This is a genomic window from Martinezella paranaensis, assembly GCF_014200235.1.
GTDB classification, from domain to species: Bacteria; Pseudomonadota; Alphaproteobacteria; order Rhizobiales; family Rhizobiaceae; genus Rhizobium; species Rhizobium paranaense.
In genome coordinates, this window is the sequence record NZ_JACHBI010000003.1 from 1 (window position 1) to 55,841 (window position 55,841).

The following is a 55,841-nucleotide window of genomic DNA, read 5'->3' on the forward strand; positions in this document are numbered from 1 at the left end:
CTCTCCGACGGCCAGGTCACCTATGACGACGGCTCGCCGCAGACGGTCGACCAATATGCGCGCGACGTTGCCTCCTTCCTGATGTGGGCCTCGGAGCCGCATCTCGAAGACCGCAAGCAACTCGGCTTCATGGTCATCATCTTCCTGCTGATCTTCTCGGCGCTGATCTACCTCACCAAGCGTTCGGTCTATGCCAAGGCCGGCGCCCACTAAGCGCCTCAGCCATGCAATCAGCGAAAGGCGGCCTTCAGGGTCGCCTTTTTTGTTGGTATCGAGCACGCCGTCTTGATAGTGTGCGCCGCGCCCAATCATAGCCTGAGAGCACATATTTACATGGACACTATCGCTTCGGAGCTTGCCGCCAGCATCCGCTCCATTCCGGATTATCCAAAACCCGGCATCATCTTCCGTGACATCACCACGATGCTCGGCAATGCCAAGGCATTTCGCCGTGCAGTCGACGCGCTGGTGCAGCCCTACGCCGGCACCAAGATCGACAAGGTCGCCGGCATGGAGGCACGCGGTTTCATTCTGGGCGGCGCGGTGGCGCATCAGTTGTCGGCCGGCTTCGTGCCGATCCGCAAGAAGGGCAAGCTGCCGCACGATATCGTGCGCATCGCCTATAGCCTGGAATATGGTGTCGATGAGATGGAGATGCATCGCGATGCGGTGAATCCCGGCGAGAAGGTGATCCTGGTCGACGACCTCATCGCTACCGGCGGCACCGCAGTGGGCGCCACCCAATTGCTGCGCCAGATCGGCGCCCAGGTCGTTGCCGCCTGCTTCGTCATCGACCTGCCGGATCTCGGTGGCCGCAAGAAGCTGGAAGCGCTCGATGTGCCGGTTCACACCCTGGTGGAATTCGCAGGGCATTGAAGAACAGCATGCCTTCACCTCCAAAAGGGGCGAAGGCTTTACTCGAATTCCAGCACGGTGCTTTCGAACCGCAACACTGCCGCGCCGTGCTGGTTGGCTCCATCGCAGAGGATGGTGTTGAGCGTCCAGCCGGGGCGTGACGCCAAGGGGCGGCTGGCAAGCAAGGTCACGCCGTAGGCGACGGTGTCGCCGGCAAAGACCGGGCGAAGCCATTGCAGCTTCTGGAACCCGGGAGAAGGGCCGAGATTTGGCGGTTTTTTGCCTTCGGCCTGGAGGCGCGCGGTTTCGCTTTTCCAATAGTCGACGAAGGTGCGCATCCAGACCGCGCAGGTATGCCAACCGGAGGCGCAGAGCCCACCGAACAATGTGTGTTTGGCCGCTTCCGCATCCATGTGGAAAATCTGCGGATCGAAGCGCGAGGCGAAACGGACGATATTTTCGGCGGTGAACGTATGGTTGCCGATCTCGGCGCGCGCACCGATCGGATAAAGCTCCGTCATCTTCATGCGGAAACCTCCATGGGTAAGCGCATGCGGATCATCGTCGCGTTTTCGCCGAGGCAAACGAGCTCGCCGCGTTGGTTTTCCACCTCATGACGGAATCGGACAATGCCGATGCCGGGGCGGGAACGCATGGCGCGGGATTCGAGCACGATCGACCGTCCCGAGAGCGTATCGCCTGCCAGAACCGGCTTCTTCCAGTCCATGAAGTCGATGCCCGGTGCGCCTTCGGCCTCGGTGTTCAGCAGATAACTGTCGGTCATCATGCGCATGAACATTGCCGAGGTGTGCCAGCCGGAGGCTGCGAGCCCGCCCAGGATGCTGGCGCGACCGGCAGCTTCGTCGAGATGCATCGGTTGCGGATCGAACTCGCGCGCAAACTCGACGATCTCTTCCGCGGTCACATGTTTCGGGCCGAGCGGAAACACTTGTTCGGGCTGAAAATCCTCATATGTCAATTTTGCCATATCCGTCACCAGTCTCTTCATTCCGTCCGTGCGCAATCGCATGCGAGGCGGCAATGGTGCAAGCATTTTCATGGCCGCTATGGGAAAAGAGGCGCGGCGAATGGTGTCGGCTGCCTCGCAGCCCTTGATTGTGTACCGGCGATATGATGAGGCTGGGCAACGATATCATCAGGCAGGAATGACATGAGCGATCTCAAGACCGCGCTGGAAGGCGCCGCCGGCGAGGGGATCATCTCCTCGGATCAGGCCACACGGCTTTTGCCTTATCTCGCCGAGCGAAATATCGGCGTCAAAGGGGCGACCATCAGGCACGATCTTTCGCAGCCTCGCGAGGACGACGTGGCGAACCCGCTGGAGGACAGCGAAGCGCCGCGTTTCATTCGTGGCTTCCATGACGTGCTAATCACCATCGGCATCATCGTCCTGCTTGTTGGCCTGTGGGGGCTCACCGGCTATTATGGTCCACTACCGGCCATCATCATCCTGGCCGAAATCCTGGTCCGCCGCCAACGTCTGGCGCTTCCCGCCGTCGTGTTGACGATCGCGTTGGTCCATTGGACCTTCTGGGTAGCCGTCATGCATTTCGGTACGCAAAATGCCGGCGGCCTGGGCCTCATGACCTCCTGGATGACGATTGCCTTGCCGTTCCCGCCGCTGCTTGCGCTCTTTTATTGGCGCTATCGCGTGCCCCTGTCACTGGCGATGCTGCTCTTCTCGCTGTTCACGCTATTGCTCGCCGCCGTTTTCTATCTGATCGGTCTTGCCACCGGCACATCGGATGTCGTGCTGAATTATCCGCTGCCGTCGCTCGGCATCATGTTTGCGGCCGCACTTGGGGCATTTGCCGTGGCGATGCGTTTCGATCTCAGCGATCCCAGCCGCAGGACGCGTCGCTCGGATGTGGCTTTCTGGCTGCATCTCGTCACGGCGCCGGCGCTGCTTTACACCGCGATCCTGCTGGCATTTCAGATTAGGGCCGGCAGCAGCGGCACATTTTTCGCTGCCACCGCCGAGTATGGCGGCTACGCGCAGGCGCTGATCATCGTCGCCATTGTGGTGATCATGATGCTGGTCGGTCTGATCATCGACAGACGTGCTTTCGTGACCGCAGGGCTGACGTCGCTAGGCGTCGCCATCGGGGCCATTCTCCGGCAGAACAATGCCGGGCTCGACAAGGTCAGCTTCATCGTGCTGATGATTGTCGGCCTGATCGTGCTGGTGATCGGTGTCGGCTGGCCACATCTGCGCCGCGCTGTCGTCCGGCTGCTGCCGGCATCCGTCCAGGGGAGGCTGCCGGCGCTCCGCTGAGGCCGGTAATCCTGTCTTACGTGTTGAAGCGGAAGTGGATGACGTCGCCGTCCTGGACGACGTATTCCTTGCCTTCGTCGCGCGCCTTGCCGGCTTCCTTGGCGCCCGTTTCACCGTTGAAGGCGATGTAGTCGTCATAGGCGATGGTGTTGGCGCGAATGAAGCCGCGTTCGAAGTCGGAATGGATGACGCCGGCGGCCTGCGGGGCCTTGGTGCCCCGTTCGATCGTCCAGGCGCGTGTTTCCTTCGGACCTACGGTGAAATAGGTAATGAGGTGCAGCAGCTTATAGCCGGCGCGGATCAGCCGGTCGAGGCCGGCTTCGTCTAGGCCGAGAGCGGAGAGGAATTCCTTGGATTCGTCTTCGGGGAGCTGCGCCACTTCCGCTTCGATGGCGGCGGAAATGATCACCACTTCGGAATTCTGTTCCTTCGCCATGGCGGCGACGGCGGCTGTGTGCTCGTTGCCGGTTGCGGCATCGGCCTCGGCGACGTTGCAGACATAGAGGACCGGGTGCGAGGTCAGAAGGTTCAAGCCCTTGAGGATGCGGATTTCCTCAGCGTCGAGCTTCGACAGCAGGGTGCGCACCGGCTTGCCTTCGTTCAGCAGTTGGAGCGAGGCATCCATGATCGGCAGCATCGCCATGGATTCCTTGTCCTTGCCGGTGGCGCGCTTGCGCGTCTGCTCGGTGCGGCGCTCCAGGCTTTCGAGGTCGGCGAGCATCAGCTCGGTCTCGATCGTCTCGGCGTCGGCGACCGGATTGATGCGGCCTTCGACGTGGGTGATGTCGCTGTCTTCGAAGCAGCGCAGCACATGAACGATGGCGTCGACTTCGCGGATATTGGCGAGGAACTGGTTGCCCAAGCCTTCGCCCTTCGACGCGCCGCGCACCAGACCGGCGATGTCGACGAAGGAGATACGCGTCGGGATCAGCTCTTTCGACTTGGCGACGTCGGCAAGCTTGCGCATGCGCGGATCGGGAACCGCCACTTCACCCGTGTTCGGCTCGATCGTGCAGAAGGGATAATTCGCCGCCTGCGCCGCCGCCGTTTTGGTGAGCGCATTGAAGAGAGTGGACTTGCCGACATTCGGCAATCCGACGATACCGCATTTGAAACCCATGGCACCTTGTCCATATCTTGAAAAACTTTGCTGTGCGTATGGGCGAAGGGCCGTTGCGGGTCAAGCCTTGCAGGGCGGATGCGCCGTTTTTCTGTAGAGAAGGGAAGCCGGAAGCGCCAGCGATAGGAGCTGTTCCTCACGATCGATTGATCTGCCGGTCCTACCGAAAACGTTGTTTTCCTTGAATGACTGGTTGCGGTGCAGTATAAATTTGCTATCAGCCACAAATCCTTTTTCCCTGTCATCAACGGTGAGCCCGATGAGTGACAATGATGTCGTCCTAAAACCGAAGACTAAGACGAAGCCGAAGCTCGATCGGCCGAAGCTTTACAAGATCATTCTCGTCAATGACGATTACACCCCGCGCGAATTCGTCATCATGGTGCTGAAGGCGGTCTTCCGTATGAGCGAGGAGACCGGTTATCGCGTCATGATGACCGCGCATAAGCTCGGCACCTGCGTTGTCATGGTCTGCGCCAGGGATATTGCCGAAACCAGGGCAAAGGAAGCGATCGATCTGGCGAAGAGCGCCGGTTTCCCGCTGATGTTCACCACGGAACCGGAAGAATAGGCTCGGGCAGAGCTATCAGCCTGCGGCAGGACGCCGGATCTGGAAACCGGTCTTGTCCTGCGTGAAGCCGCATTTGGCATAGAAGCGCAGCGTCGCCGGCTCCTTCGATCCTGTGAGCAGCATCACCTTATAGCAATTCTTCTCCCAGGCCGTTGCGATGGCCGTTTTGATCAGCGCCCGTGCGTGGCCACGCTGGCGATGGTCGGCATGGGTGACGACGTTTTCGATCAGCGCATAGGAAGCGCCACGACGCGTCAGGTTGGGGATGACGACCAGGGTGATGGAGGAAACCGCGAGGTTGCCTTCGAAGGCGACGAAGATCGTCATGCCCGGATGGGCTAAAATCGCCGCGAAGCGGTCCTCCGCAAAGCCCAAATCCATGTCGGGATCGTCGTGGTTGAGATGGCGGTAGAGAGCCAGCAGCGCTAGCAGGTCGCCGGTGGCGGCCGGACGGATTACAATGTCCGCGGCCCCGTCTCCTGCTGGCTCCGCCATTTCAATCGCCCTTCTTGCCGAACATTCTCTTCAGCATCTCGGCCATCGGGCCGCTCTCAGGCATCCGCGGCTGATTGTGACTGCGCGCCTGGTGGATGTGCGATTTGGCCACGGCCTTCTTTTCCGGCTTCGGCGCTTCTTCTTCCGCCTTGCCGCCGAGGGCCAGAGCGATCTTGTTCATGAGCTGCGAATCTTCGCCACGCACCAGCATGTCGGCATTGTCGGCGAGCGCGTCGAACAGCGGCTCCAGCCAGCTCCGGTCCGCCTTGGCGAAATCGCCGAGTACGTGATTGTGCACCAGCTCCTTGACGCCGGGATGACCGATGCCGAGACGCAGCCGCCGGTATTCGCGCCCGCAATGGGCGTCGATCGATTTGATGCCGTTATGGCCGCCATGGCCGCCGCCGGTCTTCAGCCGTGCCTTGCCGGCCACCAGATCGAGTTCGTCATAGATCACGACGAGATCGGAAGGCTCCAGCTTGTAGAAGCGCATGGCCTCGCCGACGGATTCACCCGAGAGATTCATGAAGGTCTGCGGCTTGATCAGCAGAACTTTCTGGCCCCCGAGTTCGCCTTCGGCAATCTCCGCCCTGAATTTCTTCGACCAGGGCGAAAAGCTGTGGCGGCGATGGATCGCGTCCACGGCCATGAAGCCGATATTGTGACGATTGCCCTGATATTTGGCGCCGGGATTGCCGAGACCCGCGATAAGAAGCATTGCGCTTCACCCCTTGGAAAATGCCGATGCCCTTCACGACAGCGAATTGGCGGCAAAGTCAAGGCAGCAACCGCGTCAGTTGCCGAGGTGCAGGCCGTACTTCAGGAATATCTGCTTCTGCGTGCCGTCGGCGATCAGCTTGTCCAGCGCGGCCTGCATCTTCTTCAGAAGATCGTTCGGGAAATCCTTGTGGCAGGCGATGCTCATCGGCTGTTCGGAGAGAACGGTGACCTTTTCAACGGCGTCTCCGTCCTGCTTCAGCTTGTCAAAATAGAATTCAGATATCGGCATCAGGTCGATACGGTCGCTCATAAGCTTTTTGAGTGTTGCCTTGAAGTCGGCGCCGATATCGATCCTTGCAAAATTGGCTTGCCGCAGCGTCGTCTCGGTATAATCGCCCCGCCATGTGCCGACGAGATACTTCCGCGCTTCGTCCAGCGTCGTGGCGGTGACGCTGGATCCGGTATGCTTGATCAGGACGTTGCGATCGACCAGCAGCGGCTCGACCCATTTGAACAGCTTGTCGCGCTCATTGTTGTGAGCGGCGACAAAGACGCAGGTCATCGGTGCCGTCAGTGCCTCATTATAGGCTCGCGCCCAGGGCAGCACCTCGATCGAATAGTCGACGCCGATGTCCGTCATTATCTTTTCCACCTGCTCGACAGTCGCGCCGACGGGAGTCTTGCCGTCGCGATAGTTGAAGGGCGGATATTCTTCCGTGGTAAAGTTGACGGTTGCGGCTTGCGCCCCGTGGAGGAGCGTGAGGGAGGACAGGCCGAAAAATACCAGGAGCAGCAGTTTTCGCATGTAGTTCCTCGTTTCTCTATGATGCTTGCGCCACAGGGGTAAGGTGATCAGCTCGCGGTCCCGCAAGCGCCTTCATCAGGTCGTTCGGATGCTGCGGCCGGTGGAACAGGTAGCCCTGACCGTAGTCGAGCCCCATGGCGCGCAGGGTAGCGCACTCTTCCTCGGTCTCGATGCCTTCTGCAATCACGGTGCAGTTCATCTTGTGCGACAAGGTCGTGATGCTTTCGACCAGCATACGGCTCTTGAGACTGACATCCGAGGCAATGTCGTTGATCGCGCGGATGAAGGATTGGTCGATCTTGATGATGTCGACCGGGAAGCGGTTGATGTAGCTCAGCGAAGAGTAGCCGGTGCCAAAGTCGTCGAGCGCGATGCGGCAGCCGTAGCGGCAGATCTCGTTGATGACCGTGCGTGTCTCCGGATTGTCGTCCATGAGCACGGCTTCGGTGATTTCGACGACGATGCGTTCGGGGCGGATATCGTAGCGGGACAGCAGGGCCGCGATGCGCATCGGCAGTCCGGACTCGAATTGCAGCGGCGAGAAATTGATGGCGAGATAGGTGTCCTGCATGCCGTCGAGGCGCGAGAGACGGGCAAAGTGGGAGATCGCCTTTTCCATGACGCGATTGCCGATGCGCACGATCGAGCCGGTCTCCTCGGCAACGTCGATGATCCGTGCCGGCGGCAGGATGCCCTTCTGCGGGTGATGCAGGCGCATCAGCGCTTCGAAGCCGGCGATGGAGCGATCATCGATATTGACGATCGGCTGAAGATGCGCCTCGAACCAGTCGTCGCTCAGGCCGCTTTCGATATGGCTTTCCAGCTCGGCGCGGCGGCGGGAATCGTCCAGCATGCTGTTGTCGAAGATCTGCGCGCCGTTCTTGCCGTCGCGCTTTTTCGCATACATCGCGATGTCGGATTTCAGCAGCAGTTCTGCGGCGTTGGCGGCATGACGCGGGTAGATGGCGATGCCGATGCTGGCGCTGAGGCGGGCGTCGCCACCGAAAGGCGTGTCGAAGACCTCCGCGATCCGGGCGGCCATGTCGATCGCTCTCTTCTCGGCATCTTCGGCGAGCAGCAGGATGGCGAATTCGTCGCCGCCGAGGCGGGCGGCAATATCACCCGGGACCAATCGCGACTGCATGCGCGAAACCAGCTCGCGGAGCGCTGCGTCACCGGCGGCATGGCCCATATTGTCGTTGATCCATTTGAAGCGGTCGAGATCGACGAAGAGGCAGGCGAGTTCGCGCTTGCGCAGATCCGCCTCGTTGATCTTGGCATCGAGCGCCGTTTCGAAACCCTGACGGTTCAAAAGGCCGGTCAGATGGTCGGTGATCGCCTGGCGGAGGTTGCGGTCTTCGGACTGCTTGAGGTCGGTGACGTCGGTCATGACCGAGAGCGAAACACCATCCTGGATCGCCGTGGTTTCGAGGATCAGCACGTCCATGATCCGGTCATCCCGGCACAGGAATTTAACCGTAACGTCGAGACGGGCGGCGCTGTCCAAACGGCTGCGTTTGCGTTCGGTATATTTCTCGCGCGATTCCGGCAGGACCAAGCTTGCGAATTTACGTCCCAGCACCTCGGAGCGGGCATAGCCGGTCGCGGCGAGCCAATAATCGCTGACGGCGGCGATGTAATCGTCCTTGTCGAGCGAAAAGAGCATGGCCGGCGTCAGGTTATAGGTGTCCGTTGCGCGGCGGTGGGCAAGCTTCAGTTCGGTTTCCTCACGCTCCAGCTTGCTCTGCATGTCGTTGAAGCTGCTGGCGAGGCGGCCCATTTCGTCGTTCGACTGCCAATCCACATGATGGCGCGAGCCGAGCCGCCGGGTCGCTTCGACGGCGTGGGTCAGCCGCATCAGCGGCTGGATGATGAAGATGCGGTTGCCGATGAGGGCCGCGCCAAAGACGGTCAGCACGGCGAAGATGAAGATCGAGATGAAAACGATCTCCTCATTCTTCAAGCCGTCGAAGAGGCCGAGCGCGGGGTAATAGACGGTAATGGTGCCGAGATTTTTCGGGCCGTCCACACCGTTGTAGATGATCGGGCGGGCGATGGACTCCAGCAGGCCCTTGTAGGACCTCGGGATGGTCGTCTGCGTAACATCGAGCTGGCCGGAGACGTCGCGGACATTGACCTTGACGATCGCACCCTCGGCGACCGTCGTCGCGCTGATCTGAGTGACGCTGTCTTCATCGAGGTCCCACAGCGGCTTTGCCAGCGCCTGGGCATTGGCGACGAGCAGGACGGAGATATGGTCTTTGATTTCCTTTTCGGCGCGTTCGGACGAAAGGAAGAGGAACAGCACGAAGAGCGGCGCGACGAAAACCAGCAGCGCGCCGCAGACGATCGCGAAAAACCTGTTTTCGACGGAATGACTCATAGTTCCGCTTGCTCCCCAGTCGTAGACCGGCTGATCTTGGGGTTGGCCGTTCTCTACAACTCTTTCGCGTAAACTTTCACGAATTTGTTAAATGTTGCTGAAAAACCGGGGAGTTAATGGATTTAAATCGAGTATTAATTTCAAAAACGAATAGATTTCTTTTTGCTTTTATTAGAAGTTATACATGAAAAACCCGCCATCCCCAGAGGGGAGGCGGGTCTGAATGCGTCACGATGAAGATGCCGATTAAGCGCCGGCTTCTTCTTCGCCAGCTTCTTCTTCTGCAAGACCGGCAGCCGGAGCGACGATCGTTGCGATCGTGAAGTCGCGGTCGGCGATGACCGGGGACACGCCCTTCGGCAGCGTAATATCCGAAATGTGGATGCTGGCGCCGCCCTTGTGACCGGACAGATCAACAGTGAAGAATTCGGGGATCGCATCGGCCGGGCAATGGACTTCGACTTCGTGGCGAACGATGTTCAGCACGCCGCCAGCCTTGAGGCCCGGGGACTTTTCATGGTTTTCGAAGTGAACCGGGATTTCAACGGTCACCTGGGTGTTGCCGGAGACGCGCAGGAAATCGACGTGGACCGTGAAGTCGCGGACCGGATCGAGCTGGTAGTCCTTCGGCAGAACCTTGATCTTCTTGCCGTCGACGTCGATCGTCGCGATCGTGGTGAGGAAACCACCGGCATGAATGCGCTTCGTCACCTCATTGGTGTTGAGAGCGATCGAAATAGGGGCCTGCTTGTCACCATAGATGACAGCGGGAATGAAACCGTTGCGGCGAAGTTCACGGGCGGACCCCTTACCAACCCGTTCGCGCGCCTCGGCCTTGAGCTCGTAGCTTTCGTGGCTCATGGCTATTCCTTTCGAGGTTATTTGGAGAGTTCATCCGTTCATCAGAACCGGTTGAACTGGAGGAGGGCAAGCCCTACCTCATCCGCGTTGCCTCCAAGGGTGTCTACGCGGACGCGTGGCGTATAATACAAAGATGCCGACGGTGCAAGCATCTCCGGAGAAAGCGCATCTGTGATGACAATGCAACTCATGATAAAGAGCCGACGATGCTATTTCTATCAATGGCTTGACATATACGTTCGGCCTCTTCAACAGTCGACTCCAATCGATCAGCGTCAAAGGGAGAGGTCGGGTATGGGCCCCAAGGCTATCGCCGCCGCCGCAGTTTTTTCCATCGGTCTCGCTGGCGTTTCGCAGGCGGCTGAAGTCAACGAGCAGGGCGCAAAGGAACTGCGCGGTATCCTGACGCATTCGCTCTCGCGGGATCTCGCCCGCAGCGGTTTTGTCGCCGTCAAACCGGCCGGCGATCAGTATGAGATTACCTACGATCTCGCGAAATTCTTCGACAAGGTCAATTCCAGCGCGCTTTCCGTTACCGGCCTGAAGCCGCTGTCGCTGTTCGCGCAGCCGCTGGATCAAGGCAGATGGCATCTGAAGGGCGACAACAGCATCGACGTCTCGGTTCATTCGCCGGCGTCGGACATAACCTATTCGGTCGCATCCAGCTCGCTTGACGGCATTTTCGACCCGTCGATCGAGATGATGCGGTCGATCGATGTGAAGAGCAACGGTGCCAAGTTTTCCAGCATCGGCAGCGGTAAAAATAGCGGGCGCAAGGTGGATGCCACCATCGACAGCGCGTCCTTCAGCCATGCGGTGACCGACAGCAGCGAGACCGGCAAGGTGGACCTGCAATCGCAGGGCATGCTGCAGCATCTCAACGAGCAGATCACGGCACCCGGCGCGCCATCCGTCGGCCTGAGCGCCGATAGCGTCGATGTCAAAGTGACCGCAACGAGCTTGCCGGCGAAGGAGTTGCGTGAGCTCATCCGCTTCTTCGTCCAGCATGTGAAGGCAAAACAGTTATCGGAGAGCGGCAGCGAAAAGTTCGAGGAGCTGGTGCGCCGCGCCTTGCCGGGATTCGGTTCGCTGAACGAGACGGTGACGCTGAACAACGCAGAGGTATCGACCGACAAAGGGAAGGTCGGCCTCAAGACGTTGGACTACAGTTTCAAGATGGATGGTCTGACAAAGGCCTCCAACATCAATTTCGGCTTGCGGGCGGAGCATTTCACACCGGATGCCGGCCTTATTCCGCCGGCCTACGCGCCTTTCCTGCCGGAAACGGTCGATGTGCAGCTCGGAATTCCCAACGTCAATTTCGAAGGGATCATCGACACGGTTCTGGACGCAGTGTCGACGCGTGCAACGCCGGTTTCCGGCGAAGCATTGAAGCGCACCATGTTCCCGAGCGGTTACGGGACCCTCGAATTCCCGAGGATCAGCGCGGCTTCCGGCGTCTATGACCTCGAGGTCTCCGGCGCGTTGAAGGGCTCCACGAAGCACCATCCAAGCTATTCGCTGCAGGCGACGGTCCTCGCGCGCAATTTCGACAAGACGGTTGCTGCCATTCAGGATGCAGCAAAGACGGACCCGCAACTGAACGGCGTTTCCTTCAGCCTGATGGCCGCCAAGGGCTTTGCCAAGACCGATCCGGATGGCCGCCTGCGCTGGGATGTCACGATGGACGAAAACCGGACCGTCACGGTGAACGGGCAGGTGATGAAGGGGCTTTGAGGCCACGTCCAGCTTGGGCGCCAGCGCGCATGCACCGTCATCATTCAATTGAGAATCACGTTTAGGGTTTTCCCGCTTTCAAATTGTTTTTCCTAGTATCACGGGGGTGAATTATGCGTTTTAGAACAGTTGCCGCTGCCGCGGCTTTTGCCGTCGGCTTGGCCGGCGCCTCGCAGGCGGCTGACGTCAATGAGCAGGGGGCCAAGGACCTGCTCGGCAACCTGACGCATTTCCTGCCCGACGATCTCGTTAAAAGCGGCTTTGTGACTGTGACGCCGGCGAGCGGTCACTACGAAATCACCTATGACCTGCAGAAGCTCTTCGACAAATTGAATATCAGCGGTTTCGACGTTGCGGGGCTCAAGCCGCTGATGGCCCTTGCCACGCCGCAGGACGGCGGCCTTTGGAACATCGAGGGGAACAATGCGATCGACGTCACGGCCCGTTCGAAGCCCGGCAGCAGCCCGGATGTCGCGCTCCGTTATGCGGTGGCATCATCCAGTTTCTCCGGCGTCTTCGACCCTGCCATCCACTATGTTCGTTCGATGGACGTGAAGGGCAACGGCATTACGCTTGCCACCAAGACCACCGACACCAACGGTGTCGAGAACAACGATATCACGATCGATGGTATCAACTACGCGCTCTCCTCATCCAGCAGCGGCGAGCCGGATAAGCTCGACCTTCAGATGATGGGGGGCCTGCAATCCTTCCACGATAAGGTTTCTTCCGATGACGCAACTTTGGGCGAATTCAAGATCGGAGCGATCGATTTCAGGGCCAATGCGACCAAGCTGCCGCTTAAGGCGCTGAACGAGATCTTGCGCTTCGTTTCCGACCACAAGGACACGAAAACCCTGTCTGACAGCGAAAGTGCGGCGCTCAAGGCATTGCTGCGGAACGCGATGCCGCTGGTCGGCTCGCTTGAAGAGTCTGTCTCCGCCAAGGATATTTCCGTGACGACTCCGCTCGGCAACGGCGGACTGCAGCAGATGGGCTACTCGTTCAAGATCGCGGGGCCGGCTAATGCGATGAATGCCGATTTCGGCATGCGGGCCGAGAAGCTTACCCTGGCCTCCGGCCTGGTGCCTCAGGATTATGTCGCCTTCATTCCCGATGCCGCCGAACTGCAGATGCAGTTCCCCAACCTGAATTTTTCCGCCCTGATGGATGTTCTGCAGCAGACCGATTTCAACAATTCTGCGGGAACGGCATCCATGGATGAAAAGTTGCAGCAGGCGATGTTCCCGGACGGAACGATGACGATCAATTTCCCGAAAATCAGTGCGGTCTCAGGCCTCTATGACATCCAGGCTTCCGGCAGCATGCGCGGCTGGTTGAACGACAAGGATCGTGTCTCCATGACGATGACGGTGCTTGCGCGCGATCTCGACAAGACCATCGCAGCCGTCCAAGACGCGGCGAAAACGGAGCCGGACCTCAGCCAATTGTCCTTCGGCCTGATGATGGCCAAGGGGTTTGCAAAGACCGATCCCGACGGGCGCGCGCGTTGGGACGTCAGCATCGCCGACGACGAGTCCATAACGATCAACGGGCAAGCCATCAAATAAGCCGCCCAAATTTCAGAATGCCACTATGTTTGTCTTGAAGCCGCTGGCCCAACGCTCGATTTCGCTTTTGTGGGCCGGTCAGGTTTTGGCGGCGACCGGATCCGAGTTCTACATGGTCGCCGTCGTCTGGATTGCGGCGGATTTCATCGGCCGTGATGCGGGTTACGTTTCCGCCTTGCAATCGGGGGCGCTTCTCTTCGGCAGCCTGTTCGGTGGCATTCTAACGGATCGCTGGCGGCACAGCACGACGATGATCTCGGCCGACGTGCTGCGTACGCTTCTATTGCTGGTGCTATCCGTCACCGGCCTCATGCATTTCATGAGCTTGCCATTGTTGATGGTGCTCGCCGGGTGCATTGCCTTGCTGACGGCCGCCTTCGATCCGTCGCTCCAGGCAACGTTGCCCACCATCGCGGTCGATCCCGATATTCGTCATGCGACCAATGGATTGTTCGACGCGACGAGGCGCATGGCCCGTATCCTCGGGCCGAGCATGATTGCGCTGGTCAACGGCTTCCTGCCGAAATCGCAGTTCTTCACGGTGACGGCGGCGACTTTCCTGCTTTCGGCTCTCGCGGTGTGGCTGGCCGTCGCCAAATTGCCGTCCGCGCCGCGGCGTCGCGATTTCTCGGGAACGGCGGCGGTGATCGACGGCGTGTTGGGCGGCTGGCGGATGGCGCGGGGCCATGCCGCCATACTCTATGGGCTGTTTACGAACCTGATGGGGAATATCGCCTGGGCGATGGGCATTTTGCTCGGAATGCTGCTGCACCTGCGTGAGACCAGCGCCGATCCCTTGACGGATTACAGTCTGATGATGACGGCTTACGGCGTTGGCAATCTGACGACCAATTTGATCCTCAGCAGTGTCAAACCGCGTCGACCGGTGGTGTGGATCATTGCGGCGAAGCTTATTTTTGGCGCCGGCGTCTTTCTGCTGCCGCTGATGCATGACCGGATATGGCTGATGGTCGTCGCATCTCTCGCCGCCATCAATGGCCCGTTCGAGAACCTCGCCATGCTGCACCTGATGCAGACGCGCAGCGAGCCGCATCGATTGGCGCAGGTCTATCGCTTGCTGATGTGCGCGATCTTCCTCGGCCTTTTCCTGGCCTATCTCATGTCGCCCAGCCTATTTGCCTGGTTCGGCATCGGCCCATCGATTATGGGTGCCGGTGCGGCGGTCTTTGTCTCCGGGCTTATTGGCATAGGATTGCTCGCCTGGAGGCAAAGCCATCCAGTCGATGCGAAACCCGCATGAGAAAATCCGGTGGCCTTTAGTCGAACAGGCTCGAAACCGATTCTTCCTGGCTGGTACGATTAATGGCTTCGCCGATAAGGCTTGCAGTGGTGATGACGCGGATATTGGGCGCCGATTGCACGGCGGTCGTCGGCTGAATGGAATCAGTGATCACCAGTTCCTTCAGTTTCGAGTTTGCCACGCGGGTCACGGCGCCGCCGGAGAGAACGCCGTGGGTGATATAGGCGGTGACGCTTGCCGCGCCTTGTGCGAGCAGGGCATCGGCTGCGTTGCAGAGCGTGCCGCCGGAATCGACGATATCGTCGATCAGGATGCAATCCTTGCCGGCCACTTCGCCGATGATGTTCATCACTTCGGATTCGCCCGGGCGGTCGCGGCGTTTGTCCACGATCGCCAACAGACAGTCGAGGCGTTTAGCGAGCGCACGGGCGCGCACGACACCGCCGACGTCAGGGGAGACAACCATGACATTGCTGATGTCGTAATTGGCCTTGATGTCACGGGTCAGCACCGGAATCGCATAGAGATTGTCGGTCGGGATATCGAAGAAGCCCTGGATCTGGCCTGCGTGCAGGTCGAGGGTGAGAACGCGGTCGGCGCCTGCCTCGGTGATCAGATTGGCTACCAGCTTGGCCGAGATCGGCGTGCGCCCCGAGGCGCGGCGATCCTGGCGGGCATAGCCGAAATAGGGGATGACTGCCGTTATGCGCCGCGCCGACGAGCGGCGCATCGCATCGATCATGATCAGCAGTTCCATGAGATGATCGTTGGTCGGAAACGAGGTCGGCTGGACGACGAAAACATCCTCGCCACGCACGTTTTCCTGAATTTCAACGAAAATTTCCTGGTCCGCGAAACGCCGGACACTGGCCTTTCCCAAGGGAACGTTGAGATAATTGCAGATCGCTTCGGCGAGATGCCGGTTCGAATTCCCTGCGAAAACCTTCATTGTGGCCCGCCTATTACCAACCTGATAGCCGCGCTTTTAACCGCCTTGCTCTCGAATGCAAGGGGCTAGAGTGCGATAGCTTTCATATTTCTGAAAAGCTTGTGGCTATCCACGGCGAGAGTCGCGCCAAGAATTGAATTCCGACATGGTTTCAGTGGCGATTTTTTGCATGACGGAGGGCGGGATGGCGGCCCACGGATCGCCACGCTTCAGCGGCGCGCTTTCCGATCCCTGGATTCGGTGCAGGCGGGCACCACTGTTGTCGAGAACGTCCCAGACATAGGTCACGGAAATCTGCGGCCCGTCCTGGAAGGCCGAGAGATAGCCCTTCAGGATAAAGCTCGCGCTGGAATCGCTGGAGCTCTTGATCGTCAGGCCGAGCGCGCGGGCCTCTGCGCCAAGCTGACGCGACAGCGGTGTTACTGCCTCAACCGGGGCGCCGATGATCGGCAGGAAGCGGACGCTGTTTCTATCCGTCGCTGCGGCAGGGGGACGGGAGGCTTGCTGTTGTTGCTGTTGTTCAGGCTGCTGATCGTCCTGCTGGTCTTCAGCCGCTTGTTGCCGCTGCGGCTGTGGCTGAGGATCATCGGAGAGGCGGCGGTCGGCCTCGCGCTGCTCGTCGGTTTCCGAAGCCTGCGAATCCTGTGACTGGATGGAGGCGGTCCGCGAGCCGTCGAGCGGGCGGGAGGCATAGGGATTGCGGCCGCCGCTTCTCAGCGCAGCCGCCTGATCGTCGAGCGAGCCACCGCCGCCATAGTTTTGCGACTGATATCCCTGCTGCTGATAGCCCTGCCGCTGATAGCTGTAGCTGTCCTGCGCGGTTTCATAGTTCTGCTGGCGTTGCGGCGCGGCGGCCATGCGCTCGACATCGCGCTGGGTGACGGGGCTGGAGCCGGCATCGCCGATCGTCTCGGGCGGGGTCAGGGCATCCGTCGTGTTGCAGGCGGCGAGCGCGAAGCAGAAGCCAACGGAAACAAACGTTGTCCTGACCAGTCCCATTTACGCGATCCCTTCCTTAGACGGTCACCCCGTTCAGGATCGCTATTTTAAGCCGCTAACGGTTAAGAAATTCGAGCTGGTGACGCGACAAAGATTTTGGAGCCTGAGAGGTCGTCAGGTAGGTCTGGCCGAGCGTCATCGCGGTGCCGGTGTCGGAGTCCATGATGATCATGTGGATGAAGAGCGACATGCCTTCTTCGATCTCCTGCGGATTGCCGATATGGAACATCTGGTGCTCCATCCAGGAGGGCGAGAAGCGGGCGCCGAGCGAGTAGCCGCAGGCATTCAGCCTGTGGCGGGCAAGGCCGCGCTCGTCCATGATCTTGGCATGCATATCGAAGACGTCGCCGAAGGTATGGCCAGGCTTCAGCACCGTTTCGATCGCCTGAATGGTCTCGAGGCAGGCATTGTAGAGTTCGCGGTGGCGGTGCGTGGGGTCGCCAATGACGACCGTGCGCATCATGGCGGCGTGGTAATGGGCATAGGTGCCAGCCCATTCGAGGGTCAACTGGTCATGGGCATCCAGCTTGCGGCGGCCGGCCTTGTAGCGGCAGAGCAGGGCCTCTGCGCCGGAGCCGATGATGAATTCATTGGCGGGATAATCGCCGCCGCCTGAAAAAATCGCGCCCTGCATGGCGGCGAGAATGTCGGCCTCATCGGCGCCGGGCTTGATCAAGGCAAGCGCTGCGTCCAGCGCATCATCGGCGAGCGCGGCGGCGCGCTCGACATAGGCAATTTCCGTCGGGCTTTTGACGAGGCGCAGCCGGCTGACGAGGTAGGAGGCGTCGATGATCTGGCCGAAGGTGGAAATCTGGTTGTCAAGCAAGCGCGCCACGCGGCCAGTCATGCCATGGGTGTCGTATTCGACGCCGATGCGGCTGCCGAGGAGATCGAGCTCGACCAGCAATTCCTTGAGATCGAGCGTCGGATCGGCGTTGACGCGATCAACCCAGATGCGGATGTCGGAAATGACCGATGTGAGCTGTGCCTGGCGAAGGTCGGCCGAGCGGGTCAGCAGCACCATCGTGCCGTCAGCCTTGACCACCAGCGTCTGGAAGAAGCAGTAGCCAAAGGTGTCGTAGCCGGTCAGCCAGTACATGCTTTCCTGCGCGAAGAGCAGCATGGCGTCGAGTTTTTCCTCCTGCATTTTTGCAAGAAGGCGGGCTAGGCGGGCGTCGAATTCGCTGCGCTCGAAATGCAGGGCCATTTTAGAACGTCTCCTCGATGGCAATGGCGGAAATCTGCCGGCCGTAATCCGGCTCCTTCGCGTGCGTGGTGCGGCGATAGGAGAAGAAGCGGTCGGGATCGGGATAGGTACAGAGATTGAGGTTTTCGGCGATCACGCCGGCCTTGCGCAGGCGGTCGATCGTCAGATTTGGCAGGTTGAACATCGCATGACCGGTCCGCTCGGACGGAATGAAGTACTTGGCATAGCTTGGATCGTGGCTGACGAAACGATCCACGAATTCCGGGCCGACCTCGTAGCTCGCCTGGCTGATCGAGGGGCCAAGGCAGGCCATAATCGTCTCCCGCTTGGCGCCAAGCGCAAGCATGGCTTCGATGGTGTTTTCCAGGACGCCTGTCAGTGCGCCCTTCCAGCCGGCATGGGCGGCACCGATCACCCGGTTTGCAGGATCGGCGAAGAGGATCGGCCCGCAATCGGCGGCGAGCACGCCGAGCACAATCCCCGGCGTCGCCGTCACCATGGCGTCGGCTTGCGGGCGAGTGCCGTCATAGTTCGCGTCGACTGCAATCACGTCGGGCGAATGGATTTGATGTACGGTTGCAAGCCGTTCCAACGGCAGGCCGAACCAGGCGGCGACGCGACGACGATTTTCCTGGACATGCTCCCGACTGTCGTTGGAACCGAGGCCGACATTCAATCCGCGATAAAGGCCCTCTGAAACGCCGCCGTCACGGGTGAAATAACCGTGACGGATGCCGGCGCTCTTGGCGGCGCTCAGCAGCGTGCTTTCGATCGGAGTCGGCAATGCTGCGTCCCTTGATATGTTCTTTCGTGCTGGAAATAACGCTTCTGTGGCGAAGCGGTTCGATTTGAGGGGGATGTTGGCCCAGCGATGCGCGTTCTGTCAATCCGCGGAAGTCAATAGTGTTGATCAGCGGACTGGACGAAAGGGCAAAAGATCGATCGCCGGACTGGAGACGGCCAGCACCTTGAAAAGCTCACCCATCTTGCCTTCGCCGGCGCCAGCGAGCCGTTCGGCGGCGGCGCGGATGTTCTCTTGCATAGCGGCGTCGTGGTCGCGGCCAAGCGCTGCAGCCCGCTCCAGCAGTCCAAGGCCGATGAGAAAATCGCCTTGATGACAGCATCCGTTGATATGCAGGCCGGATGCGAGAGCGGTTTCGGCCAGATGCTGGAAATCGACATGGCTGGTAAGGTCCGCTTCGCCGGGGTGTTCCAGTGGTGGGTCGTATTCATGCATGCGCACGGCCTGCAGCGTATCGCCGAAGCCTGTTGCCATATGGCCGTAATCTATGGCGAGCGCTGTGCCGCCATGGGCTGCGATCCGGTCGCAGATCGTCGTCATGACCGCCTGACGGGCAGGGGCGATCTCGAAGATCGTGCCGATCGGCGGCAGCGGCCCGGCGGGAAGAAGCGCGGGGTCGAGGCTCGCGACGCCGGCCGTGAAAGTCAGCTCGTCATCGACGTCGAGCCCCACCGTGCGCTCGCGAAAACCGTTAGCGGTGCGGACGAACTGGCGAATGGGAATGGCGTCGAACAGTTCGTTGGCGGCAAGAAGCGTGAAGCCCGCCGGTACGTCATCGAAATCCGAATGCCAGGAAACCTTATCGCCATGCGCTTCAAGCGTCTGGCGCTGAAACCCCTGCAGCCGCTCGCTGGTCTCGACCAGATGCACGCTCATCGCGTCATAGAGCGGCGGCGCGAGCTTGGCGATGACGCGCAGCATATCCGCCATCATCGTGCCGCGGCCGGGGCCGATTTCGACGAGGCGGATATCGGCCGGCGTGCCGTGGCGCTGCCAGGCATGCACCATGAAGACGCCGATCATCTCGCCGAAAAGCTGGCTGATCTCGGGTGCCGTGACAAAATCGCCCATGCGGCCGAAGGGCTCACGCGTCTTGTAGTAGCCATGCTGCGGATCGGCGAGGCAGAGCGAGAAAAAGTCGGTGATGCTGATCGGTCCGTTGGCGCGGATGATGGCTTTGATTTTTTCTCCGAGCGCGGTCGTCATCATTTGGTCTCGCTAAAGCATGGTCCCGAAAAATATGAAACGGCTTCCGGGCGGATCATGCGACATTAAACCTAGAGTTCAAGCCGTCTGTCTGGCTGCAACGTGGCGGGCGCGGATCACGGCCCACAGGCCGATCGCTACCATCGGCAGGGAGAGCACCATGCCCATGGTCAGCCAGTTCGTGCCAAGCAGATAGCCGAGCTGTTCGTCAGGCTGACGGAAGAATTCGACGAAAATGCGCGAGCAGGCGTAACCGATGACAAAGACGCCGCTGACGGTGCCGGGCTTCTTCAGCGCCAACGCCCAGCGCGTGAGGATGAAGAGGACGGTGAAGAGCACGATGCCCTCGATGCCCGCTTCATAGAGCTGGCTGGGGTGGCGCGGATCAAGGCCGGCAGGGCAGGCGCCCTGGTGAGCGGCGATGATATGCGGGCTGCAGAAAATCATTGCCCAGGGCACATCGGTGGTCCGGCCCCAGAGTTCGCCATTGATGAAATTGGCGATGCGGCCGAAGAAAAGGCCGATCGGGGCGACGGCGGCGACGATATCGAACAGGCTCCAGGCCGGAATCTTGTTGCGATTGGCAAACAAAATCATGGCGATGGTCGTGCCAATCAATCCACCGTGGAAAGACATGCCGCCATTCCAGACCTCGATGGCGCGAATCGGATTGGCGAGTACCGGATCGAGATCGTAGAACAGGATGTAACCAATGCGTCCGCCGAGCACGATGCCGAAGGCCACCCACAGAAGAAAGTCGTCCAGGTGCGCCCGCGTCACCGGCGCGGTGTCGTTCAGCCAAAGCTTGCCATTGTCGACGAGCCGTCTCGCATAGAACCAGCCGAGCAGAATGCCAGCAACATAGGCAAGACCGTACCAGTGGACCGACAGCGGGCCGAGCGAAAAGGCGATCGGATTGATATCCGGAAACGGCAGGATGGCGGCAAGATTGGCTGATGTCAGCAAGATTTTCGCGTCCGTTACAGCATGATTCCCAAAAACTCTGTGCGTTTTTTTGGATAAGAGCATGCTAAATCCAATGTGCGCGGAACATGGCGTTCACTATTGAAACGGTCAAGTCGATTATTCGTGTGTCTCGCAGAGCGGGACTGGTTGTCCCGCTCTATCTCAATTTGCTTGCATCGGACCCTGGGAAATCTTACCTCAGATCTATCTGGCCCCTCATATGATGCCGTCCATTTTCGGGGCCGACGGCCGCAAGGAGATCACTATGAGCACTGGACCGAACCGTATCTTGGATGAATTCGCCAAGCTGATGACCGATGCCGCCGGTGCTGCCCAGGGCGTGCGCCGCGAGATCGAAACCGCGTTCAATGCCCAGGCCGAGCGTTGGCTGAACAGCCTGGATATCGTCAAGCGCGAGGAGTTCGAAGCCGTTCGCGAAATGGCGATCAAGGCACGCGACGAAAACGAAGCGCTGCTTGCCAGAATCGAAGCGCTGGAAGCGCGTCTTTCCTCCGAAAGCAAGTAATCGCAATTCATTTTGCGTAAAATCGGCGCGGCACGCGTCTGCCGCGCATTTTTCCTCTAAAATTTTCGACAGTTTTTCCACCTGTGGACACAGGCAAAAAAGCCAATCGTCAGAGTCAGTTATGACTCCCTTCTGAATAGACGTCGGAGGAGCTGTCCACAGCGCCCTTCGCCAAATCTCCGATGAGGGGCTGGCATGTCGGGCATGCCGTTATACACTGATTTTAAATGATGATTCGAAACGGACTTGGTAAGCTCCGGGCAGGGTGGATGCGTTAGTCTGGCAGCCGTTCAACATCATCCCGAGGATGTTTCCGGAGTAAAACTGTTTGCGTTCTTTCAGTGTTCGAGCACGGGAAGCTGCATTCATTCCGGTCAAAAAGGTGCTGCATGAGCCTTATGGAATTGGAAATCGAACGACAATCGAATCCGGTCGATATGATCGAATTCGTAGCCGCCAATAACGACTGGTCGTTCGAGCGGTCCGGCGAGGATGAAATCGCCATGACCGTCGAAGGTCGATGGACGGATTATCATGTCTCCTTTTCGTGGATGGAGGAGTTCGAGGCGTTGCACATTGCCTGCGCCTTCGACATCAAGGTTCCCGATCCTCGTGTCAACGAGGTCATCAAGCTGCTGTCCTGCATCAATGGTCAGGTGCTGATGGGACATTTCGATCTGTGGCGGCAGGAGGATATCGTGATCTTCCGTCAGTCGCTGCTGCTTTCCGGCGGCGCCGAGCCGACCAACCGGCAGGTGGAAGTGCTGCTGTCCAATGCCCTTGACACCTGTGAGGCTTATTATCAGGCCTTCCAATTTGTAGTATGGTCCGGCCTTGACGCAAATCGCGCCATGGAAGCCGTTCTTTTCGAAACCGTGGGCGAAGCCTGATATGGCAACAGAGGCATCATCGAGCGCTTTTGCATCCTCCGATCCCATCATCCTGATCGGGGCCGGGAACATGGGCGGCGCTCTGTTGACGGGGTGGCTGAAAAACGGCGTGCCGGGTTCCTCGGTAACTGTCGTCGATCCCAAGCCGTCCGAGGCGATGCTGAAGTTGATCGCCGATGCCGGCGCGAAGCATGTTGCCGGCGTTCCCGAAGGGGTTATCGCCGGCGTTCTCTTCATTGCGGTGAAGCCGCAGGTTATGGAAGCCGTATTGCCGCCGTTCAAGGCGTCGATCGGACCGAGTACGGTGGTGGTGTCGATCGCTGCCGGCAAGACGCTTGCGTTCCTTGAGCAAAGCCTGGGTGAAGCGGCGATGGTGCGCGCCATGCCGAACACGCCGGCGATGGTCGGCCGTGGCGTCACCGGCGCGTTTGCCAACGCCAAAGTCGGCGAGCGCCAGCGACAGTTGGTGCAAAATCTTCTGAAGGTGTCCGGTCCAGTCGAATGGGTGCCGGCGGAGGCCGATATCGATGCCGTAACGGCCGTTTCCGGCAGCGGGCCGGCTTATGTCTTTTATCTCGTCGAGTGCATGGCGGAGGCAGGCCGGAAGCTCGGCCTGCAGGCGGACCTCGCCATGCGCCTCGCACGGGAAACTGTCGCGGGGGCTGGTGAATTGTTGCATCAGTCCCCCGATGACGCTTCGCGTCTGCGTCAGAATGTGACGTCTCCCGGCGGAACCACTGCCGCCGCCCTTGCCGTTCTGATGGCGGAAGATGGCATGCAGCCTCTGTTCGACGAGGCGCTGGAGGCAGCGCGCAAGCGCGCGCAGGAACTGGCGGGCTAATCTCCCTGTATCAAGAGGTATGCGTATGGCGGAAGAGATCACCTATGGCGATTTCGAGCGGGTGGATATCCGCGTCGGCACGATCATCGAGGCGGAGCCTTTTCCGGAAGCACGCAAGCCGGCCTTCAAGTTGAAGATCGATTTCGGACCGGAGATCGGCATCAAGCGCTCCTCGGCGCAGATCACCGTCCACTACACACCGGAATCCCTCGTCGGCCGCCAGGTCCTCGGCGTCGTCAATTTTCCGCCGCGCCAGATCGGGCCCGTCCGCTCCGAAGTGCTGACCCTCGGCTTCGAGGATGAAGCCGGCGCGATCGTGCTTGCAGCAGTGACCCAGCCGGTGCCGAATGGCAGGAAGATGATGTGATTTTGCCTTCTCCCCTCGGGGAGAAGGTAATCTGTCAGTGAATCTCCCGCGACACGGGATCTGTCACACTGAAATCCAGAAATTCTGCCTCGAAACCTTCGCGCTGGGGTGAGCAGAAGACGGGGCCGATGGAGACGTCTTCGAGGGCCGGATCGAACCAGGCGAGGCGGGCCATGCGCCACTCGCTCATCTTGTCGGTGCGGTATTGGATGAAAAGCGCGTCGCCGTTGCGGGTCACCCGCGCCGACAGCGCCTCAAACTCATGATCGAGCCGGAAGGCGGACCAGTCGGAATTGCCGTTGGTGACGACAACGCTGAAATGTTTGGCGCCGTCGGTATATTCGATCCCGCATTTCATCCAGTGCGTGTCGTCATGGCGGACCATCAGCCCGGCCTGATCGTAGAGTTCGCGATAGTGGCCGATGAAGGTGATCTCGGCGGTAAAGTCGCCGTGCCACTGCCGGCCGAGGAAATGGCCGTCGTCGCGGTGGAAGCCGTAATAGGTTCCCTGCCAGAAATCGGTCTTGTCGCCGGAACGGACGAAAAGCCGGCCGTTGTTCATTTCCCAGGTCGGTGGCAGATTGAGCCAATGCATGTCGTTGATATCGATCGGCATGCACTGTCCTCTCTTTGAGCAATTCCAGGAAAAGTGCGAAGTGATTTTCCGTCCGGAATGCGTAAAACAAAGGGATAGAGTGGGAAAGCGATTCCGTGAAACGCTAAGCCGCTCTAGGCCGGAATGCGGATGGTGGCGCGCAGGCCCCCGAGCGGGCTGTCGCCGAGCGTGACGTTGCCGCCATGGCTGCGCGCGATGTCGCGGGCAATAGCAAGGCCGAGACCCGTGCCGGAATTGTCGAGATTGCGCGCCTCGTCCAGCCGGAAGAACGGCTTGAACACATCCTCGCGCGCATTGACGGGAATGCCGGGGCCGTCATCGTCGAAATTGATCGTCAGCCATTTGGGACTGTGCTTGGCCTCGATGCGCAGCGTGTGCGCATAGCGGCGTGCATTGGAGGCGAGGTTCGTCACCAGCCGTGTAAACGCGTTCGGACGGACGGAGATTTCATCGTCGCCATCGATGGAGAAGCTGATGGATTTGCCGTGCAGCGAGAAGTCCTGCTCGACCTTGTCGAGAATATCGCTGAGCCGAAGCTTGCCGACATCCTCTTCCGCCTCGCCGCGAGCGAAGGCCATATAGCCTTCCAACATGCTCTGCATATCCTCGACGTCCTCGTTAAGGCCGACGAGATCGGGATTGTCGCCGACAAGGGCGAGCTGCAGTTTGAAGCGCGTGAGCACGGTGCGCAGGTCATGGCTGACGCCGGAGAGCATCGCCGTGCGCTGCTCGATCTGCCGTTCGATGCGCTCGCGCATCAGGATGAACGCGAGGCCGGCGCGGCGAACCTCGTCGGCGCCGCGTGGCGAATAATTCTCCAGCCGCTGCCCCTTGCCGAAGCTCTCTGCAGCCTGCGTCAGCGCCAGGATCGGCCGGATCTGGCCGCGCAGGAACAGCACGGCAATGCCGATCAGCACCAGCGATGTGCCGACCATCCAAAGAATGAAGATATGCGTATTCGAGGCGTAGGTCTGGCTGCGCTTGGCAAAGACGCGCAGCACTTTATCCGGCAGCTTGACGCGAATTTCGACCAGGCTGGAATTGCCGACCGTATCGACCCAGAAGGGGAGATTGATCTGATCGCGGATTTCGTCGCTCAAGATGCCATCGAGAATCGAGAAGAACGGTTTCTCGCGCGGCGGCGGCAGCTCGCCACCCGGCTCGATCGAGATGGCGAGGTCGAGCTTTTGCCGGGCCATCTGCGTGACAGCGGAATAGTCGGCATCCTGCGGGTAGGTTTGGATAATGTCGATGATGGCGGCAATGTCGCGGGTGGTGGCCATCGACAGGCGCTGGGTCACCATCTGCCAGTGGCGCTCCATGAAGACGATGGTGACGACCGCCTGCAGGATGATCATGGGCAGAATGAAGATCAGCAGCGTGCGCGCAAAAAGGCCGGTCGGCAGCCGTCGCCGCCACCAGCGCGAAAGCCAGCGCATGCCATTGGAGGGCGTGTGCTCCTGATCGCGCCTGATCGAGTCGAATGTCACCATCGCCGCTGATCCTAGGTTAATCTATGCTCAGCCGGTAGCCGATGCCGCGCACCGTCTGCAGCCAGATGGGGTTGGCCGGATCGTCCTCGATCTTGCGGCGCAGGCGGTTGATCTGCACGTCGATGGTGCGCTCGCCGACTTCGGCGTCGGTGCCGATCAGTTCGTGGCGGGGGATCGTGTCGCCGGCGCGCTTGGCAAAGAGCAGCATGATTTCCTGCTCGCGGTCGGTCAGGCGGATAAGCTCGGAGGCCTTCTTCAGCTCCTTGCGGGTCAGCGAGAAGGTGTAGGGGCCGAACATCACCTGTTCGATCTTCGGCGCGTCGGCAGGCGCGTTGCGACGCAGGATATTGTTGATGCGCAGTACCAGTTCGCGCGGATCGAACGGCTTAGGCAGATAGTCGTCGGCGCCTGCTTCCAAGCCGGCGATGCGGGCTTCGGACTCGGCAAGGGCGGTCAGCATGATGATCGGGATGTTCTTTATGGCGCGAAGGCTCGCGGTCAGCGAGATTCCGGATTCGCCAGGCATCATCACGTCCATGATGATCAGGTCGAAATCGAGCCCTTCGAGCTTGCGGCGGGCCTCGGCGCCATCGGCGGCGGCCGTCACGCGGAATCCCTTTTCCATGAGATAACGGTTGAGAAGGGCGCGGATACGCGTGTCGTCATCCACGACCAGGAGGTGCGCTGCATCGTCCGAAATTGCTGTCTTTGTCGTCATTCAATCCGTCTCGATCTTGTTCTATCCGTTTGATTGATATGATCTTATCCAAGACACCGCCTTGCGGCTCTTCGGTCCGAGACCATAACTTAGTCCTGCATTCCCCTCAGGAACCTTTTGACGCTTTCGCGCGTCGCATCGGACGCGCCTTCGAATGCCCGTTCAATACGGCGCGATTGCGGCTCGGCCAGCGCCAATGCCAAATCGCGGCCGGCTTGTGTGGGGTAGAGCTTACGCTGCCGACGATCCTCAGGCCCGGTTACCTGATGAATATACCCTGAATCGATCAATTGTTTGAGAACCCGCGCCAAACTCTGTTTGGTGATCTTCAATGTTTCCAACAGGTCCGCAACCGTCATGCCGGGTTCGCGGTTAACGAAATGAACGACGCGGTGATGGGCGCGTCCGAATCCACTCTTGTCCAGAATCTGGTCGGGATCGGACACGAAGTCCCGATAGGCAAAGAAAAGCAGCTCGATGATCTCGAAATCGATGATCCCCGCATTCTCCATCGGCGTCGCCAGCAGCTCCGGTTTTGCTGCTTTTTGGCTCGTCTGTCGTGGCACCTTGGCATTTCCTTTCTTATTTTGGGGCAATCGGGAAACTTACGCAAAAATATGTCAGCATTATTGACGTATTTTTACGCCGCTGCTAGTTTTTCGCCGATCTTGCGCCGCCCGGACGGATATGGCCATATTTGGAAACTAAGCCCGGCTGCGCAAAACTCCAACACGTCTCATATTTTCCCCACTTGCATCGTGGATAATGCGGAATGGGGACAACAATCAACTGTCATGGCGTCCGGGCGCCGGAGGAGAAGCAAGATGGCATCGGTTCCTTTTGATCAACTGGATGGGGAGATCTGGTTCAACGGCGAGTTCGTGCCCTGGAAGGACGCTAAGATTCATGTGCTGACCCATGGTTTGCACTATGCAAGCGCGGTCTTCGAGGGCGAGCGCGCCTATGGCGGCCGGGTCTTCAAGCTGACGGAGCACAATCAGCGTCTTCACAAGTCCGCCGACATCCTCGGTTTCAAGATTCCCTACAGCGTTGCCGAGTTGGATGCGGCGACAATCGAATTGTTGAAGCGTCAGGGCTTTTCCGAGGCCTATGTGCGCCCGATCGCCTGGCGCGGCAGCGAGATGATGGGCGTGTCCGCCCAGAACAACCGCATCAATGTTGCGATCGCGATCTGGCAATGGGGCAGCTATTTCAATCCGGCCGAAAAGCTGAAGGGCATCCGCCTCGATATCGCCGAATATCGCCGTCCCGATCCGAAGACTGCGCCTTGCGCCTCGAAGGCCGCCGGCCTCTACATGATCTGCACCATCTCCAAACATGCGGCCGAGGCCAAGGGCTATGCCGACGCGATGATGCTCGATTACCGCGGCCAGGTGGCGGAGGCGACGGGCGCCAATATCTTCTTCGTCAAGGACGGTGTCATCCATACGCCGACGCCGGATTGCTTCCTGAACGGCATCACGCGCCAGACGGTGATCGAACTCGCCAAACGCCGCGGACTGCAGGTGATCGAACGGGCGATCATGCCGGAAGAACTTCCCGATTTCAGCGAATGCTTCCTGACCGGTTCGGCGGCGGAAGTAACTCCGGTCTCGGAAATCGGACCTTATCGTTTCACGCCGGCATCGATCAGCGAAACGCTGATGAACGATTACATGAAGGAAGTGTATCCGACTGCGGCTGCCGCCGCATAAGGATGTAGAACAGCTTACGAAAGCCGGGTGCGGCTGGTTCGCCCCGGCTTTTATTCTGTCCGATGCCTCGTCTTATTTCCGGCCGAGAACCGCGCCGACGATCGCCGAGAGCACGCCACCGGCGATCAGCGAGGAAATGCCCTGCGCGATAAGGCCGGTCAGCGCCTCGCTGCCGATCAGGTTGAGGATGAGGCCGCCGCCCAGACCGCCGACGGCGCCGGCAATCGTTCTGGCGACGATATTGATCCCTTCCTGCTTCAGGGCGGCGCTGGCCGCGTTACCGCCGATTGCACCGGCGATCAGTTGCGTGATGATTGGCCCCAGACTTTCCATGATTACCTTCTCCCCTTGTCCCGGAATCCCTTTCCGGAATGCCCTCTGCCACGTCCCGGATTGAGCCTCGGGAGTGGCGGTAATCTCTATCGATATTAGAAATACATCATGTATCGGCCGGTGGAAACAGGAAGGCAACTCACACGGGAGAATTCCGCAACAATCCGATGGAAAGTCCGCGCAAAAAGAGCGGCGGCCCCTCGGCCGCCGGCGATTTTGACGAATTGCTGCTTAGCAGCAGCGATTCATTGATACACGTAGACGATGCGGCGGGTATTCGGATCGACCAGCACCGGCTGACGGTTCACTTCCACGTAGCTGTATTGATAATCCGGGATACGGTGGATGACGACGCTTTGCGGCAGGGTGGCGCCGACTACGACGTTGCCGCGCAGCCGCACGGTGTTGACCCGGTTCTGGGTGATATAGGTACGGACTTCAGTCGGCGGGGCGACGGCATCGACCTCACTCACCGGGCCGATCAATTCGTCGTCCGGCGATGGGGAAACGCTGCCCGTCGTCGTCTGATCGGTTGTGCTATAGGTTATGGTTGGTACGCCGAGCTGACTGTAGTGCTCCTCGACGACGACCGGATTGCCGTTCTGCTCGACGCTCAAGGCCTCGGCGTCTACCCAGCCGCGCATGCCGTTGACATCGATGCGGCACCAGCTACTGCCTTGGATGCAGCCGTCGAGGCTCGCTTCAGAGCCGCGGGTTGCCATGCCGACACTTGGATACTGCGGACCAGGGCCGGTGCGAACGTCGAGATCGGTCGCAGTTGTCGCCGACATCTGCGCTTGCGCCAACCCGGCGCTGCCCAGGAGCACCACCCCCATCAGCAGCAAGTTTCTCTTTGCAAACATTGGCCTTTCTCCTTTGCTTTGGCAGTCTACCTTTGCAAACGCTCGCAAAGGCGGAGGGTTCCGCCGCACTGTCCGGCAGTCTCGGCATTTTCCGGGGAGGAGGGGCTGTTTTGCCTGGTGTTTGGGATTATATCGGCGGGATATGCATTCAACAGACGAGGCGCTTCCCATGGGCATGCTCCAGGCCGGCATCATTCCGGTGACACCCTTCGAACAGAACTGCACCATCTTGTTCGATCCGGAAACGAAGGAGGGAGTCGTGGTGGATCCCGGCGGCGACGTCGACGTCGTCCTGCAGACGGTGCGCGAAAATGGCATTGTGCTGAAGGCGATCTGGCTGACGCACGGTCATATCGACCATGCCGGCGGCGCTGACGAACTTCGGGAGGCGCTCGGTCTGGAGGTCATTGGCCCGCATGAAGACGATCGCCCGCTGCTGCAGGATATCGAGGCGAAGAGCAAGATGTTCAACATCGAGGGCGTTCGCAACGTGGTGCCGGATCGGTTCCTGAAGGACGGTGACAAGGTTTCCTTCGGCGAGCATGAGTTCGAAGTCTTCCATTGTCCCGGCCATGCCCCGGGCCATGTCATCTATTTCAACAGAGCGCAGAAATTCGCCCATGTCGGCGACGTGCTGTTTCATGGCTCGATCGGCCGTACCGACCTGCCGGGCGGCAATCACCAGCAGCTTTTGGAATCGATCCGCGACAAGGTATTTCCCTTAGGCGACGACGTCGGCTTCATCTGCGGCCATGGCCCTGGTGGCCAGATCGGCGAGGAGCGCCGCACCAATCCTTTTCTGCGTGGACTTTAAAGCAGCGGTTTTCCGTCCGGAATTGCGTAAAAACAAAAGGATAGAGCGGTTCAGCAGTTCCTTGAACCGCTGAACCGCTCTGAGCCAAAATAAAAGCGCCGCTCGATGGCGGCGCTTTCTTTCAAGAGATTAGCTTGTGTAGGGTTAGTTGGCTGTGCAGAAGTGGCGCATGCCATCGTAGCCGAGATAGGTGCCGCTGCGGCCGTCGAAGCTGCTGTAGCGATCGTAGCAATAGCGCATCCACTGGGAAGACCACGGGCGTAAGCCGACAGGCTGCGGAGCGTAATAACTGACGTCACGCTCGACATAGACGCGGCGCGGCGCGGCGCGATAGTAGTAGGGCTGGGGCGCATAGTCGGGGTCGACGTAGACCGGGTCAGGTTCGACATAGCGCGGCTGGCTGGCGATCGCCGAACCGACAATCAGGCCGGTGGCGAGACCTGCGGCGCCAATCGCCCAACCCTCTCCATTGTGATGATGCCAGTGATCGTCGGCCGAAGCTGTGGAAATCGTCGTCAGCGTCAGGGCTGCAGCGACGGCGGACATTAGGAGCGATTTGCCGAGCATGTTCATTAGTCTGTCCTCTAAGGGGAACCGGGAAGACCGTAGTTCCCAATCTTTCATGGAGGCCATGACTAGACGCGGCAAGCTGAATGCAGACTGAATGACAAAACCCGGCATCACTGCCGGGCTTCAACTCGAATGAAAGCCGTAAGGCGTCTCAGCCCGCAATCTGAAGATTGACGGCCTTCGGTCCCTTGCCGCGGCGATCCGGTTCCGTGTCGAAGCTTACCTTCTGGTTTTCCGACAAACCTGCCAGACCAGAAGCCTGTACTGCGGAAATGTGCACAAAGATGTCCGCGCCACCCTTGTCCGGTTTGATGAAACCGAAGCCCTTATCGGTATTGAAAAACTTTACAGTGCCAGTCTCGGCCATGCCTCAGGTCCTTTTCTCTCTGCCCACCATCCACACGGGCAGCATTGCTGTATTGCCCTTGCGGGCGCTTGCAGGCAGTTCTCGCAATTTGAAGGAAAAGGTCCCCTATACCTCGGCGTGGTTTCGAAGCGAATTCGCGCATCCGTTTCTCAACCAAGCTGACCGGAATAATTTAGCGTTTCCGGCGCGCAACTCTATTAAGGACTTCCCATGCTCTAAAAATGCCCGAACAGCGGTGAGAGTGCTGTGTTTATTGGGAATTGGCAAGCAAAAGTTTTTTAACGTGTTCTGGTGAGCACACTGCCGTAATGCAAGTGTGTTAGCGCGAATCGCAAATTTTCCCACGCCGAGAATGGGTTTCTAAGGTTTTTGTATCGTTTGCGATATAATTTTGGCGAAATTTTCCCAAATGATATAGCCAAAATCCATCTTTTGGATCATTCGAAAAAATTTCATTAAGAGCCGTTCAAAACAGCCATAACGCGTATTTTCAACAATTTTCACGCGATGGCGCCGCGTCGCCGAACGAGTTCCGGCACCAATTCCACGGCAAGCATGGCGACAAACATCAGGGAGCAGCCGGCATAGCCTAGCGGCCCCATGGTTTCACCGAGCAGCAGGCTGCCCAGCGAGGCACCGAACAGAGCCTCCGAAGAGAGGAAGATCGCAGCCTGCGGCGCGGTTGTGTAACGCTGGCCGATGACCTGCAGCACGAATGCGAGGCCGGACGAAAAGATGCCGACATAGAGGATTTCGCCCAGCGCGCCTTGGATAGCGGCGATGCTGATCGGCTCGGCAATCACAGCGACCCCAAGGGCTGCGACTGCAGTGACCGCAAATTGCATCGTGGAGATTCCGAGCGGCCGGCCGGTTTCGTTGACGGAAGAGCCGGCGAGGGTGATCTGCGCTGCCCAGAAGAGGGCGCAGATGACGGTCAGGAAATCGCCGACCGTCAGCCGCGAGAAGGAGCCACCGGACAAGAGATAGATCCCGGCAAGCGCCGTCAGTGCCGCCGGCCAGACGATCCAATGCGGCGGGCGGCGCAGGAAGACGACGGCGATCAGCGGCACGAAGACGACATAGAGGCCGGTGATGAAACTGGAATTGGTGACGGTCGTCGTCAAAAGCCCGATCTGCTGCGTTGCCGCTCCACCGAAGAGCGCGACGCCGACGAGGAAAAAGGAAAGCCAGTTCCGGCGCGTCAGAGGTTTCTTGGCCTTGCGGTTTTCCATCCAGACGAAGGGCAGGACGACGATGGTGGCGACGGCGAAGCGCAGGCCGATGAACCAGAACGGTCCGATCGCCTTCATCGCGGTAGACTGCGCGACGAAGCCTCCGCCCCAGATGGCGGCAGCCAACAACAATACCAAATTCGCCTGTATGCGAGTCATCTGCATCCTACGGGAGAGGGAAAGAGGCTGACCGTTAGCAGTTGCTTTTCTTTGGGGCAAGGTGAAAAGGCTGAAGGATGTGAGCCTATTCCGCTGCCCTGGAAACGCGCAGCAGTGCGCCGTCGTCCTCGTCGGTCGTCAGCAACAACGCTCCATCCGGCGCGACCACGACATCGCGCAACCGGCCGAATTCTCCGTCGAATATGCGTTCGCGTTCGGTCACCTTGCCGCTACTGTTGCGATCGAGACGGGACAGCAGCTCGAATTTCAGCGCGGCGACAAGGAAATCGCCTTTCCATTCCGGGAACATTTTGCCGCGATAGACGGCGATGGCGCCGGGCGCGATCGACGGGTCCCAATAGAAGAGCGGCTGCTCCATGCCTGCCTTTGCCGTACCGACGCCAATCTTGGTGCCGGAATAGTTGCGTCCGTAGGAGATGACCGGCCAGCCGTAATTCTTGCCCGCCTCCGGAGTGTTGATTTCATCACCACCTCTGGCGCCGTGTTCGACCGTATAAAGCTTGCCATCGGCGGTATCGAAGGTAATGCCTTCCGGATTGCGATGTCCCTTGGACCAGATTTCCGGCAGGGCTTTTGCGCCGTCCTTGAACGGATTGTCGGTGGGAATGCCGCCGTCGGCGTTGATATGGACGATCGAACCGGCATCGTCGTGGAAATCCTGGGCGCGATCCTGTTCACCGCGGTCGCCGAGGCTGACGAACAGGCTGCCGTCCTTGGCGATTGCAATGCGCGAGCCATATTGGATGCTGCCGCGCGACATCTTGTTCATCACGAAAATGCGCTTCACATCGGTCAGCCGCCGCTCGTCCGGCGGCAGGACCGCGCGGAAGACCGCCGTGCCACTGCCGCCGTCCGCGGCAATGGAGGCGGTGAAATAGATGGTGCGGTTGCCAGCGAATTTCGGATCGAGGGCCACGTCGAGCAGGCCGCCTTGGCCGCGGGCATAGACATCCGGCAGTCCCGCGATCGGGTCGGAGGTCTTACCGTCGCAGATGACGCGCATCCGGCCCGGCCGCTCCGTCACGAGGTAGGCGCCGTCCGGCAGCACTTCGACTGCCCAAGGATGGTCGAGCCCGCTTGCGATCGTCTCGATCTTGACCTTGACCTTCTGCGTGTCGATCGTCTTGACCGGATCGGCAGGGGCGGCATTCGCCATCGCCAGCGTGGAAGCCGTAAGAACGGCGCAGCAGCTAATTCTGTGAAAGCGCTTCAATCCGTCTCCTCCCTTCCATGAACTATTTACGCAACGTGGGGTGGGCGGATTGCCGGTCAAGGCGCGCTATGGCGAGGGTAACGTCTTTGTGTCTGCGAAGGCCGTCTGTTCGGCAGTCTCCACCAGCTCGGCGTCCACGATATAACGCAGCGGCCCGCGCGTGATGGCATCGAACGGCCAGCAGGTGGCCAGCGCCAGATGCCGACCGGGCGTGGCGGGATCGATGCCGTTCTTGTCCCACGGTGCGACACGGCCCTGACCGGCCCGGAAGGTGAGCACCTTGCCGTCATGGCGCGTGACTTCGATCAGATCGCCCGGTTTGACATCCTTCAACCAGCGGAAATGCGTGTCGCGATGGGCGGCGATGACGGCGGTGCCTTCTTCTCCCGGCTGCGGCGTATTCGTCAGCCAGCCCGGCCCGAAAGCCAGCGCCTGGCCGCTGGCGCCGGCAAGCACTATCGCTTCCGCGCCGATCCGCGGTGCCCGCACCTCAGCCTCGGTGGTGAAATCCGCCCAAGGCCAGGGCTTTGCATCTTCGCCGCGAAGCTCCGCGGCGAAGGCGCGTTTCAGCAGGACCTGTGCGAGCTCGGCCTTGGCTTTCATATCGAGGCCATTGCCGAGAAAGCTCAGCCCCGTCATTGCAAGGACGATGATACCGGCGAGAGCGAGTTTTTCGAGGTGTGTGAGACGATGGAAAGGCCCCTCATGCGGCCTCTCGGCCACCTTCTCCCCGCGCACGGAGAGAAGGTGGGGGTGAGGGGCTTTGGACATTTGGAAATGGCCGTCGTCCCTCATCGCGTTCACCGTCCAAACACGCGGCGACGCAGCATCATGAGCACAGTAATGATCGCCGCGAGAAGGAGCAGGGCCAAGCCGATCATGATGTTGCGCTCGGCGGGTGTCGCCGTTTGCGGCAGGTTGACGCTGGATGTGGCCTGGCGGGCGATCATGCCGGCGGTGGCCGGCGTCGGCGCGGCGGCGATCTGGCTTGCCAGCGCCGCCTGTCGCTTTGCTGACCCATACTTAGGGAGCATAGCGCCGTTGACATCGGCCTGATCCGCCTCTGCCTGTTCATCCGCCGCGCCGATCGGCTCAACCGAGGCCTTGCGTTCGCCGCTAGGTGCCGTGACCGGCGCTTCGCCTTCGCCGAAGACCTTGCCGAAATCCCAACCGGCGGGAAGGTTCTGCGGCAGTTTGGCAGAACCGAGCGACTGGTCGGCGGGACGTGAAGGCGTAACGTCGACGGCGACAAGGCTGGTGACGCGCGAGACGAGGTGGTGGGCGAGCGCCACCGCTTCGACCTGCTTGTCCAGCGCTCCCTGATCCTGGATCTCGTAGGCGCGAGCTTCGATATCGTCGATCTTGCGGCGTGCCCAAAGCTGCGAAATGCCTTTGCCTTCGGCGGCGCCGGCAATATCCATTTCGACACGCCAGGGCTGGGCGCCGGTCTTGCCCGATATCTGCAGCTTGCCATTCGGTTGTGCGTCGGAGAGTTCGGCTGTCAGCACGACCGGTTCGCCGGTGTAGAGGTCAGGCATCGGGTTCGGTGTGATATCGTCCGCCTTGGCATTGTCGAATCTGGCGGCAATGTCGGTCATGGCGGGATTTTCGAGCTTGGCGAACAACTCGCCCATGCGCTCGGCCACCTGATCCTGCGAACCGATGGCGGTATAGGTGCCGCGGCCGACTTCGGCGGCCTTGGTCATGAAGTAGGTGTTTGGCGCGGAGCCGATGCCAACGGTGAAGACGCGAGCGTCGGCGCGGTTCTGGCTGATTTCCTGGAAGAGTTGCTGCTCATTGCCGATTGCGCCGTCGGTCAGGAAGACGACCTGGCGGAGCGCGCCGCTGGCGATCGGTCCCTGATTGCGGAGCGCATCCGACAGGGCCGGCAGCATTTCCGTGCCGCCGGCAGCGTCGAGGCCGTTGACATAGGCGATCGCTTTTTCCCGGTTGTTGGGCGTGGCGGCGACGAGGCCGTGAAAATAATCGGTCATCGTGTCGTCGAAGCGGATGACGTTGAAGCGGTCGTCGGACTGCAGCTTGGAGATTGCAAGCGCCAGGCTGGCACGGGCCTGTTCGATCGACGGGCCGGACATGGAGCCCGAGTTGTCGATGACGAAGACCACCTCGCGCTTCGGCTGCTGGGTCGTCGCATCCGGCGTCGACGGCGGCGTGACAAAGGCCAGCAGATAGGTTTTGCCGTCCTTTACCTCTCGGAAGAGGCCGGCGCTCGGCGTCTTGCCCAGAGCCGCCTCCCAGGTCAGCTCAAAATCGCGATCGGCGGGCACGGTGTCGCCTTTCAGCGAAATCGTGCGGCTCTGTTCGCCGTTCTCAGTGAGATTGATCTCATGGAATGAGGATTTTACCTCGCCGAGAGGGAAGCCAGCCCTGAGGTTGATGGTCAACGATACCGGATTGATCTTGGCGTTTTCACGCGGATCAAGAACCGGGGCTTCGATCTTTTCCCTGTTCGGGACCGGGTCCTGCACGGCAAAACCAGTGCCGTTGTGGAACTCGACGCTCTGGACGATCGGCTGCGGGTTATAGCGTGGAGCGACAACCATCGGGAAGCGTAGCGAGAATTGGCCGGCCGACTGATGGACCGTCTGTTGGTATTCGATCTGCACGACAACGGTTTCGCCGGGACCGATATTGGCAACCTGGTTGGTGAAGATGTTCGGCCGTTGCTGCTCGAGCAGCGCCGTCTTCCTGCCCTGCGCTTTGGCGTCCTCATAGATTTGCCGTGCTTCTTCGCGCGGCTTGATCTGACCCTCGATGAAGCGGTCGCCGATCTGCATGCGCAGCGTGTCGACGGCTGAATTGTCCGGCAACGGGAAGACATAGGTGCCTTCGACCCAGCCCTTGCTCGGGTTCTGGAACCGTTGCGTCACCTTCACGCGGGAAACAGGGCCGGTGACGTCGATCTCGACGTCCGTCTTCAGGCGCGGCGCTTCGACATAATAGCCGGGCTCCTTGGACGGGAAGAGCAGCGAGCCGCTGTTGACGTCATTCGGGCGAATAAGGCCGGCGAGCTGCTGGCCGGATTGGCCTGGCTGATCCGCGATTTCGGCGCGTGCGGTCGTGATGAGACTCAGCATCATCACCGCCAATGCGGCCAATGTTATCATTACGATTGAGAAAGAAGAAAGGAGACTGCGCGCCCGCAGGCGCTCGGTTGTGCATTCGTCATCCAGAAACATGGCTACCCCCTGCGTGACTGGCTGCGATTGCACGATAAGAGTGTGGGAAGCAGGCTGCTTCAGGACCGAATTGCGACGCCGTAAAGCATTTGTTAAGGCTAATTTGTGGCAATCAAGATGTATAACGATCTGTATGATTTTCGTGAAGAATTTCCGCCGGCTTCAGAGATTGAATCGGCCGCTTCACAAAATGATTCAACCGACGGGCAGAGCGTTCGCATCTGACCGCTTTTCAATCGCTCTATTCAGCCGGAGCGTGTGGGTGAGCTTCGTTTCGGAAAATGGCGGGCGTATGGCAGCCCAACGATGGCGTGTGGCGCGCCGTCTGCATGTCTCGAAATAACGTCACTGTGACGCCTTTGTGCTTGAAACGGCGGCCTACATTCGACATAGAGCTTAGCGCAGAAATCTGGTCCACAGGCTTTCTGCCCACTTCCAACCGATTAGGACCGATCATCATGGCCTTTCTTGCCGACGCTCTTTCCCGTGTAAAGCCTTCTGCCACCATCGCCGTTTCCCAGAAAGCGCGCGAGCTGAAAGCAAAAGGCCGTGACGTGATCGGCCTCGGCGCCGGCGAGCCGGATTTCGATACGCCTGACAATATCAAGAAGGCCGCCATCGACGCGATCAACCGCGGCGAGACGAAGTACACGCCCGTCTCCGGCATTCCGGAACTGCGCAAGGCAATCGCTGCCAAGTTCAAGCGCGAGAACAATCTTGACTATACCTGGGAGCAGACGATCGTCGGCACCGGCGGCAAGCAGATCTTGTTCAACGCCTTCATGGCGACGCTGAATGCCGGCGATGAAGTCATCATCCCGACGCCTTACTGGGTTTCCTACCCGGAAATGGTGGCGCTTTGCGGCGGCACTCCGGTTTTTGTCGCGACGACGCAGGAGAACAGCTTCAAGCTCCAGCCTGCCGATCTTGAGAAGGCGATCACGCCGAAGACGAAGTGGTTCATGTTCAACTCGCCGTCCAACCCGTCGGGCGCTGCTTACACGCACGCCGAACTGAAGGCGCTGACGGACGTGCTGGTCGAGCATCCGCACGTCTGGATTCTGACGGACGACATGTACGAGCACCTGACCTATGGCGAGTTCAAATTCGCCACGCCGGTTGAAGTCGAGCCGAGCCTCTATGATCGCACGCTGACGATGAACGGTGTCTCGAAGGCCTATGCGATGACCGGCTGGCGTATCGGTTACGCCGCAGGCCCGCTGCAGCTCATCAAGGCCATGGACATGATCCAGGGCCAGCAGACCTCGGGCGCGACATCGATTGCGCAATGGGCTGCTGTCGAAGCGCTGAACGGTCCGCAGGATTTCATTCCGCGCAACAAGAAGATCTTCGAAGGCCGCCGCGATCTCGTCGTATCGATGCTGAACCAGGCGAAGGGCATTTCCTGCCCGGTTCCGGAAGGCGCATTCTACGTCTATCCGTCCTGCGCCGGCCTGATCGGCAAGACTTCGCCGACCGGCAAGGTCATCGAGACGGACGAAGACTTCGTGTCGGAATTGCTGGAATCGGAAGGCGTCGCCGTGGTCCACGGCTCCGCCTTCGGCCTCGGCCCGAATTTCCGCATTTCCTACGCGACTTCGGAAGACCTTCTCGAAGAAGCTTGCCGCCGCATTCAGCGCTTCTGCGCGGCCTGCAAGTAAGCAGTCGAAGATAAGTCAAATAAAAAGCCCGCCAGAGATGGCGGGCTTTTTGCGTTCAGGCCGATGGTTTCGGGTTCATCAATTGAGTCAAGCGCTTCGCGATTTGAGTCCGCCCGTCGGCGCAAGTCCTTGAAATCAGAATCAAAGTCCGAGCGCCGTCAGCATGATGAACGTGGCGAAGAGGATGAAATGGGTCATGCCTTCGATGGCATTGGTCTCGCCGTCGTTGAGATTGATCGCTGCGGCAATCAACGTGATCATGATCATCACGGTCTGTACCGGCGACATGGCCATGACGAAGGGCTGGCCCGTATAGAGCGCGATTGCCTCCATGACCGGCACCGTCAGGATGACGGTCGACAGCGAGGCGCCCATGGCGATATTGATGGTCGCCTGCATGCGGTTTCGCAGTGCCGCGCGCAGTGCCGTCAAGATTTCCGGGGCGGCGGAAATGGCGGCGACCACGATGGCGGCAATCGCCGGCGGCGCACCGCTATCCCTGAGGCCGACATCCATGAAGGCCGACATGAACTCGGCAAGGCCGCCGATCAACACGACGCCGATCAGAATGGTGACGATGGAGGCTGCGGTGGAGTCTTCGCCATGATGATCCTCTTGTGCGCCATGCTTCTTCTCGACGCGCGGATAGCTGTAGCTGAAGAAATAGCTGTGCTGACCGACCTGCATGCGCAGGAAAAGACCGTAAAGCGCGATCATCGCGGCGATGGTGAAGGCGGAGTAATAGTGCCATTTTGCATCGGGGATGAACTCCGGCACGATCATCGAAATGCCCATGGCGGTTAGGATCATCACGCCGTAGGTCTTGCCGGAATCGTCATTATAGGGCTGTTCGCCGTGCTTCAGGCCGCCGAGCAGGGCGGCAAGACCGAGGATGCCGTTGATGTCGAGCATGACGGCGGAATAGATCGTATCGCGCACGAGCGTTGGCGAGCTTTCGCCACCCATCAGGATTGCCAGCATGATCACTTCGACAGCGACGGCCGATAGAGTGAGGATCATCGTGCCATAGGGATCACCGACTTTGGTCGCCAGAATCTCGGCGTGATGGGCGACGCGCATTGAGACAAGGACGATGGTTGCAATCAGTCCGGCGGCGGCCAACAGCGATGCGATCCGCCCCATATCCAGCACCGCATGTTCGCCGAGATAGGCCACGACGGCGACTGCAAACGCGATGATCAGGAACTTTTCCTGCTTCAGCCAGCTCGATATTGCCAAGTCCTCACCTTTCGCACGGATTCACTTTCTCAGTCTAAATCAATGATTTCTCACATCAAGCATGCGCGTAGATGACAAGATTTGCAGTCCACGGCGTTTAATGGAATACTGTCCGGATCGGTCTGCCCAACCCAATATCGCGGCATCCTTGCAATTCGTCTGAGATGGACCGCGGTCCTGCCGGGTGGCACCCGGAGCCTAAGGTCTTGGCAGATGAGAAGGAGGCTGTGAATGGTCAAGGTCACTTACGAAATTGTGCCACATGACGGCGGATGGGCGTATCGTTTTGGCGAAGTCTATTCCGAGGCGTTTCCGACTCATTCCGAAGCAGTGGAGGCGGCCAGGATCGTGGCGGCCGAACAGCAGGTTGGCGGCGATTCGGCAGAGATCAGTTGGCAGGACGAGCGGGGCAAATGGCACGAAGAATACACCGATGGCGGCGACCGTCCGGAAACGGAAGTTGTCGACGGTAAGGTGCGTTTCCCGCCTGTCGATACGGCTCCTGGCGCCTGAGCGCTACCGCTCCCGTGATGCCTGGTCGACTCATGTCGATGAAGTCTTGCTTCGCGGCGGCCCCACTATGCGTCAGCTTTGACGTAGTCCAGCAATCCGGCCACCAGCGCATCGAACGTCACGCGGCAGCGCGGTGACGTCTTCAGGTTCTCATGCATGGCGACCCAGGTGTCTAGCGCGAGTTCGATCTCGGGCAGCAGCCGGACAAGATTTTCATCCCTTTTTGCAAGCGGCACTTGATAGAAGCTGATGCCGATGCCGGCGCATAATGCGTTGTGCAGCGCTATGCTGTGATCCGACTTGAAGGCAAAGGAGATGCCGTCAAACAGGGGATAGCGCTTCAACATCGTGCGGATGTAAGCGGTCTGGCGATCGAAACCGATCAACTTGTGGTGACGCAGGTCCGCAATGCTCTTGGGTTCGCCGTATCGCTTTAGATAGTTGCGATGCGCGAACAAGCCGAGGGGGATGACGCCGATACGGCGCGCAAGCAGTGCATCCTGTGTGGGCGCGACCATGCGCACGGCGATATCTGCTTCTCGCTGCAATAGGTCCTCAACAGCGTCGGAGGCGGAGAGCTCGATGATCAGATCGGGATGCGCGGCCTGCAGCTCCGCCAGGATCGGCGGCAAGACTTCCGCGCCGATGACCTCGCTGGCGCTAATGCGCACGGTGCCGCTGACACTATCGCGCGCTTCGGACGCGACGCGCAGCAGTGCGGCAGTCGTGCTGGCCAGGGTTTCCGCATAGGGTTTGAGGGCGAGGGCCGCGTCGGTCGGAAGAAGGCCTTGTTGTGAGCGCGTGAAGAGCTCGGCGCCTACAGTTGCTTCCAGCGCGTCGATATGGCGGCCGATGGTCGGCTGGGTCAGGCCGAGTTCCCGGGCGGCAGCCGAAAGCGAGCCGTGACGGAGCACGGCGAGGAAGGTGCGGTAGAAATCCCAGCTTGGTTCTGATGTGGATGCCATATATTTTTGTATATCATGTGCAGATTTTTTGGCAATTTCGTTTATCGCAGCTGCGCGGCATAGTCATCTCATCAACCGATGGAGATGACGATGACTGAGCAGACGAACACTGGAAAGACCGCTCTCGTACTAGGCGCCACTGGCGGTATCGGCGGCGCCGTCGCTCGCGGGCTCGCTGCCCGTGGCTGGCGCATCCGGGCGCTGAACCGCAACGCAGCCGAGGCCGCGCGCCGCGAGCCCGGATTCGACTGGGTGCAGGGTGATGCAATGCAGGCGGGCGATGTATTGAAGGCGGCGGCGGGCGTTGAGGTTATCGTGCATGCCGTCAACCCGCCCGGCTATCGCAATTGGGGGCAATTGGTCCTGCCAATGCTCGACAGCACGATCGCGGCGGCGAAAGCGGTCGGCGCGAGGATTGTCCTGCCGGGCACAGTCTACAATTTCGGGCCGGACGTCCTTCCCAATGTGACCGAGGACAGCCCGCAGCATCCGCAGACACGCAAGGGCGCGATCCGCGTCGAAATGGAGCGGCGCCTGAAGGCGGCGGCAGAGGCCGGCACGCCGGTCATTATCCTCCGCGCCGGGGATTTCTTCGGCGAGCGCGTCACCAATAGCTGGTTCTCTCAGGGCGTTGTAAAACCCGGCAAGCCGGTGGCGTCGGTGACCAATCCGGGTAGGGCGGGCATCGGCCATCAATGGGCCTATCTGCCTGACGTCGCCGAAACAATGATCCGGCTGATCGAGAAGGGTGACGCGCTTCCCACTTTTGCCGTCTACCACATGCGCGGCCATTGGGATGGTGACGGCCAGCAGATGATTGGCGCGATCGAGCGGGTGGTCGGACATAGGGTGAAAGCGAAATCCTTTCCCTGGTGGATACTGCCGCTTGCCGCGCCTTTCGTGCCGCTGATGAAAGAGCTGCGTGAAATGCGCTATCTCTGGAAAGTGCCGCTGCAGATGAGAAATGACAAACTGCTGGCTGTGCTCGGCGAGGAGCCGCATACTCCGATCGACGAGGCGGTGAAGACGAGCCTGGCGGCACTCGGCTGCCTGCCGGCACGGTAAGGCGCGTTAGGTCCGGAGTTCGGCAAGCGCTATCCTGGCGACGGTAAAGTCCGACTCGGCATTCTTGGTATCGCCGTCGCTGAGAAACCAGGCGGCAGAGAGACCGGCATAGGCGACGATCCACTGCAGCATCCGCTTCGGTTTCAATCTTGCTTCGGTGCAGACGATCGGCAATTGACGCTGCAGACGACCGGGAGCGGTGACGATGGGGAGTTCCGGATTGCAGAAGGTATTGGCGAAATCGTAGCCGCGTTCACCGTGAACGCGCTTCGGGTCGATGGCGAGCCAGCCGCGCGGACCGAAATCCATGATATTCTCATGGTGGATATCGCCATGCAGAACGGTGAGGTCGCGCTGATCCGCAAGCAGGTGACCGGCAATCTCGGCGCAGGTGGTGAGAACGCCGCCATGGGCGCGCGCCGCCGGCTCCAGCTCTCGGAACCAGCGGTCAAGCGGGACGAGATCCGGCAACGGCGTTGCCCGCGGCGCGTGGAGCTTAGCGGCCGTGTGGCAGATGATCCGGCTTGCCTCGTTATCACCACCTTCCATCGCCATCGTCAGCAGGGACCTTGGTCCGGTTGCTCTCTCCAGAAGTGCTGCGTCGGTGTCGTGTTCGAAGACCTGCGCCGCACCGTCGCCATCCCACCAGCGCAAGACCTGGCTGCCGAGCTTCTCGTCAATATCGAGTGCGACCTTCAGCATGGCGGGCACGCCGCGCCAAATGACTGGCAGAAGATGACTGGAACGGGTGATAATCGCCTCGCCATCCGGTGCGAGCGACCAGCGCTTCAAATAGGGCTCAAACATGCGTGCACTCTAACGGCTATCCCCAAAAAGAAAATCCCGCCTGGCAGCGGGATTTTCCGTCATGATCGGAGCGGTGGGAGTTAAGCCACTTCGTCGAGCGTCGGGTAGTCAGCGTAGCCGTTTGCACCGCCGCCATAGAGCGTAGCCTGGTTGAGGACGGCGAGGGGGGCGTTTTCCTTCAGACGGCGGACGAGGTCCGGGTTGGCGATGAACGGCTTGCCGAAGGCAACGACGTCGGCCTTGCCGCTTTCGACCGCTTCGATGGCCATCTCGCGATTGTAGCCGTTGTTGAGCATCCAGGCTGCCTTGCCGCCCGCAGCCTTATAGGCGGCGTGCAGGGCGTCATAGTCAAAGGGCAGGAAGTCACGGGCGCCGCCCGTCTGGCCTTCGACGGTGTGGATGTAGGCGAGACCATATTTTGCCAGGCCTTCGATGACGTAGGTAAAGAGCGCCTGCGGATGCGGATCGCTGGCATCGCCCGACGGCGTTACCGGCGAGATGCGGATCGCGGTGCGGCCGGCGCCGACTTCCTTGGTCACGGCGTCCACAACCTCGAAAAGGAAACGGGCGCGGTTTTCGATCGAGCCGCCATATTGGTCTGTACGATCGTTCACGTCGGCGCGGAGGAACTGGTCGATGAGATAGCCGTTGGCGCCATGGATTTCGACGCCGTCAAATCCGGCTTCGATCGCGGCGCGAGCGGCCTTGCGGTAATCCTCGATGATTCCCGGAATTTCCGAGGCCTCAAGGGCGCGCGGTTCCGAGACATCGGCAAAAGCGCCGCTGCCATCGCCGTTGACCAGATAGGTCTTGGCATTGGCGCGCCTGGAGGTGGAGGAAACAGGCTTGCCGCCATTCGGCTGCAGTGTGGTGTGGGAGATACGGCCGACATGCCACATCTGCACGACGATCTTGCCGCCGTTTGCGTGCACGGCGTCGGTCACTTTCTTCCAGCCGTCGAGAGCTTCCTTTGTGTAGAGACCGGGCACGTCGGCATAGCCCTGGCCCTGATGGGTGATGGCGGTTGCTTCGGTGATGATCAGGCCGGCCGTGGCGCGCTGACCATAATATTTGACGTTCAAGTCGTTCGGCACGGCATTCGGAGAGCGATTGCGCGTCAGCGGTGCCATGACGATACGGTTGGCGAGGGAGATATCGCCAAGCTTAGTCGGTTCAAAGAGTTTGCTCATGGGAGGTCCTTTCCTGTTTTACGGAATGAAGTGTTGAAGGCAAAGTTTAGGAGGAGGCGGCAGCGGCGCTCTTCGCTCTGACGGTCGCGAAGGTCAACGCCACGGTGGCAAGGCCGAGGAGGGCCATGGCGGCACCGGCGAGCGGTACGTGCGACAGCGAGAAGCCGGCGTCGATGACGACGCCACCGACCCAGGCTCCGAGTGCGTTGCCGGTATTGAAGGCGCCGATATTGATGGTCGACACGAGGTTCGGCGCATCCTTGCCGAAACCGACGACGTTGATCTGCAGCGCCGGCACTGCGGCGAAGCTTGCCGCAGACCAGAGGAAGAGGGTGATCTCGGCTGGGATGAAGAAATGGCTGGAGATGCTGAAGATGGCCGAGGTCAGCGCGATCGCCAGGAAGGTGCCGGCAAGTGTGGTGCCGAGACGCCAGTCCGCGAGCTTGCCGCCGATGAGATTGCCGATGGTGAGGCCGATGCCCATCCACAATAGCGTCAAGGTTACCCATCGCGGCGAAACGCCGGTGATTTCCCTCAGCAGCGGCGCAATATACGTGAACAGCGCGAACATGGACGAGGCGAAAAATACCGTTGTCATCAGCGACAGCCACAGGCCGAGACCGCGTAGCGCCAGGAGTTCGCGGGCAAGGCTGCCCTGGCGGACTTCTTCGCCTTTGGGCAGGACAAGCACCAAGCCGATAAGCGAGGCGACGCCCAGCAGGGTGATGATCCAAAAGGGTGTGTGCCAGCCGAAAGCGTGGCCGAGCGCGGTACCGAGCGGCACACCAAGCACATTGGCGAGCGTCAGACCGGTGAACATCAGCGCGAGGGCGCGAGCCTTGCGGTCCTCGGTGACGAGGTTTGCAGCAACAACCGAACCGATGCCGAAGAAGGCACCATGGCAAAGCGCGGTGACGATGCGGGCGATCATCAGGACCCAATAGCCGGGTGCGATGGCGCAGAGCAGGTTGCCGAGAATGAAGAGACCCATCAACATGATCAGCGTCGAGCGGCGGCACAGATGCGCTGTGGAGATGGCCATGATCGGCGCACCGATTGCCACCGCCAGCGCATAGCCGGTCACCAACCAGCCGGCTTGCGGGATGCTGATGGACAAATCGGTGGCAACTTCGGGCAGCAGGCCCATGATGACGAATTCGGTCGTTCCGATGGCAAAAGAACTCAACGCCAGGACAAGGAGAGCGAGCGGCATGTCAAAGCTCCTTCTGTAGGGTGGCAAGGAATTCGGCGATGGTTTCCTCGTTGCGCTTGTAGAAAATCCACTGGCCAAGGCGCTTGGTGGTTACCAGGCCGGCACGATGCAGTGTGCCGAGATGGGCGGAAACAGTGGATTGCGACAGGCCGCAACGCTCGAACTGACTGGCGCAGACACCCAGCTCCAGCGGGTGTTCCTGGGTCGGAAAATGGGTGTGCGGATCTTTGAGCTGATTGAGGATTTCGAGCCTGGCGGGATGGGCCAATGCCTTCAGTATCTCAGTTCTGTCCATGATGCTCACCAAGTGAATATCGAAAAGAGACGATTTATGTATCGTCGATTTTCGATATATCAAGGTGAGCCGCAGCAAATTATTTTACGCAATTCACGGCGGCGGCATGCTCAGAATTTGGGCAAAAAAAGAGGGCCACCGGAAAAACCAGGGCCCTTGTAGGTGTGAAGGTAAAAACCTCCAGAGGGGAACAGCTGCTGCGGTGGAACTGGGAGGAAAAGCCACCATGTGCATCAGCTAGGTGCTGTATGATGCTAATTTGTGCAGTGCGCAATGCTTTTTTGTGCATGGCAGTTATGCGTTTGCGACTTCTGGCGCAAAAAGGCAAAAAAAAGGGCCACCGGTAATAACCAGGGCCCTATAGGTATGAAGGTTAAAAAACCTCCAGAGGGGAACAGCCAATGCGGTGGAACTGGGAGGAAAAGCCACCATGTGCATCAGCTATGTGCGATATGGTAGTTAATTGGGCAGGCTTCAACTCTGTTTTGTGCATATCAGCTATGCGTCATACGCGTGACAGATATGTTACGGCGAAAAACGCTTGTAGCACAGAGTCTTAGCTCAACTAAAAGTTCCAGTTTCGTGCCTTGGCGACGATAAAATCCCGGAAAACCTTGAGCTTGGCGGCATTTTTCATTTCGTCAGGGTAGCAGAAATAGGTGTCGAAGGACGGCACATCGGCATTGATCGCGAGCTGAATCAGTCCCGGATCGCGACCGACGATGTAGTCCGGCAGAACGGCGATGCCGATGCCGAGCAGGCAGGCGCGCTTGATCGATGTCTGGCTGTTGATCTGCAGATGCGGCACGCGCTTGTTGTCAGACGAGCGGCCGGCAATTTCCAGCCAATTGACGTCGAGCAGATAGTTCGGCGCCGGTTCGCCGAAGCTGATGATGCGATGCTCGTCCAGAGCCTCCACCGACTGCGGTTCGCCGTAGCGGTTGATGTAAGAGGGGGCAGCGTAGACATGCATATGCACGGTGAAAAGCTTACGTTGGATCAGGTCCGACTGCTGTGGCTGGCGCAGGCGGATAGCGCAATCCGCATGGCGCATGTTCACATCCAGCTCCTCATTGTCGAGGATGAGCTGGATCGACATGTCGGGATAAAGCTGCAGGAATTCCTGGATCTTGTCGGTCAACCAGCCCTGGCCGAGGCCGACAGTCGTCGTCACGCGCAGCTTGCCGCTCGGCTTGTCGGTCGTCTCGGTCAATTGCATCTTGACCGTTTCGAGTTTCAAGAGAACGTCATGCGCGGTGCGATACAGCAATTCGCCCTGTTCGGTCAGGATCAGGCCGCGGGCATGACGATGGAACAGCTTGATGCCGACATCTTGCTCGAGAGCGCTGACTTGGCGGCTGATGGCGGATTGGGACAGATGCAATTTATCCGCCGCATGCGTGAACGAACCCGCTTCGGCAGCCGCGTGAAAGATACGCAGCTTGTCCCAGTCCAGTGGCATGCCGTTCCCCCTCATCGGCTGCATCACTCCGCAGCTACGGCGACGGGCATGTGCCCGGTCAAATAGCGTTCCGCCTCAAGCGCTGCCATGCAGCCCATCCCGGCTGCCGTGATCGCCTGTCGGAACGTATCGTCCGTCACGTCGCCGGCGGCGTAGATGCCTTCGACGCTGGTGGCAGTCGAATCGGGTGCGGTCCAGAGATAACCATTGTCCTTGAGCTTCAGTTTGCCCTTGAAAAGCTCGGTGGCCGGCGCATGGCCGATAGCGACAAAGACGCCGTCGATCGTAACGTCCGTAACAACGCCCGTGTGGGTGTCGCGCAGACGTGCGCCAGAAACTGACGGCGGCATCGGCGGCTTGGCCGGCGTGCCAGTGATTTCGGCAACCTCGGTATTCCAGAGGACCTTGACGTTCTCCTTGGCGAACAGGCGCTCCTGCAGGATCTTTTCGGCGCGGAACGAATCGCGGCGATGCGCCACCGTCACCGACTTGGCGATATTGGAGAGATAGAGCGCTTCCTCGACGGCGCTGTTGCCGCCGCCGACCACGATCACATCCTTATTGCGATAGAAGAAGCCGTCGCAGGTAGCGCAGGCGGAAACGCCAAAGCCTTGGAAATGCTGCTCGCTTTCGATGCCGAGCCACTTGGCCTTGGCGCCGGTCGCGATGATTAGCGTGTCGGCGGTCCAGACCTGGCCGCTGTCGGTGCGCGCAACAAACGGGCGCTTGGTGGTATCGACTTCGGTCACGAGATCGTTGACGATCTCCGCGCCGACATGCTGGGCCTGCAGCAGCATCTGCTCCATCAGCCATGGTCCTTGGATCGGATCGGCGAAGCCCGGATAGTTTTCGACATCCGTGGTGATCATGAGCTGGCCGCCTTGTTCAAGGCCGGCGATCAGAACCGGCTTCAGCATGGCGCGCGCGGCATAGACGGCAGCCGTATAGCCGGCAGGGCCGGAACCGATGATGAGCACCTTGGTGTGGCGGGCAGGCATAAGAAGTCCTTTCAATCTAAGCGCTTCGGAAGCCGCGGCTTCAAACGGGTAAAAGCAGGCGATTTCACGATCCGCCGCCCCATTTATGATTGCCGCATGCATTTATTCAAGGGCAGCCTTGCATTACTAACAGAGCAAATCTGCTTTGTGTAAGATTCGGTTACGCGAGGGAAACTTTCTTGCGTATTTTCCCGCTTTATATAGAAGCTGCCGATTGGGAATTAAAGAAAGGCAAGAAAAGTGCTGCGGGCTGAACTCGACGCCATCGATATCAAGATCTTGCGGGAACTCCAGCGCGACGGGCGCATGACCAATGTCGAACTCGCCGATCGCGTCGGCATCTCCGCGCCGCCCTGCCTGCGCCGGGTGCGCAAGCTGGAAGAAGCCGGCGTCATCGAGGGCTATCATGCGATGCTGAACAGCCCGAAGCTCGGCTTCGATCTCGTCGCCTTCTGCATGGTCGGTCTCAAACATCAGTCGGAGGCCAATCTCAAAGCTTTCGCGGCGGTGACGGCGGAGTGGCCGCTCGTGCGGCAGGCATGGATGGTTTCCGGCGACAGCGATTTCCTGCTGCATTGCGTCGCCGAAAATCTCACCCGGTTCCAGGATTTCGTCATCGAGGTGCTGACGGCGAACGAGCATGTCGACACGGTGCGCACCATGCTGACCATTCGGCAGGTGAAGAAACTCGGGCTGGTGGAGCTCTAGGACATGGCGGATCGCCCATGGCACCGATCTCTTATCAAGACGGGCGCACGCCTGCTGCTTGGCGGTTCGCGCGCCCATGCGCAGGATTGGTTTCCGGGGCTCAACATCGTGCGAGGGAACGGCGCAGGTGAGGTGTATCATCACCGCGCCAAAGTCGCGGCCCTTTCTTCCGTGGATCGTCTGCACGAAAAGTCCGACCAAGTCATCCATATCGTCGGCTCCGGCCCATCGATCCGCGACTGCGATCTGACCGGGCTTGAGAAGGGCAGCGCCATCCTGCTGAACGGTGCCATCGGGTTGATCGGCAAACAGATTGCCGAACCGCTTGCCATCGCCGTGGAGGACGAGCGTTTCGTCTGGCGGCATTCCGAGATGATGCGACGCAGGATCAAGTCCGATACGATTTGCCTGTTTTCGGTCGCCGTGCTGAGGGCGCTCTCGGAGCTCGACAGCCGCTGGTTGGCGGACAAGACGGTCATTCTGATCGACGATATCCGCAAGCCTTACGGCGCGCGCCGTCGCTCCATGGATGACATCAGGAAACTCGATTTCGTGCGACTCAATGCAACGGGTTCCGCCGGCTTTTCCTTCGCGCCGGATCGCGGTGTTTTCCAAGGCGGTTCGGTGGCCGTGTCGGCGCTGCAGTTCGCGCTTTATTGCTCGCCTAAAACGATCGGCTTCCTGGGCATTGATATTTCCAACGCCGGCGAGCCCCGTTTTTACGAGACCAGCGATGAAACCGCCTTTTCCGGAATCGCTCAGGCCGAAGGCCGTATCCTCGAACACTTGGTGCTGGCCAAGGAAATCGCCTCGGAGCGGGGCGTGACATTTGTCAATTATTCGCCGGTTTCGGCGCTGTTGAAGCATGGATTTGGTTATGATGCGCGCTTTGCCGCCGTATCGATAATCTGAGTTGCTGGGAATGGACGCATGGGTTGGCTGAAGCCGAAGATATCGGATGCGAAGCGGCTTACGATCGATCCGCCGAAGCCGCAGGAGGGCAGGCACGGCATCGCGATCGCCGCCTGCGTCAAGGATGAGGCACCCTATATCGAGGAGTGGGTGCGCTTCCACCGGGCCGTCGGTATTCGTCACTTCTATATGTATGACAACGGTTCGACGGACGAGACCCTCGCCATACTGCGAGATCTCCTCGATGCCGACACGCTGACGATCATCCCTTGGGCGGGACGTATGATCGATGCAACCACAGGAGCACCCCTGAACGGTCAAGTCATTGTCTTCGCCCACGCCATCCTCAATTTCGGCGGCGCGTACCGCTGGATGGCCTTCATCGACGTCGACGAATTCCTGCTGCCGAAGGAAGGGCAAACGGTCGAACAAGCGTTGGCTGCGGTCGGCGATTTTCCAAATGTCTCGCTGCCATGGCATATGTTCACGACGAGCGGTCACGAGAAGCGCCCAGATGGTCCGTTGGCGCTGAACTACACGATGCGTGGTGCCGATCCGATGACACGCAAGGAAAATGCCAGCAATTTCAAATGCATCATCGATCCTTGCGAAGTAACGGAAGTCAGCGTGCATCAGTTTCAGACGCGAGCATTCGGCGATCTGACGGCGAATGATGCCGGAAAGCGTTTCACGCGCCGCGCACGAAAATCGGCGGATTTCTATTCGAACCGGTTCCTGCAGCTCAACCACTACTACACCAAATCCCGTGAAGAGCTGATGGCCAAGCTGGCGCGCGGATGGTCCTACGACGCCTCGCCGACCAAGTACCGGGACAAGGTGCTGTCCGTCGTCAAAAGCATCGAAGAAGATCTGGTCGAGGATCGGGCGATGGTCGATTTCATCGAGCGCAACCGCATCGACCTTGGCCAGTAAGCCGTCGTTTCAGCGGGCGCCGCCGAGCAATTGTCGATAGATGTCGCCGATCGCCGTCGCTTCCTTTTCCAAAGCGAACTCGCTGCGGACGTGTCGCACCGCATTTTCGCCTTGGCGAAGCGCCTCTTCGGGATTGGCGAGATAGAAGGCGATTGCTTTCGTGAGCGCCTCGCCATCGCCGGCGGGCACGATCGCGCCGGTTTCTCCGGGTACGACCAATTCGGCATAGGCGCCCGCATCGGAGGCGACGACGACGGTGCGGGAGGCCATGGCCTCCAGCGGCGTCAGGCCGAAACCTTCATTGCGGGAAGGGGCGACATAAAGCGTCGCGCGACGATACCAAGGCCTGATATCGTCGACTTCGCCGAGAAAACGGATGCGGTCGGTGAGGCCGGCCGCAGCGACCATCTTAACCAATTCGTCGCCGAAGCCGCGATGCTCGGCGGTGACCCTGCCGCAGATAACGGCGGTCCAGTCCGGATAGCGCGGCAGAAGCTCGATCATCGCCTTGACGAAGAGATCCGTTCCCTTCTGATGGCGGACGCGGCCGAAGCAGCCGATCAGATAGGTGCCGGGCAGGCCGGTAGCGGCCATGCGGTCGTGTGGCACTTCCGGCGGATGAAACATGTTCAAGTCGATGCCGTGCTGGATGACGGTGTGCGGCACCTGCAGGAAGCTGCCGGAGCGCGTGCTGGTGGCGATCACGGCATCCATGCGGCGGATCAGCCAACGCGTATAGGCGGTGTGGCGGCGCTGGGCGGCCGACGTGAAGACCAGTTTCAGCGGCATGCGCAGCACGGAGCGCAGCAACAGCCCGACCAGCATCTCATTGTTGCGGCGGGCATGCCAGACACGAACGCGGTGGCGGCGCGGTTTCGTCCAGAGACCGGGCAGCCGCGACCAGCCAAGCTTTGGCAGGTCTTCCGGCAAACCCGGACCGAGCGTGGCGATATGACAGCCAAGCTCGATCTGCTTCGGGATCAATTGCACGATCGTCGAGGTAACGCCGGAGAGCCGGCGTTTGAAGTTCGTCGCGATGACCTCGATTTCGCTGAGATCGCTTGAGTGCGATACGTCGCGATCGCGCACGGGCGATCAGCCCCAGGAGACGGAGAGGATTTCGTAGGCCTTGGCGCCGCCGGGCGCGTTGACCTCGATGGAATCGCCAACCTCCTTGCCGATCAGCGCACGGGCGATCGGCGAGGAAATGGAGATGCGGCCGGCCTTCACATCCGCTTCCTGGTCTCCGACGATCTGATAGATCTTCTCTTCTTCGGTGTCCTCGTCGACGAGCTTCACCTTGGCGCCGAACTTGATCTTCGAACCGGACATCTTCGAAAGGTCGATGACTTCGGCGCGCGCCGTCAGGTCTTCAAGCTCGGTGATGCGGCCCTCGTTGTGGCTCTGGGCTTCCTTGGCGGCGTGGTACTCGGCGTTTTCGGAGAGATCGCCATGGGCACGTGCTTCCGAAATTGCCTCGATGATTCGCGGGCGCTCTTCCTGCTGACGCCAGCGCAGTTCTTCCTGCAGCTTGACGAACCCGTTCTGCGTCATCGGTACCTTTTCAACCATTTTTCTTGTCCTTCACTCCCTGCGTTGCTCTGTCGCAGACACAAAAAGAAAACAGGTCCCGAAGCGGTACTTCGGAACCATACAGAGCCATTATTCTGTCATCTATAGCAGATTGCGAAGGCCGATTTCCAGAAAATTCGGTGACTTATGGCGAAGCTGATCTTCGCCGATCCTCGTTGAGGTGTGATTTCATGCGCTCGTCGACGGGCTTGTTGGCGGCGACGAACGGCGCCAACCGCTGCGGCGGATTTACCCTGCATCGTTGGGAGGAACGTGTAATTGCGCCTGGGGCGGCGCGGCAATCTTTTTGCGATTATGTCCGTAGAGCGCCTATCCACTCAAACGAGAGGAACGAGCGTCGGCGCTAGCGATGACGAAGCCTTATTTGGCCCCGTCATCGTGAAAACAGCTCTCAGAAGTAACTCTGCAGAGGCCGGACTTCGAGGTTGCCGGCCTTCAGTGCCTTAATCGCCATGGCGGCGGCTTCGGCGCCGGCCATGGTGGTGTAATAGGGCACTTTCTGCATCAGCGTCGCGCGGCGCAGCGATTTCGAATCCGAGATCGCCTTGTTGCTGTCGGTCGTGTTGATGACGAGCTGGACCTGACGGTTGCGGATAGCGTCCTCGATATGCGGGCGGCCTTCCAGAACCTTGTTGATCTTCGTCGCCTCGATGCCATTTTCAGCGAGGAAACGCTGGGTGCCGCCGGTTGCGAGCACCTTGAAGCCTAGCTCGGTCAACATGCGGATAGCGGGCAGAACACGCGGCTTGTCGTCGTCACGAACGGAGACGAAGACGGTCCCGTCGCGCGGCAACTCGACGCCGGCGCCGAGCTGCGACTTGGCAAAGGCCAGTGCAAAATCCGTATCCAGCCCGATGACTTCGCCGGTCGAGCGCATTTCCGGTCCAAGCAGGGTGTCGACGCCGGGGAAGCGGGCGAAGGGGAAGACGGCTTCCTTGACGGCGATGTGCTTCAGCTTACGCGGATCGGGCTTTTCGCCATAGGCGGCGAAGGTCGCGTCCAGCTTTTCGCCGGCCATGACGCGGGCGGCGATCTTGGCGATCGGCGCGCCGATGGTCTTGGCGACGAAGGGTACGGTGCGCGAAGCGCGCGGGTTGACTTCAAGCACGTAGACCGTGTCATCCTTGATGGCGAACTGCACGTTCATCAAGCCGCCAACGTTCAGCGCCTTGGCCATGGCCTTTGCCTGGCGCTCCAGCTCATCGATCATGGCCGGCGACAGCGTGCGCGGCGGCAGCGAGCAGGCCGAGTCGCCCGAGTGGATGCCGGCCTCTTCGATATGCTCCATGATCCCGGCAACGTAGACGTTGGTGCCGTCTGACAGGCAGTCGACGTCGACTTCGATGGCGTTGGCGAGATAGCTGTCGAACAGCAACGGGTTTTTGCCGAGCAGGGTGTTGATCTGGCCGGTCTTGTCGTTCGGATAGCGGGCCTTGATGTCTTCCGGCACCAGTTCCGGCACCGTGTCGAGAAGATAGGTCTGCAGCATGCCTTCCGAATGAATGATCTGCATGGCGCGGCCGCCGAGGACGTAGGACGGGCGTACCACCAGCGGGAAGCCGATTTCAGCGGCGACGAGGCGGGCCTGCTCGACTGAATAGGCGATGCCGTTGTTCGGCTGATTGAGGTCGAGCTTCATCAGCAGCTTCTGGAAGCGGTCGCGGTCTTCGGCGAGGTCGATTGCGTCCGGCGCGGTGCCGAGAATCGGGATGCCGTTCTTTTCCAGCGCTTCGGCGAGCTTCAGCGGCGTCTGGCCGCCGAACTGGACGATGACGCCGACCACTTCGCCCTTTTCCTGCTCCGCGCGCAGGATTTCGATCACGTCTTCGGCGGTCAGCGGCTCGAAATAGAGACGGTCCGACGTATCGTAGTCGGTCGAGACGGTTTCCGGATTGCAGTTGATCATGATCGCTTCGTAGCCGGCATCCTTCAACGCGAAGGCGGCGTGGCAGCAGCAATAGTCGAATTCGATGCCCTGGCCGATACGGTTCGGACCGCCGCCGAGGATGACGACCTTCTTGCGATCGGAAACCTGCGCTTCCGTGCGGGCGGCGCCGACAAAGGGCGTCTCATAGGTCGAATACATATAGGCGGTCGGCGAGGCGAACTCGGCGGCGCAGGTGTCGATGCGCTTGAAGACCGGGCGGACATTCAGCCCGTTGCGCAGTTCTGCAACTTCCTTCGGGCGTTTACCGGTCAGCGTCGCGAGACGCGCGTCCGAGAAGCCCATCGCCTTCAGCATACGCAGGTTGGACGCATCTTCCGGCAGGCCATGCTCGCGGATGCGGGCTTCCATGTCGACGATCGCCTTGAACTGGGCGATGAACCACGGGTCGATCTTGCAGCCTTCGTGCACCTCTTCGGGCGACATGCCGAGGCGCAGTGCCTGGGCGACCATGCGCAGGCGGTCGGGAGTGGGCGTGCCGATGGCGGCGCGGATCGCATTCTGGCTGCCTTCGCCCTCTTCGGTGCCGGGAATTTCGATCTCATCGAGGCCGGTGAGGCCTGTTTCCAAGCCGCGAAGCGCCTTCTGCAGCGATTCCGCGAAGGTGCGGCCGATCGCCATGACTTCGCCGACCGACTTCATCGCGGTGGTCAGCACCGGCGAGGCGCCCGGGAATTTCTCGAAGGCGAAGCGTGGAATTTTCGTGACGACGTAGTCGATCGAGGGTTCGAACGATGCCGGCGTCGCACCGCCGGTGATGTCGTTTTCCAGTTCATCGAGCGTATAGCCGATCGCCAGCTTGGCCGCGACCTTGGCAATGGGGAAGCCGGTGGCCTTCGATGCGAGGGCCGACGAGCGCGACACGCGCGGGTTCATTTCGATGACGACGAGGCGGCCGTCCTGCGGATTGACGGCGAACTGCACGTTCGAGCCGCCGGTTTCCACGCCGATCTCGCGCAGAACCGCGATCGAGGCGTTGCGCATGATCTGGTATTCTTTGTCGGTCAGCGTCAGTGCCGGAGCAACGGTGATCGAATCGCCGGTATGAACGCCCATCGGGTCGATGTTTTCGATCGAGCAGATGATGATGCAATTGTCCGCCTTGTCGCGGACGACTTCCATCTCGAATTCCTTCCAGCCCAACACCGATTCCTCGATCAGGACTTCGGTGGTCGGGGAGGCATCGAGGCCGCCGCCGACGATCTCGAAGAATTCCGAGCGGTTGTAGGCGATGCCGCCGCCGGTGCCGCCGAGCGTGAAGGAAGGACGGATGATGGCGGGTAGGCCGACATGATCGAGCGCCTGGGCGGCAACCGCCATGGCGTGGTTCATATAGCGCTGCTTGCGGTCGCTTTCGCCGAGGTTCCACTGGTTTTCCAGCTCGTCCAGCGCCTTATCGAGCCCATCGCCGGAAAGCTGCGCCTTCAGCTTGGTGCGCTCGGCTTCATGCGTCTTGCGGTCGGCATCCTTGATGTCGGTGGCGTTCGCCAGCATCGAGCGCGGGGTTTCGAGGCCGATGCGGGCCATGGCTTCGCGGAAGAGGGCGCGGTCTTCGGCCATGTCGATCGCGGCCGGCTTCGCGCCGATCATCTCGACATTG

Annotated in this window: 56 protein-coding genes (1 of these 56 running past the window's edge); 19 read left to right on the forward strand and 37 right to left on the reverse strand. The window is 59.9% G+C overall.

All coding sequences use genetic code 11. The features are described 5' to 3' along the window. On the forward strand, positions 1–213 hold a 213-nt coding region (locus tag GGD50_RS08850), incomplete at its 5' end, for a cytochrome c1 (RefSeq protein WP_246451105.1). 120 nt (positions 214–333) lie between these two features. Continuing rightward, the gene (locus GGD50_RS08855; protein WP_107108663.1) at positions 334–876 is read left to right on the forward strand and encodes an adenine phosphoribosyltransferase; all 543 of its coding nucleotides are present in this window, start codon (positions 334–336) and stop codon (positions 874–876) included. A 38-nt stretch (positions 877–914) separates the two neighbouring features. On the opposite strand, the gene GGD50_RS08860 is transcribed toward GGD50_RS08855, so the two are convergent. Further along, positions 915–1,382 carry a MaoC family dehydratase gene (locus GGD50_RS08860; RefSeq protein WP_107108662.1) on the reverse strand — a complete coding sequence of 156 codons (468 nt, stop codon included), beginning with the start codon at positions 1,380–1,382 and terminating at the stop codon, positions 915–917. After that, the gene (locus tag GGD50_RS08865; protein ID WP_107108847.1) at positions 1,379–1,843 is read right to left on the reverse strand and encodes a MaoC family dehydratase; all 465 of its coding nucleotides are present in this window, start codon (positions 1,841–1,843) and stop codon (positions 1,379–1,381) included. Before GGD50_RS08865 ends, GGD50_RS08860 begins: the two co-directional genes overlap by 4 nt. Before the next feature lie 183 nt (positions 1,844–2,026). Here GGD50_RS08865 and GGD50_RS08870 point away from each other — a divergent pair, with 183 nt between their 5' ends. After that, entirely contained in the window at positions 2,027–3,151 is a 1,125-nt protein-coding gene (locus tag GGD50_RS08870) for a hypothetical protein (RefSeq protein WP_107108661.1), read from the forward strand. A gap of 16 nt (positions 3,152–3,167) precedes the next feature. Here the strand turns inward: GGD50_RS08870 and ychF are convergent, their stop codons facing one another. Further along, positions 3,168–4,271 (reverse strand): redox-regulated ATPase YchF, encoded by a 1,104-nt coding sequence (ychF, locus tag GGD50_RS08875; RefSeq protein WP_107108660.1) that lies wholly within the window; start codon positions 4,269–4,271, stop codon positions 3,168–3,170. A gap of 259 nt (positions 4,272–4,530) precedes the next feature. On the opposite strand from ychF, the gene clpS reads away from it, so the two are divergent. After that, positions 4,531–4,842, forward strand: a complete 312-nt coding sequence (clpS, locus tag GGD50_RS08880) for an ATP-dependent Clp protease adapter ClpS (protein WP_107108659.1) — start codon at positions 4,531–4,533, stop codon at positions 4,840–4,842. Between the two features lie 15 nt (positions 4,843–4,857). Here the strand turns inward: clpS and GGD50_RS08885 are convergent, their stop codons facing one another. The 5 genes from GGD50_RS08885 to GGD50_RS08905 form a co-directional block, all read right to left on the reverse strand. After that, a complete protein-coding gene (locus tag GGD50_RS08885; protein ID WP_107108658.1) occupies positions 4,858–5,337 on the reverse strand; it encodes a GNAT family N-acetyltransferase in 480 nt (159 codons plus the stop codon). A gap of 1 nt (position 5,338) precedes the next feature. Beyond that, entirely contained in the window at positions 5,339–6,055 is a 717-nt protein-coding gene (gene pth / locus GGD50_RS08890) for an aminoacyl-tRNA hydrolase (RefSeq protein WP_107108657.1), read from the reverse strand. 75 nt (positions 6,056–6,130) lie between these two features. Beyond that, entirely contained in the window at positions 6,131–6,862 is a 732-nt protein-coding gene (locus GGD50_RS08895; RefSeq protein ID WP_107108656.1) for a substrate-binding periplasmic protein, read from the reverse strand. A 16-nt stretch (positions 6,863–6,878) separates the two neighbouring features. After that, on the reverse strand, positions 6,879–9,245 hold the full coding sequence (locus tag GGD50_RS08900) for an EAL domain-containing protein (RefSeq protein WP_107108655.1): 2,367 nt from the start codon (positions 9,243–9,245) through the stop codon (positions 6,879–6,881). A 246-nt stretch (positions 9,246–9,491) separates the two neighbouring features. Beyond that, the gene (locus GGD50_RS08905; RefSeq protein ID WP_107108654.1) at positions 9,492–10,106 is read right to left on the reverse strand and encodes a 50S ribosomal protein L25/general stress protein Ctc; all 615 of its coding nucleotides are present in this window, start codon (positions 10,104–10,106) and stop codon (positions 9,492–9,494) included. Positions 10,107–10,400: 294 nt separating this feature from the next. Between GGD50_RS08905 and GGD50_RS08910 the strand changes: the two genes are divergently transcribed. From GGD50_RS08910 to GGD50_RS08920, 3 genes are all read left to right on the forward strand, one after another. Further along, entirely contained in the window at positions 10,401–11,843 is a 1,443-nt protein-coding gene (locus tag GGD50_RS08910) for a hypothetical protein (RefSeq protein ID WP_107108653.1), read from the forward strand. 113 nt (positions 11,844–11,956) lie between these two features. Beyond that, positions 11,957–13,414 carry a hypothetical protein gene (locus GGD50_RS08915; RefSeq protein ID WP_107108652.1) on the forward strand — a complete coding sequence of 486 codons (1,458 nt, stop codon included), beginning with the start codon at positions 11,957–11,959 and terminating at the stop codon, positions 13,412–13,414. A 25-nt stretch (positions 13,415–13,439) separates the two neighbouring features. Beyond that, positions 13,440–14,675 carry an MFS transporter gene (locus GGD50_RS08920; RefSeq protein WP_107108651.1) on the forward strand — a complete coding sequence of 412 codons (1,236 nt, stop codon included), beginning with the start codon at positions 13,440–13,442 and terminating at the stop codon, positions 14,673–14,675. A 16-nt stretch (positions 14,676–14,691) separates the two neighbouring features. Here the strand turns inward: GGD50_RS08920 and GGD50_RS08925 are convergent, their stop codons facing one another. The 6 genes from GGD50_RS08925 to lgt all read right to left on the reverse strand — a co-directional run bounded on the left by GGD50_RS08925 (position 14,692) and on the right by lgt (position 20,804). After that, the gene (locus tag GGD50_RS08925) at positions 14,692–15,624 is read right to left on the reverse strand and encodes a ribose-phosphate pyrophosphokinase (protein WP_028751659.1); all 933 of its coding nucleotides are present in this window, start codon (positions 15,622–15,624) and stop codon (positions 14,692–14,694) included. Positions 15,625–15,729: 105 nt separating this feature from the next. Further along, the gene (locus GGD50_RS08930) at positions 15,730–16,623 is read right to left on the reverse strand and encodes a hypothetical protein (protein ID WP_107108650.1); all 894 of its coding nucleotides are present in this window, start codon (positions 16,621–16,623) and stop codon (positions 15,730–15,732) included. Positions 16,624–16,678: 55 nt separating this feature from the next. Then, the gene (locus GGD50_RS08935; protein WP_107108649.1) at positions 16,679–17,830 is read right to left on the reverse strand and encodes a M24 family metallopeptidase; all 1,152 of its coding nucleotides are present in this window, start codon (positions 17,828–17,830) and stop codon (positions 16,679–16,681) included. Position 17,831: 1 nt separating this feature from the next. Then, on the reverse strand, positions 17,832–18,614 hold the full coding sequence (gene pgeF / locus GGD50_RS08940; protein WP_107108648.1) for a peptidoglycan editing factor PgeF: 783 nt from the start codon (positions 18,612–18,614) through the stop codon (positions 17,832–17,834). A gap of 126 nt (positions 18,615–18,740) precedes the next feature. Further along, positions 18,741–19,838, reverse strand: a complete 1,098-nt coding sequence (locus tag GGD50_RS08945) for a class I SAM-dependent methyltransferase (RefSeq protein ID WP_107108846.1) — start codon at positions 19,836–19,838, stop codon at positions 18,741–18,743. A 78-nt stretch (positions 19,839–19,916) separates the two neighbouring features. Beyond that, a complete protein-coding gene (gene lgt / locus GGD50_RS08950; protein WP_107108647.1) occupies positions 19,917–20,804 on the reverse strand; it encodes a prolipoprotein diacylglyceryl transferase in 888 nt (295 codons plus the stop codon). 265 nt (positions 20,805–21,069) lie between these two features. On the opposite strand from lgt, the gene GGD50_RS08955 reads away from it, so the two are divergent. From GGD50_RS08955 to GGD50_RS08970, 4 genes are all read left to right on the forward strand, one after another. Continuing rightward, positions 21,070–21,330, forward strand: a complete 261-nt coding sequence (locus GGD50_RS08955; protein ID WP_107108845.1) for an accessory factor UbiK family protein — start codon at positions 21,070–21,072, stop codon at positions 21,328–21,330. A gap of 389 nt (positions 21,331–21,719) precedes the next feature. Continuing rightward, positions 21,720–22,220: a type III secretion system chaperone family protein gene (locus tag GGD50_RS08960; protein WP_107108646.1), complete on the forward strand. Its 501-nt coding sequence runs from the start codon at positions 21,720–21,722 to the stop codon at positions 22,218–22,220. A gap of 1 nt (position 22,221) precedes the next feature. Continuing rightward, positions 22,222–23,061 carry a pyrroline-5-carboxylate reductase gene (gene proC, locus GGD50_RS08965; protein WP_107108645.1) on the forward strand — a complete coding sequence of 280 codons (840 nt, stop codon included), beginning with the start codon at positions 22,222–22,224 and terminating at the stop codon, positions 23,059–23,061. Between the two features lie 25 nt (positions 23,062–23,086). Next, positions 23,087–23,428 carry a tRNA-binding protein gene (locus GGD50_RS08970; protein ID WP_107108844.1) on the forward strand — a complete coding sequence of 114 codons (342 nt, stop codon included), beginning with the start codon at positions 23,087–23,089 and terminating at the stop codon, positions 23,426–23,428. A gap of 34 nt (positions 23,429–23,462) precedes the next feature. Here the strand turns inward: GGD50_RS08970 and GGD50_RS08975 are convergent, their stop codons facing one another. The 4 genes from GGD50_RS08975 to GGD50_RS08990 all read right to left on the reverse strand — a co-directional run bounded on the left by GGD50_RS08975 (position 23,463) and on the right by GGD50_RS08990 (position 26,821). Next, the gene (locus tag GGD50_RS08975) at positions 23,463–24,044 is read right to left on the reverse strand and encodes a DUF1349 domain-containing protein (protein ID WP_107108644.1); all 582 of its coding nucleotides are present in this window, start codon (positions 24,042–24,044) and stop codon (positions 23,463–23,465) included. 113 nt (positions 24,045–24,157) lie between these two features. Continuing rightward, positions 24,158–25,537, reverse strand: a complete 1,380-nt coding sequence (locus GGD50_RS08980) for an ATP-binding protein (RefSeq protein WP_107108643.1) — start codon at positions 25,535–25,537, stop codon at positions 24,158–24,160. A 16-nt stretch (positions 25,538–25,553) separates the two neighbouring features. Then, positions 25,554–26,255, reverse strand: a complete 702-nt coding sequence (locus GGD50_RS08985) for a response regulator (protein WP_107108642.1) — start codon at positions 26,253–26,255, stop codon at positions 25,554–25,556. Between the two features lie 89 nt (positions 26,256–26,344). Then, positions 26,345–26,821: a MarR family winged helix-turn-helix transcriptional regulator gene (locus GGD50_RS08990; protein WP_107108641.1), complete on the reverse strand. Its 477-nt coding sequence runs from the start codon at positions 26,819–26,821 to the stop codon at positions 26,345–26,347. Between the two features lie 258 nt (positions 26,822–27,079). Between GGD50_RS08990 and GGD50_RS08995 the strand changes: the two genes are divergently transcribed. Beyond that, positions 27,080–27,970 carry a branched-chain amino acid aminotransferase gene (locus GGD50_RS08995; RefSeq protein WP_107108640.1) on the forward strand — a complete coding sequence of 297 codons (891 nt, stop codon included), beginning with the start codon at positions 27,080–27,082 and terminating at the stop codon, positions 27,968–27,970. Positions 27,971–28,042: 72 nt separating this feature from the next. On the opposite strand, the gene GGD50_RS09000 is transcribed toward GGD50_RS08995, so the two are convergent. Beyond that, on the reverse strand, positions 28,043–28,303 hold the full coding sequence (locus GGD50_RS09000) for a hypothetical protein (protein WP_107108639.1): 261 nt from the start codon (positions 28,301–28,303) through the stop codon (positions 28,043–28,045). 245 nt (positions 28,304–28,548) lie between these two features. After that, positions 28,549–29,166, reverse strand: a complete 618-nt coding sequence (locus GGD50_RS09005) for a DUF1236 domain-containing protein (protein WP_107108638.1) — start codon at positions 29,164–29,166, stop codon at positions 28,549–28,551. Between the two features lie 169 nt (positions 29,167–29,335). Here GGD50_RS09005 and GGD50_RS09010 point away from each other — a divergent pair, with 169 nt between their 5' ends. Continuing rightward, positions 29,336–29,980 carry an MBL fold metallo-hydrolase gene (locus tag GGD50_RS09010; protein ID WP_245407484.1) on the forward strand — a complete coding sequence of 215 codons (645 nt, stop codon included), beginning with the start codon at positions 29,336–29,338 and terminating at the stop codon, positions 29,978–29,980. Positions 29,981–30,124: 144 nt separating this feature from the next. On the opposite strand, the gene GGD50_RS09015 is transcribed toward GGD50_RS09010, so the two are convergent. The 6 genes from GGD50_RS09015 to GGD50_RS09040 form a co-directional block, all read right to left on the reverse strand. Further along, positions 30,125–30,553, reverse strand: coding sequence for a BA14K family protein (locus GGD50_RS09015; RefSeq protein ID WP_107108637.1), 429 nt, complete (start codon positions 30,551–30,553; stop codon positions 30,125–30,127). A gap of 148 nt (positions 30,554–30,701) precedes the next feature. Then, a complete protein-coding gene (locus GGD50_RS09020; protein ID WP_004116423.1) occupies positions 30,702–30,917 on the reverse strand; it encodes a cold-shock protein in 216 nt (71 codons plus the stop codon). A 500-nt stretch (positions 30,918–31,417) separates the two neighbouring features. Continuing rightward, positions 31,418–32,308, reverse strand: a complete 891-nt coding sequence (locus GGD50_RS09025; RefSeq protein WP_107108636.1) for a DMT family transporter — start codon at positions 32,306–32,308, stop codon at positions 31,418–31,420. Positions 32,309–32,393: 85 nt separating this feature from the next. Beyond that, complete coding sequence (locus GGD50_RS09030; RefSeq protein ID WP_107108842.1) at positions 32,394–33,485, reverse strand: PQQ-dependent sugar dehydrogenase; 1,092 nt, start codon at positions 33,483–33,485, stop codon at positions 32,394–32,396. A 123-nt stretch (positions 33,486–33,608) separates the two neighbouring features. Next, positions 33,609–34,313, reverse strand: a complete 705-nt coding sequence (locus GGD50_RS09035) for a class GN sortase (protein WP_245407483.1) — start codon at positions 34,311–34,313, stop codon at positions 33,609–33,611. 29 nt (positions 34,314–34,342) lie between these two features. After that, the gene (locus GGD50_RS09040; protein ID WP_107108634.1) at positions 34,343–36,742 is read right to left on the reverse strand and encodes a marine proteobacterial sortase target protein; all 2,400 of its coding nucleotides are present in this window, start codon (positions 36,740–36,742) and stop codon (positions 34,343–34,345) included. A gap of 458 nt (positions 36,743–37,200) precedes the next feature. On the opposite strand from GGD50_RS09040, the gene GGD50_RS09045 reads away from it, so the two are divergent. Beyond that, positions 37,201–38,403 carry a pyridoxal phosphate-dependent aminotransferase gene (locus GGD50_RS09045; protein ID WP_107108633.1) on the forward strand — a complete coding sequence of 401 codons (1,203 nt, stop codon included), beginning with the start codon at positions 37,201–37,203 and terminating at the stop codon, positions 38,401–38,403. Positions 38,404–38,544: 141 nt separating this feature from the next. On the opposite strand, the gene GGD50_RS09050 is transcribed toward GGD50_RS09045, so the two are convergent. Then, positions 38,545–39,642 carry a calcium:cation antiporter gene (locus GGD50_RS09050; protein ID WP_107108632.1) on the reverse strand — a complete coding sequence of 366 codons (1,098 nt, stop codon included), beginning with the start codon at positions 39,640–39,642 and terminating at the stop codon, positions 38,545–38,547. A gap of 231 nt (positions 39,643–39,873) precedes the next feature. On the opposite strand from GGD50_RS09050, the gene GGD50_RS09055 reads away from it, so the two are divergent. Continuing rightward, positions 39,874–40,155, forward strand: a complete 282-nt coding sequence (locus tag GGD50_RS09055; protein WP_028751637.1) for a DUF2188 domain-containing protein — start codon at positions 39,874–39,876, stop codon at positions 40,153–40,155. Between the two features lie 65 nt (positions 40,156–40,220). Here GGD50_RS09055 and GGD50_RS09060 read toward each other — a convergent pair whose 3' ends face one another. Then, positions 40,221–41,120, reverse strand: a complete 900-nt coding sequence (locus GGD50_RS09060) for a LysR family transcriptional regulator (RefSeq protein WP_107108631.1) — start codon at positions 41,118–41,120, stop codon at positions 40,221–40,223. Between the two features lie 90 nt (positions 41,121–41,210). Between GGD50_RS09060 and GGD50_RS09065 the strand changes: the two genes are divergently transcribed. Beyond that, on the forward strand, positions 41,211–42,185 hold the full coding sequence (locus GGD50_RS09065) for an NAD-dependent epimerase/dehydratase family protein (protein WP_107108630.1): 975 nt from the start codon (positions 41,211–41,213) through the stop codon (positions 42,183–42,185). Positions 42,186–42,191: 6 nt separating this feature from the next. Here the strand turns inward: GGD50_RS09065 and GGD50_RS09070 are convergent, their stop codons facing one another. From GGD50_RS09070 to trxB, 6 genes are all read right to left on the reverse strand, one after another. Next, complete coding sequence (locus tag GGD50_RS09070; protein WP_107108629.1) at positions 42,192–42,992, reverse strand: aminoglycoside phosphotransferase family protein; 801 nt, start codon at positions 42,990–42,992, stop codon at positions 42,192–42,194. An 80-nt stretch (positions 42,993–43,072) separates the two neighbouring features. Then, a complete protein-coding gene (locus GGD50_RS09075; RefSeq protein WP_107108628.1) occupies positions 43,073–44,182 on the reverse strand; it encodes an alkene reductase in 1,110 nt (369 codons plus the stop codon). Positions 44,183–44,228: 46 nt separating this feature from the next. Then, positions 44,229–45,395: an MFS transporter gene (locus tag GGD50_RS09080; protein WP_107108627.1), complete on the reverse strand. Its 1,167-nt coding sequence runs from the start codon at positions 45,393–45,395 to the stop codon at positions 44,229–44,231. Position 45,396: 1 nt separating this feature from the next. Beyond that, a complete protein-coding gene (locus tag GGD50_RS09085) occupies positions 45,397–45,690 on the reverse strand; it encodes an ArsR/SmtB family transcription factor (RefSeq protein ID WP_107108841.1) in 294 nt (97 codons plus the stop codon). A 565-nt stretch (positions 45,691–46,255) separates the two neighbouring features. After that, entirely contained in the window at positions 46,256–47,152 is an 897-nt protein-coding gene (locus tag GGD50_RS09090) for a LysR family transcriptional regulator VtlR (protein WP_104823709.1), read from the reverse strand. A 23-nt stretch (positions 47,153–47,175) separates the two neighbouring features. Further along, positions 47,176–48,150, reverse strand: coding sequence for a thioredoxin-disulfide reductase (gene trxB / locus GGD50_RS09095; protein WP_107108626.1), 975 nt, complete (start codon positions 48,148–48,150; stop codon positions 47,176–47,178). Between the two features lie 240 nt (positions 48,151–48,390). Between trxB and GGD50_RS09100 the strand changes: the two genes are divergently transcribed. From GGD50_RS09100 to GGD50_RS09110, 3 genes are read left to right on the forward strand one after another with little or no spacing between them, the layout of a single operon-like run. Then, complete coding sequence (locus GGD50_RS09100; RefSeq protein WP_104823707.1) at positions 48,391–48,858, forward strand: Lrp/AsnC family transcriptional regulator; 468 nt, start codon at positions 48,391–48,393, stop codon at positions 48,856–48,858. A 3-nt stretch (positions 48,859–48,861) separates the two neighbouring features. Then, a complete protein-coding gene (locus GGD50_RS09105) occupies positions 48,862–49,770 on the forward strand; it encodes a glycosyl transferase (RefSeq protein WP_107108625.1) in 909 nt (302 codons plus the stop codon). A gap of 18 nt (positions 49,771–49,788) precedes the next feature. Continuing rightward, on the forward strand, positions 49,789–50,703 hold the full coding sequence (locus GGD50_RS09110) for a glycosyltransferase family 92 protein (protein ID WP_107108624.1): 915 nt from the start codon (positions 49,789–49,791) through the stop codon (positions 50,701–50,703). A 9-nt stretch (positions 50,704–50,712) separates the two neighbouring features. Here GGD50_RS09110 and GGD50_RS09115 read toward each other — a convergent pair whose 3' ends face one another. The 3 genes from GGD50_RS09115 to carB all read right to left on the reverse strand — a co-directional run. After that, positions 50,713–51,792: a glycosyltransferase family 4 protein gene (locus GGD50_RS09115; RefSeq protein ID WP_107108623.1), complete on the reverse strand. Its 1,080-nt coding sequence runs from the start codon at positions 51,790–51,792 to the stop codon at positions 50,713–50,715. A gap of 6 nt (positions 51,793–51,798) precedes the next feature. Beyond that, positions 51,799–52,275 (reverse strand): transcription elongation factor GreA, encoded by a 477-nt coding sequence (gene greA, locus GGD50_RS09120; protein ID WP_107108622.1) that lies wholly within the window; start codon positions 52,273–52,275, stop codon positions 51,799–51,801. A 412-nt stretch (positions 52,276–52,687) separates the two neighbouring features. Then, a protein-coding gene (carB, locus tag GGD50_RS09125) for a carbamoyl-phosphate synthase large subunit (protein WP_107108621.1) crosses the window boundary here: on the reverse strand, positions 52,688–55,841 show its 3' portion. 332 nt of this gene lie beyond the right edge of the window; the window shows 3,154 of its 3,486 coding nt (coding positions 333–3,486); its start codon lies beyond the right edge, outside the window; the stop codon is at positions 52,688–52,690.

Bases quoted from the DNA above. Each gene is read 5' to 3' on its own strand.
- GGD50_RS08855 (WP_107108663.1), top strand. From the start codon at position 334: ATGGACACTATCGCTTCGGAGCTTGCCGCCAGCATCCGCTCCATTCCG.
- GGD50_RS08860 (WP_107108662.1), bottom strand. From the start codon at position 1,382: ATGAAGATGACGGAGCTTTATCCGATCGGTGCGCGCGCCGAGATCGGC.
- GGD50_RS08865 (WP_107108847.1), bottom strand. From the start codon at position 1,843: ATGGCAAAATTGACATATGAGGATTTTCAGCCCGAACAAGTGTTTCCG.
- GGD50_RS08870 (WP_107108661.1), top strand. From the start codon at position 2,027: ATGAGCGATCTCAAGACCGCGCTGGAAGGCGCCGCCGGCGAGGGGATC.
- ychF (WP_107108660.1), bottom strand. From the start codon at position 4,271: ATGGGTTTCAAATGCGGTATCGTCGGATTGCCGAATGTCGGCAAGTCC.
- clpS (WP_107108659.1), top strand. From the start codon at position 4,531: ATGAGTGACAATGATGTCGTCCTAAAACCGAAGACTAAGACGAAGCCG.
- GGD50_RS08885 (WP_107108658.1), bottom strand. From the start codon at position 5,337: ATGGCGGAGCCAGCAGGAGACGGGGCCGCGGACATTGTAATCCGTCCG.
- pth (WP_107108657.1), bottom strand. From the start codon at position 6,055: ATGCTTCTTATCGCGGGTCTCGGCAATCCCGGCGCCAAATATCAGGGC.
- GGD50_RS08895 (WP_107108656.1), bottom strand. From the start codon at position 6,862: ATGCGAAAACTGCTGCTCCTGGTATTTTTCGGCCTGTCCTCCCTCACG.
- GGD50_RS08900 (WP_107108655.1), bottom strand. From the start codon at position 9,245: ATGAGTCATTCCGTCGAAAACAGGTTTTTCGCGATCGTCTGCGGCGCG.
- GGD50_RS08905 (WP_107108654.1), bottom strand. From the start codon at position 10,106: ATGAGCCACGAAAGCTACGAGCTCAAGGCCGAGGCGCGCGAACGGGTT.
- GGD50_RS08910 (WP_107108653.1), top strand. From the start codon at position 10,401: ATGGGCCCCAAGGCTATCGCCGCCGCCGCAGTTTTTTCCATCGGTCTC.
- GGD50_RS08915 (WP_107108652.1), top strand. From the start codon at position 11,957: ATGCGTTTTAGAACAGTTGCCGCTGCCGCGGCTTTTGCCGTCGGCTTG.
- GGD50_RS08920 (WP_107108651.1), top strand. From the start codon at position 13,440: ATGTTTGTCTTGAAGCCGCTGGCCCAACGCTCGATTTCGCTTTTGTGG.
- GGD50_RS08925 (WP_028751659.1), bottom strand. From the start codon at position 15,624: ATGAAGGTTTTCGCAGGGAATTCGAACCGGCATCTCGCCGAAGCGATC.
- GGD50_RS08930 (WP_107108650.1), bottom strand. From the start codon at position 16,623: ATGGGACTGGTCAGGACAACGTTTGTTTCCGTTGGCTTCTGCTTCGCG.
- GGD50_RS08935 (WP_107108649.1), bottom strand. From the start codon at position 17,830: ATGGCCCTGCATTTCGAGCGCAGCGAATTCGACGCCCGCCTAGCCCGC.
- GGD50_RS08945 (WP_107108846.1), bottom strand. From the start codon at position 19,838: ATGACGACCGCGCTCGGAGAAAAAATCAAAGCCATCATCCGCGCCAAC.
- GGD50_RS08955 (WP_107108845.1), top strand. From the start codon at position 21,070: ATGAGCACTGGACCGAACCGTATCTTGGATGAATTCGCCAAGCTGATG.
- GGD50_RS08960 (WP_107108646.1), top strand. From the start codon at position 21,720: ATGAGCCTTATGGAATTGGAAATCGAACGACAATCGAATCCGGTCGAT.
- proC (WP_107108645.1), top strand. From the start codon at position 22,222: ATGGCAACAGAGGCATCATCGAGCGCTTTTGCATCCTCCGATCCCATC.
- GGD50_RS08970 (WP_107108844.1), top strand. From the start codon at position 23,087: ATGGCGGAAGAGATCACCTATGGCGATTTCGAGCGGGTGGATATCCGC.
- GGD50_RS08975 (WP_107108644.1), bottom strand. From the start codon at position 24,044: ATGCCGATCGATATCAACGACATGCATTGGCTCAATCTGCCACCGACC.
- GGD50_RS08980 (WP_107108643.1), bottom strand. From the start codon at position 25,537: ATGGTGACATTCGACTCGATCAGGCGCGATCAGGAGCACACGCCCTCC.
- GGD50_RS08985 (WP_107108642.1), bottom strand. From the start codon at position 26,255: ATGACGACAAAGACAGCAATTTCGGACGATGCAGCGCACCTCCTGGTC.
- GGD50_RS08995 (WP_107108640.1), top strand. From the start codon at position 27,080: ATGGCATCGGTTCCTTTTGATCAACTGGATGGGGAGATCTGGTTCAAC.
- GGD50_RS09000 (WP_107108639.1), bottom strand. From the start codon at position 28,303: ATGGAAAGTCTGGGGCCAATCATCACGCAACTGATCGCCGGTGCAATC.
- GGD50_RS09005 (WP_107108638.1), bottom strand. From the start codon at position 29,166: ATGTTTGCAAAGAGAAACTTGCTGCTGATGGGGGTGGTGCTCCTGGGC.
- GGD50_RS09010 (WP_245407484.1), top strand. From the start codon at position 29,336: ATGGGCATGCTCCAGGCCGGCATCATTCCGGTGACACCCTTCGAACAG.
- GGD50_RS09015 (WP_107108637.1), bottom strand. From the start codon at position 30,553: ATGAACATGCTCGGCAAATCGCTCCTAATGTCCGCCGTCGCTGCAGCC.
- GGD50_RS09020 (WP_004116423.1), bottom strand. From the start codon at position 30,917: ATGGCCGAGACTGGCACTGTAAAGTTTTTCAATACCGATAAGGGCTTC.
- GGD50_RS09025 (WP_107108636.1), bottom strand. From the start codon at position 32,308: ATGACTCGCATACAGGCGAATTTGGTATTGTTGTTGGCTGCCGCCATC.
- GGD50_RS09030 (WP_107108842.1), bottom strand. From the start codon at position 33,485: ATGGCGAATGCCGCCCCTGCCGATCCGGTCAAGACGATCGACACGCAG.
- GGD50_RS09035 (WP_245407483.1), bottom strand. From the start codon at position 34,313: ATGTCCAAAGCCCCTCACCCCCACCTTCTCTCCGTGCGCGGGGAGAAG.
- GGD50_RS09040 (WP_107108634.1), bottom strand. From the start codon at position 36,742: ATGTTTCTGGATGACGAATGCACAACCGAGCGCCTGCGGGCGCGCAGT.
- GGD50_RS09045 (WP_107108633.1), top strand. From the start codon at position 37,201: ATGGCCTTTCTTGCCGACGCTCTTTCCCGTGTAAAGCCTTCTGCCACC.
- GGD50_RS09055 (WP_028751637.1), top strand. From the start codon at position 39,874: ATGGTCAAGGTCACTTACGAAATTGTGCCACATGACGGCGGATGGGCG.
- GGD50_RS09060 (WP_107108631.1), bottom strand. From the start codon at position 41,120: ATGGCATCCACATCAGAACCAAGCTGGGATTTCTACCGCACCTTCCTC.
- GGD50_RS09065 (WP_107108630.1), top strand. From the start codon at position 41,211: ATGACTGAGCAGACGAACACTGGAAAGACCGCTCTCGTACTAGGCGCC.
- GGD50_RS09070 (WP_107108629.1), bottom strand. From the start codon at position 42,992: ATGTTTGAGCCCTATTTGAAGCGCTGGTCGCTCGCACCGGATGGCGAG.
- GGD50_RS09075 (WP_107108628.1), bottom strand. From the start codon at position 44,182: ATGAGCAAACTCTTTGAACCGACTAAGCTTGGCGATATCTCCCTCGCC.
- GGD50_RS09080 (WP_107108627.1), bottom strand. From the start codon at position 45,395: ATGCCGCTCGCTCTCCTTGTCCTGGCGTTGAGTTCTTTTGCCATCGGA.
- GGD50_RS09085 (WP_107108841.1), bottom strand. From the start codon at position 45,690: ATGGACAGAACTGAGATACTGAAGGCATTGGCCCATCCCGCCAGGCTC.
- GGD50_RS09090 (WP_104823709.1), bottom strand. From the start codon at position 47,152: ATGCCACTGGACTGGGACAAGCTGCGTATCTTTCACGCGGCTGCCGAA.
- trxB (WP_107108626.1), bottom strand. From the start codon at position 48,150: ATGCCTGCCCGCCACACCAAGGTGCTCATCATCGGTTCCGGCCCTGCC.
- GGD50_RS09105 (WP_107108625.1), top strand. From the start codon at position 48,862: ATGGCGGATCGCCCATGGCACCGATCTCTTATCAAGACGGGCGCACGC.
- GGD50_RS09110 (WP_107108624.1), top strand. From the start codon at position 49,789: ATGGGTTGGCTGAAGCCGAAGATATCGGATGCGAAGCGGCTTACGATC.
- greA (WP_107108622.1), bottom strand. From the start codon at position 52,275: ATGGTTGAAAAGGTACCGATGACGCAGAACGGGTTCGTCAAGCTGCAG.